Origin of the sequence: Paenibacillus sp. ACRRY (genome assembly GCF_022346995.1) — a bacterium.
Classification (GTDB): domain Bacteria; phylum Bacillota; class Bacilli; order Paenibacillales; family Paenibacillaceae; genus Paenibacillus.
Genome location: NZ_JAKRNM010000006.1, coordinates 57,672 through 112,019, shown reverse-complemented (window position 1 = coordinate 112,019; position 54,348 = coordinate 57,672). Strand labels below are relative to the sequence as shown.

General features: G+C 45.0%; 76 protein-coding genes, 1 tRNA gene and 2 other annotated features (2 of these 79 running past the window's edge). Of the genes, 11 read left to right on the top strand and 66 right to left on the bottom strand.

The annotated features are described in order from the left end of the window. From MH144_RS20825 to MH144_RS20755, 15 genes are all read right to left on the bottom strand, one after another. Positions 1–302, bottom strand: the 5' end (the start) of a protein-coding gene (locus tag MH144_RS20825) for an Ntn hydrolase family protein (RefSeq protein WP_239303831.1). The gene continues 349 nt to the left of window position 1, outside the view; the window shows 302 of its 651 coding nt (coding positions 1–302); the start codon lies at positions 300–302; its stop codon lies off the left edge, out of view. Positions 303–430: 128 nt separating this feature from the next. After that, entirely contained in the window at positions 431–1,576 is a 1,146-nt protein-coding gene (locus tag MH144_RS20820) for a GDSL-type esterase/lipase family protein (protein WP_239303829.1), read from the bottom strand. Further along, entirely contained in the window at positions 1,577–1,975 is a 399-nt protein-coding gene (locus tag MH144_RS20815; RefSeq protein WP_239303827.1) for a hypothetical protein, read from the bottom strand. Positions 1,976–2,004: 29 nt separating this feature from the next. Next, positions 2,005–2,077, bottom strand: a tRNA-Ile gene (locus tag MH144_RS20810). A gap of 624 nt (positions 2,078–2,701) precedes the next feature. Next, positions 2,702–3,064 carry a hypothetical protein gene (locus MH144_RS20805; protein ID WP_239303825.1) on the bottom strand — a complete coding sequence of 121 codons (363 nt, stop codon included), beginning with the start codon at positions 3,062–3,064 and terminating at the stop codon, positions 2,702–2,704. Next, positions 3,061–3,687 carry a deaminase domain-containing protein gene (locus tag MH144_RS20800; protein ID WP_239303823.1) on the bottom strand — a complete coding sequence of 209 codons (627 nt, stop codon included), beginning with the start codon at positions 3,685–3,687 and terminating at the stop codon, positions 3,061–3,063. The genes MH144_RS20805 and MH144_RS20800 overlap by 4 nt, the downstream gene beginning before the upstream one ends. Before the next feature lie 66 nt (positions 3,688–3,753). Beyond that, positions 3,754–4,287: a sigma factor-like helix-turn-helix DNA-binding protein gene (locus MH144_RS20795; protein ID WP_239303821.1), complete on the bottom strand. Its 534-nt coding sequence runs from the start codon at positions 4,285–4,287 to the stop codon at positions 3,754–3,756. A 17-nt stretch (positions 4,288–4,304) separates the two neighbouring features. Then, positions 4,305–4,508, bottom strand: a complete 204-nt coding sequence (locus tag MH144_RS20790; RefSeq protein ID WP_239303819.1) for a hypothetical protein — start codon at positions 4,506–4,508, stop codon at positions 4,305–4,307. Between the two features lie 11 nt (positions 4,509–4,519). Beyond that, positions 4,520–5,311, bottom strand: a complete 792-nt coding sequence (locus MH144_RS20785) for a thymidylate synthase (protein ID WP_239303817.1) — start codon at positions 5,309–5,311, stop codon at positions 4,520–4,522. Continuing rightward, positions 5,304–5,498, bottom strand: coding sequence for a hypothetical protein (locus tag MH144_RS20780; RefSeq protein WP_239303815.1), 195 nt, complete (start codon positions 5,496–5,498; stop codon positions 5,304–5,306). Before MH144_RS20780 ends, MH144_RS20785 begins: the two co-directional genes overlap by 8 nt. Further along, positions 5,491–5,877, bottom strand: a complete 387-nt coding sequence (locus tag MH144_RS20775) for a hypothetical protein (protein WP_239303813.1) — start codon at positions 5,875–5,877, stop codon at positions 5,491–5,493. Before MH144_RS20775 ends, MH144_RS20780 begins: the two co-directional genes overlap by 8 nt. A gap of 2 nt (positions 5,878–5,879) precedes the next feature. Then, positions 5,880–6,263, bottom strand: coding sequence for a YopX family protein (locus tag MH144_RS20770; RefSeq protein WP_239303811.1), 384 nt, complete (start codon positions 6,261–6,263; stop codon positions 5,880–5,882). Continuing rightward, entirely contained in the window at positions 6,260–6,559 is a 300-nt protein-coding gene (locus MH144_RS20765) for a hypothetical protein (RefSeq protein WP_239303809.1), read from the bottom strand. Before MH144_RS20765 ends, MH144_RS20770 begins: the two co-directional genes overlap by 4 nt. Then, the gene (locus MH144_RS20760; protein ID WP_239303807.1) at positions 6,552–6,872 is read right to left on the bottom strand and encodes a hypothetical protein; all 321 of its coding nucleotides are present in this window, start codon (positions 6,870–6,872) and stop codon (positions 6,552–6,554) included. The genes MH144_RS20765 and MH144_RS20760 overlap by 8 nt, the downstream gene beginning before the upstream one ends. Then, on the bottom strand, positions 6,853–7,107 hold the full coding sequence (locus MH144_RS20755) for a hypothetical protein (RefSeq protein ID WP_239303805.1): 255 nt from the start codon (positions 7,105–7,107) through the stop codon (positions 6,853–6,855). The genes MH144_RS20760 and MH144_RS20755 overlap by 20 nt, the downstream gene beginning before the upstream one ends. Positions 7,108–7,214: 107 nt before the next feature. Here MH144_RS20755 and MH144_RS20750 point away from each other — a divergent pair, with 107 nt between their 5' ends. After that, a complete protein-coding gene (locus tag MH144_RS20750) occupies positions 7,215–7,412 on the top strand; it encodes a hypothetical protein (protein ID WP_239303803.1) in 198 nt (65 codons plus the stop codon). A gap of 3 nt (positions 7,413–7,415) precedes the next feature. On the opposite strand, the gene MH144_RS20745 is transcribed toward MH144_RS20750, so the two are convergent. The 21 genes from MH144_RS20745 to MH144_RS20655 all read right to left on the bottom strand — a co-directional run bounded on the left by MH144_RS20745 (position 7,416) and on the right by MH144_RS20655 (position 17,664). Further along, positions 7,416–7,868, bottom strand: coding sequence for a hypothetical protein (locus MH144_RS20745; protein ID WP_239303801.1), 453 nt, complete (start codon positions 7,866–7,868; stop codon positions 7,416–7,418). After that, the gene (locus tag MH144_RS30850) at positions 7,865–7,999 is read right to left on the bottom strand and encodes a hypothetical protein (protein WP_275440226.1); all 135 of its coding nucleotides are present in this window, start codon (positions 7,997–7,999) and stop codon (positions 7,865–7,867) included. The genes MH144_RS20745 and MH144_RS30850 overlap by 4 nt, the downstream gene beginning before the upstream one ends. Before the next feature lie 140 nt (positions 8,000–8,139). Continuing rightward, on the bottom strand, positions 8,140–8,388 hold the full coding sequence (locus MH144_RS20740) for a hypothetical protein (RefSeq protein ID WP_239303799.1): 249 nt from the start codon (positions 8,386–8,388) through the stop codon (positions 8,140–8,142). 46 nt (positions 8,389–8,434) lie between these two features. Continuing rightward, positions 8,435–8,614, bottom strand: coding sequence for a hypothetical protein (locus MH144_RS20735; RefSeq protein ID WP_239303797.1), 180 nt, complete (start codon positions 8,612–8,614; stop codon positions 8,435–8,437). A 40-nt stretch (positions 8,615–8,654) separates the two neighbouring features. Further along, entirely contained in the window at positions 8,655–9,659 is a 1,005-nt protein-coding gene (locus MH144_RS20730; protein ID WP_239303795.1) for a DNA-methyltransferase, read from the bottom strand. 60 nt (positions 9,660–9,719) lie between these two features. Further along, on the bottom strand, positions 9,720–9,872 hold the full coding sequence (locus MH144_RS20725; protein WP_239303793.1) for a hypothetical protein: 153 nt from the start codon (positions 9,870–9,872) through the stop codon (positions 9,720–9,722). A gap of 13 nt (positions 9,873–9,885) precedes the next feature. Next, positions 9,886–10,032, bottom strand: coding sequence for a zinc-finger domain-containing protein (locus MH144_RS31105; protein WP_481857385.1), 147 nt, complete (start codon positions 10,030–10,032; stop codon positions 9,886–9,888). Between the two features lie 35 nt (positions 10,033–10,067). Further along, entirely contained in the window at positions 10,068–10,520 is a 453-nt protein-coding gene (dut, locus tag MH144_RS20720; RefSeq protein WP_239304086.1) for a dUTP diphosphatase, read from the bottom strand. Between the two features lie 236 nt (positions 10,521–10,756). Further along, entirely contained in the window at positions 10,757–11,131 is a 375-nt protein-coding gene (locus MH144_RS20715) for a RusA family crossover junction endodeoxyribonuclease (protein WP_239303791.1), read from the bottom strand. Continuing rightward, a complete protein-coding gene (locus MH144_RS20710) occupies positions 11,119–11,409 on the bottom strand; it encodes a helix-turn-helix domain containing protein (protein WP_239303789.1) in 291 nt (96 codons plus the stop codon). Before MH144_RS20710 ends, MH144_RS20715 begins: the two co-directional genes overlap by 13 nt. 136 nt (positions 11,410–11,545) lie before the next feature. Beyond that, positions 11,546–12,844: a replicative DNA helicase gene (dnaB, locus tag MH144_RS20705; RefSeq protein ID WP_239303787.1), complete on the bottom strand. Its 1,299-nt coding sequence runs from the start codon at positions 12,842–12,844 to the stop codon at positions 11,546–11,548. Beyond that, positions 12,841–13,206: a hypothetical protein gene (locus tag MH144_RS20700; protein WP_239303785.1), complete on the bottom strand. Its 366-nt coding sequence runs from the start codon at positions 13,204–13,206 to the stop codon at positions 12,841–12,843. The genes dnaB and MH144_RS20700 overlap by 4 nt, the downstream gene beginning before the upstream one ends. 10 nt (positions 13,207–13,216) lie before the next feature. Continuing rightward, positions 13,217–13,972 carry a hypothetical protein gene (locus tag MH144_RS20695; protein WP_239303783.1) on the bottom strand — a complete coding sequence of 252 codons (756 nt, stop codon included), beginning with the start codon at positions 13,970–13,972 and terminating at the stop codon, positions 13,217–13,219. Between the two features lie 8 nt (positions 13,973–13,980). Further along, positions 13,981–14,511: a hypothetical protein gene (locus MH144_RS20690; RefSeq protein ID WP_239303781.1), complete on the bottom strand. Its 531-nt coding sequence runs from the start codon at positions 14,509–14,511 to the stop codon at positions 13,981–13,983. After that, complete coding sequence (locus MH144_RS20685) at positions 14,504–14,845, bottom strand: HNH endonuclease (protein ID WP_239303779.1); 342 nt, start codon at positions 14,843–14,845, stop codon at positions 14,504–14,506. Before MH144_RS20685 ends, MH144_RS20690 begins: the two co-directional genes overlap by 8 nt. A gap of 15 nt (positions 14,846–14,860) precedes the next feature. Further along, entirely contained in the window at positions 14,861–15,289 is a 429-nt protein-coding gene (locus MH144_RS20680; protein ID WP_239303777.1) for a single-stranded DNA-binding protein, read from the bottom strand. Continuing rightward, positions 15,290–16,192: an AAA family ATPase gene (locus MH144_RS20675; protein ID WP_239303775.1), complete on the bottom strand. Its 903-nt coding sequence runs from the start codon at positions 16,190–16,192 to the stop codon at positions 15,290–15,292. A gap of 4 nt (positions 16,193–16,196) precedes the next feature. Further along, positions 16,197–16,673, bottom strand: coding sequence for a siphovirus Gp157 family protein (locus tag MH144_RS20670; RefSeq protein ID WP_239303773.1), 477 nt, complete (start codon positions 16,671–16,673; stop codon positions 16,197–16,199). A 194-nt stretch (positions 16,674–16,867) separates the two neighbouring features. Then, positions 16,868–17,122 (bottom strand): hypothetical protein, encoded by a 255-nt coding sequence (locus MH144_RS20665; protein ID WP_239303772.1) that lies wholly within the window; start codon positions 17,120–17,122, stop codon positions 16,868–16,870. A 1-nt stretch (position 17,123) separates the two neighbouring features. Beyond that, positions 17,124–17,312, bottom strand: a complete 189-nt coding sequence (locus MH144_RS20660; protein ID WP_239303771.1) for a hypothetical protein — start codon at positions 17,310–17,312, stop codon at positions 17,124–17,126. Between the two features lie 190 nt (positions 17,313–17,502). Further along, on the bottom strand, positions 17,503–17,664 hold the full coding sequence (locus MH144_RS20655; RefSeq protein ID WP_239303769.1) for a hypothetical protein: 162 nt from the start codon (positions 17,662–17,664) through the stop codon (positions 17,503–17,505). Positions 17,665–17,757: 93 nt separating this feature from the next. Between MH144_RS20655 and MH144_RS20650 the strand changes: the two genes are divergently transcribed. Next, a complete protein-coding gene (locus tag MH144_RS20650) occupies positions 17,758–18,009 on the top strand; it encodes a hypothetical protein (RefSeq protein ID WP_239303767.1) in 252 nt (83 codons plus the stop codon). Here the strand turns inward: MH144_RS20650 and MH144_RS20645 are convergent. The 4 genes from MH144_RS20645 to MH144_RS20630 form a co-directional block, all read right to left on the bottom strand. Beyond that, a complete protein-coding gene (locus tag MH144_RS20645; protein WP_239303765.1) occupies positions 17,957–18,253 on the bottom strand; it encodes a hypothetical protein in 297 nt (98 codons plus the stop codon). The two genes, MH144_RS20650 and MH144_RS20645, sit on opposite strands and share 53 nt — an antisense overlap. An 80-nt stretch (positions 18,254–18,333) precedes the next feature. Continuing rightward, positions 18,334–19,092 (bottom strand): phage antirepressor KilAC domain-containing protein, encoded by a 759-nt coding sequence (locus MH144_RS20640; protein ID WP_239303763.1) that lies wholly within the window; start codon positions 19,090–19,092, stop codon positions 18,334–18,336. After that, positions 19,089–19,310 carry a helix-turn-helix domain-containing protein gene (locus MH144_RS20635; protein ID WP_239303761.1) on the bottom strand — a complete coding sequence of 74 codons (222 nt, stop codon included), beginning with the start codon at positions 19,308–19,310 and terminating at the stop codon, positions 19,089–19,091. The genes MH144_RS20640 and MH144_RS20635 overlap by 4 nt, the downstream gene beginning before the upstream one ends. A gap of 14 nt (positions 19,311–19,324) precedes the next feature. Further along, complete coding sequence (locus tag MH144_RS20630; protein WP_145333296.1) at positions 19,325–19,609, bottom strand: hypothetical protein; 285 nt, start codon at positions 19,607–19,609, stop codon at positions 19,325–19,327. A 182-nt stretch (positions 19,610–19,791) separates the two neighbouring features. Here MH144_RS20630 and MH144_RS20625 point away from each other — a divergent pair, with 182 nt between their 5' ends. Both MH144_RS20625 and MH144_RS20620 read left to right on the top strand, forming a co-directional pair. Beyond that, a complete protein-coding gene (locus MH144_RS20625; RefSeq protein ID WP_239303759.1) occupies positions 19,792–20,724 on the top strand; it encodes a helix-turn-helix domain-containing protein in 933 nt (310 codons plus the stop codon). 13 nt (positions 20,725–20,737) lie between these two features. Continuing rightward, entirely contained in the window at positions 20,738–21,964 is a 1,227-nt protein-coding gene (locus tag MH144_RS20620) for a site-specific integrase (RefSeq protein WP_239303757.1), read from the top strand. 74 nt (positions 21,965–22,038) lie between these two features. Here MH144_RS20620 and groL read toward each other — a convergent pair whose 3' ends face one another. The 7 genes from groL to MH144_RS20585 form a co-directional block, all read right to left on the bottom strand. Next, positions 22,039–23,670 (bottom strand): chaperonin GroEL, encoded by a 1,632-nt coding sequence (gene groL, locus MH144_RS20615; protein WP_239303755.1) that lies wholly within the window; start codon positions 23,668–23,670, stop codon positions 22,039–22,041. Positions 23,671–23,741: 71 nt separating this feature from the next. Next, positions 23,742–24,023 (bottom strand): co-chaperone GroES, encoded by a 282-nt coding sequence (groES, locus tag MH144_RS20610; protein WP_090918205.1) that lies wholly within the window; start codon positions 24,021–24,023, stop codon positions 23,742–23,744. 394 nt (positions 24,024–24,417) lie between these two features. Then, positions 24,418–25,200: a twin-arginine translocase subunit TatC gene (gene tatC, locus MH144_RS20605; protein WP_239303753.1), complete on the bottom strand. Its 783-nt coding sequence runs from the start codon at positions 25,198–25,200 to the stop codon at positions 24,418–24,420. Positions 25,201–25,277: 77 nt separating this feature from the next. Further along, positions 25,278–25,532, bottom strand: coding sequence for a twin-arginine translocase TatA/TatE family subunit (gene tatA / locus MH144_RS20600; protein WP_239303751.1), 255 nt, complete (start codon positions 25,530–25,532; stop codon positions 25,278–25,280). A gap of 187 nt (positions 25,533–25,719) precedes the next feature. Then, complete coding sequence (locus MH144_RS20595; protein ID WP_095289023.1) at positions 25,720–26,205, bottom strand: MogA/MoaB family molybdenum cofactor biosynthesis protein; 486 nt, start codon at positions 26,203–26,205, stop codon at positions 25,720–25,722. Between the two features lie 37 nt (positions 26,206–26,242). Beyond that, a complete protein-coding gene (gene moaC, locus MH144_RS20590) occupies positions 26,243–26,749 on the bottom strand; it encodes a cyclic pyranopterin monophosphate synthase MoaC (RefSeq protein ID WP_303621385.1) in 507 nt (168 codons plus the stop codon). Between the two features lie 15 nt (positions 26,750–26,764). Further along, the gene (locus MH144_RS20585; RefSeq protein WP_239303749.1) at positions 26,765–27,388 is read right to left on the bottom strand and encodes a 5-formyltetrahydrofolate cyclo-ligase; all 624 of its coding nucleotides are present in this window, start codon (positions 27,386–27,388) and stop codon (positions 26,765–26,767) included. 278 nt (positions 27,389–27,666) lie between these two features. On the opposite strand from MH144_RS20585, the gene MH144_RS20580 reads away from it, so the two are divergent. Next, positions 27,667–29,622, top strand: a complete 1,956-nt coding sequence (locus MH144_RS20580; protein ID WP_239304085.1) for an ATP-binding cassette domain-containing protein — start codon at positions 27,667–27,669, stop codon at positions 29,620–29,622. A gap of 575 nt (positions 29,623–30,197) precedes the next feature. Here the strand turns inward: MH144_RS20580 and MH144_RS20575 are convergent. The 7 genes from MH144_RS20575 to MH144_RS20545 all read right to left on the bottom strand — a co-directional run bounded on the left by MH144_RS20575 (position 30,198) and on the right by MH144_RS20545 (position 36,348). Then, positions 30,198–31,754 (bottom strand): 2-isopropylmalate synthase, encoded by a 1,557-nt coding sequence (locus MH144_RS20575; protein WP_239303747.1) that lies wholly within the window; start codon positions 31,752–31,754, stop codon positions 30,198–30,200. Positions 31,755–31,938: 184 nt separating this feature from the next. Then, positions 31,939–32,244, bottom strand: a binding site (T-box leader). A gap of 52 nt (positions 32,245–32,296) precedes the next feature. Continuing rightward, positions 32,297–32,656, bottom strand: a binding site (T-box leader). Positions 32,657–32,744: 88 nt separating this feature from the next. Beyond that, complete coding sequence (gene tsaD, locus MH144_RS20570; RefSeq protein WP_239303745.1) at positions 32,745–33,800, bottom strand: tRNA (adenosine(37)-N6)-threonylcarbamoyltransferase complex transferase subunit TsaD; 1,056 nt, start codon at positions 33,798–33,800, stop codon at positions 32,745–32,747. After that, positions 33,797–34,309, bottom strand: coding sequence for a ribosomal protein S18-alanine N-acetyltransferase (gene rimI, locus MH144_RS20565; RefSeq protein ID WP_481857384.1), 513 nt, complete (start codon positions 34,307–34,309; stop codon positions 33,797–33,799). The genes tsaD and rimI overlap by 4 nt, the downstream gene beginning before the upstream one ends. A 27-nt stretch (positions 34,310–34,336) precedes the next feature. Beyond that, positions 34,337–35,188, bottom strand: a complete 852-nt coding sequence (tsaB, locus tag MH144_RS20560; RefSeq protein WP_239304084.1) for a tRNA (adenosine(37)-N6)-threonylcarbamoyltransferase complex dimerization subunit type 1 TsaB — start codon at positions 35,186–35,188, stop codon at positions 34,337–34,339. Further along, on the bottom strand, positions 35,188–35,673 hold the full coding sequence (gene tsaE, locus MH144_RS20555; protein WP_239303741.1) for a tRNA (adenosine(37)-N6)-threonylcarbamoyltransferase complex ATPase subunit type 1 TsaE: 486 nt from the start codon (positions 35,671–35,673) through the stop codon (positions 35,188–35,190). The genes tsaB and tsaE overlap by 1 nt, the downstream gene beginning before the upstream one ends. 197 nt (positions 35,674–35,870) lie before the next feature. Next, positions 35,871–36,047: an H-type small acid-soluble spore protein gene (locus MH144_RS20550; protein ID WP_193723419.1), complete on the bottom strand. Its 177-nt coding sequence runs from the start codon at positions 36,045–36,047 to the stop codon at positions 35,871–35,873. Positions 36,048–36,051: 4 nt separating this feature from the next. Continuing rightward, on the bottom strand, positions 36,052–36,348 hold the full coding sequence (locus MH144_RS20545; RefSeq protein ID WP_239303739.1) for a hypothetical protein: 297 nt from the start codon (positions 36,346–36,348) through the stop codon (positions 36,052–36,054). A 196-nt stretch (positions 36,349–36,544) separates the two neighbouring features. On the opposite strand from MH144_RS20545, the gene ku reads away from it, so the two are divergent. The 5 genes from ku (at position 36,545) to ligD (ending at position 41,838) form a co-directional block, all read left to right on the top strand. Continuing rightward, on the top strand, positions 36,545–37,453 hold the full coding sequence (gene ku, locus MH144_RS20540) for a non-homologous end joining protein Ku (RefSeq protein WP_239303737.1): 909 nt from the start codon (positions 36,545–36,547) through the stop codon (positions 37,451–37,453). 277 nt (positions 37,454–37,730) lie between these two features. Beyond that, positions 37,731–38,600 carry a VOC family protein gene (locus tag MH144_RS20535; protein WP_239303735.1) on the top strand — a complete coding sequence of 290 codons (870 nt, stop codon included), beginning with the start codon at positions 37,731–37,733 and terminating at the stop codon, positions 38,598–38,600. A 179-nt stretch (positions 38,601–38,779) separates the two neighbouring features. Next, complete coding sequence (locus MH144_RS20530) at positions 38,780–39,892, top strand: GerAB/ArcD/ProY family transporter (protein ID WP_239303733.1); 1,113 nt, start codon at positions 38,780–38,782, stop codon at positions 39,890–39,892. A gap of 49 nt (positions 39,893–39,941) precedes the next feature. After that, entirely contained in the window at positions 39,942–40,898 is a 957-nt protein-coding gene (locus tag MH144_RS20525) for an ATP-dependent DNA ligase (protein ID WP_239303731.1), read from the top strand. Between the two features lie 49 nt (positions 40,899–40,947). Then, positions 40,948–41,838, top strand: a complete 891-nt coding sequence (gene ligD / locus MH144_RS20520) for a non-homologous end-joining DNA ligase (protein WP_239303729.1) — start codon at positions 40,948–40,950, stop codon at positions 41,836–41,838. Positions 41,839–41,917: 79 nt separating this feature from the next. Here the strand turns inward: ligD and MH144_RS20515 are convergent, their stop codons facing one another. Continuing rightward, the gene (locus MH144_RS20515) at positions 41,918–42,826 is read right to left on the bottom strand and encodes a YitT family protein (protein WP_183522654.1); all 909 of its coding nucleotides are present in this window, start codon (positions 42,824–42,826) and stop codon (positions 41,918–41,920) included. Positions 42,827–43,169: 343 nt separating this feature from the next. Continuing rightward, positions 43,170–44,609 (bottom strand): cardiolipin synthase, encoded by a 1,440-nt coding sequence (gene cls, locus MH144_RS20510; RefSeq protein WP_239303727.1) that lies wholly within the window; start codon positions 44,607–44,609, stop codon positions 43,170–43,172. 366 nt (positions 44,610–44,975) lie between these two features. Here cls and MH144_RS20505 point away from each other — a divergent pair, with 366 nt between their 5' ends. Then, positions 44,976–46,322: a hemolysin family protein gene (locus MH144_RS20505; protein ID WP_239303725.1), complete on the top strand. Its 1,347-nt coding sequence runs from the start codon at positions 44,976–44,978 to the stop codon at positions 46,320–46,322. A 107-nt stretch (positions 46,323–46,429) separates the two neighbouring features. Here the strand turns inward: MH144_RS20505 and MH144_RS20500 are convergent, their stop codons facing one another. From MH144_RS20500 to MH144_RS20455, 10 genes are all read right to left on the bottom strand, one after another. Beyond that, entirely contained in the window at positions 46,430–47,440 is a 1,011-nt protein-coding gene (locus MH144_RS20500) for an alpha/beta hydrolase family protein (protein ID WP_239303723.1), read from the bottom strand. A gap of 67 nt (positions 47,441–47,507) precedes the next feature. Further along, on the bottom strand, positions 47,508–48,020 hold the full coding sequence (locus MH144_RS20495; protein WP_239303721.1) for a copper amine oxidase N-terminal domain-containing protein: 513 nt from the start codon (positions 48,018–48,020) through the stop codon (positions 47,508–47,510). A 51-nt stretch (positions 48,021–48,071) separates the two neighbouring features. Continuing rightward, positions 48,072–49,172 carry a DUF1648 domain-containing protein gene (locus MH144_RS20490; RefSeq protein ID WP_239303719.1) on the bottom strand — a complete coding sequence of 367 codons (1,101 nt, stop codon included), beginning with the start codon at positions 49,170–49,172 and terminating at the stop codon, positions 48,072–48,074. A gap of 23 nt (positions 49,173–49,195) precedes the next feature. Then, a complete protein-coding gene (locus tag MH144_RS20485) occupies positions 49,196–49,591 on the bottom strand; it encodes a GntR family transcriptional regulator (RefSeq protein WP_239303717.1) in 396 nt (131 codons plus the stop codon). A 216-nt stretch (positions 49,592–49,807) separates the two neighbouring features. Then, positions 49,808–50,881 (bottom strand): AI-2E family transporter, encoded by a 1,074-nt coding sequence (locus MH144_RS20480; RefSeq protein ID WP_239303715.1) that lies wholly within the window; start codon positions 50,879–50,881, stop codon positions 49,808–49,810. A 176-nt stretch (positions 50,882–51,057) separates the two neighbouring features. Then, positions 51,058–51,852 (bottom strand): ABC transporter permease, encoded by a 795-nt coding sequence (locus tag MH144_RS20475; protein WP_095289004.1) that lies wholly within the window; start codon positions 51,850–51,852, stop codon positions 51,058–51,060. Then, positions 51,845–52,753, bottom strand: coding sequence for an ABC transporter ATP-binding protein (locus MH144_RS20470; RefSeq protein ID WP_239303713.1), 909 nt, complete (start codon positions 52,751–52,753; stop codon positions 51,845–51,847). The genes MH144_RS20475 and MH144_RS20470 overlap by 8 nt, the downstream gene beginning before the upstream one ends. Positions 52,754–52,785: 32 nt before the next feature. Next, the gene (locus MH144_RS20465; protein WP_127538137.1) at positions 52,786–53,037 is read right to left on the bottom strand and encodes a hypothetical protein; all 252 of its coding nucleotides are present in this window, start codon (positions 53,035–53,037) and stop codon (positions 52,786–52,788) included. A 269-nt stretch (positions 53,038–53,306) separates the two neighbouring features. Next, complete coding sequence (locus MH144_RS20460; RefSeq protein ID WP_239303711.1) at positions 53,307–53,825, bottom strand: hypothetical protein; 519 nt, start codon at positions 53,823–53,825, stop codon at positions 53,307–53,309. Between the two features lie 104 nt (positions 53,826–53,929). Next, on the bottom strand, positions 53,930–54,348 hold the 3' portion of the coding sequence (locus tag MH144_RS20455; RefSeq protein WP_239303709.1) for a VanZ family protein. 127 nt of this gene lie beyond the right edge of the window; 419 of the gene's 546 nt are visible here — the last part of the coding sequence; its start codon lies beyond the right edge, outside the window; its stop codon occupies positions 53,930–53,932.

Genomic DNA, 54,348 nt, shown 5'->3' with positions numbered 1-54,348 from the left:
AAGAAGAAAATATACTGTTCACCAATAACTATGTTTTTGAAATAGTCATATAGCTCATCGGTAACATCTTTTACAGACGCATCGCTGAGTTTTTCCCACATTAACATTTCAAATTCCTTAACATAGTGCTCGATAGGCTTTAGATTAATCAAAGCCGCTCCTGCGGTAGCAACACCAATCTTGTTGAAAAGCAAAAATAATTTATTGGTTGAGTCTGAAACGATAAACCCATTACCGCTCGTTCTACTATCAGCAGATAAAACAATACCTGTTGGTATATATACAACGTTGATCAATGTCATTTTTCTTCCCCCTTTTTCTGTTTTATTCGACAGAATTAACGGGGTTACCTTTTATCTCTTCATCATTTACCCGTGTACCTTAGTTCGCCGTCACCTCTGCAGCTTTTGGGGTTTAGATTACGGGTGGATCAAAACACTTCATTTGATAGATTATATACAGCAAACTGCGCATACTCTGCTTTACCTGTGCCAGCTCCTGCAGTCATAGTAACTGTTAAAGCCGTTGCTCCTGTAGGGACTACACCTTCCACATAAAAAATACCGTTATTATCTGTTTTCCAGTTGTTTAACGGCCTCATCATTCCAGATGCTCCGGTATAAGCTAGTTGTACAGTTACAGGCATCTCAGTACCTTCCACTGTCGTTTTAACCCTCCCAGTGAAAGCGATCACGTCACCTGCTTTAAATCCTGTTGATATCGCCTGAGAGTATGTTTTTGTACTCGCTGCATCTGTTTTATCCATCGTCATCCAGCTACCTTTAATTGTCGCATCACCTGTAGTTAATGAAGATGTAGCAACACCGGTACCATACATCGTCCAGTTGTCTGCCACACCATCTGCGTTGGCATCCGTTAAGAACAAGCTGTTTTTAAGAAGATTATTCGGAGCGTTATTCACTGCCGGTACATTAGTTCTGAATGCTGGCAGTTTGGGTAGCAATTGCTCAGCAGCATATTGTCCCATCAGTTTAACCGGAGTAGTGCCTGGGTGTATTCCATCTGTTGAATATCCACTTTTATATTTTGATGTTGCCGGATCCACAAGAAGAGAATAAAAATCCAACACATCCAACCCATATTTGCGAGCTATCTTATAAATACCTGCATTCACCTGAAGTACCTCTGTCACTTTCCCCTCATCCAACGGTGGGATCGTTGCCAGAATTGGTGTAATACGTGCTGGGAAACATTTGAGTACCATTGCTTCTATATTCGCCAAAGCAACCGCAGGAAGAATGCCCTGTTTCACATCGTTTGTCCCACCCATAATCGTACATAATGACGGACGCTTATTGACGATATCTGTATCAAACCGAGCTAACATTTGATCTGTACGCTGTCCAGATATACCAGCATTATATACATATTGCAGAGCTCCATTAGAACGCATTAGTAGTTGATGAACCCATACACCACTACCTATACCTGTTGTCGCTGCATCAAACGATAAACCTGTTAAAGAATCACCCATCAATGCAATATCATTCCCTCGATATCTGGACTGAGCATTCTTAGCAGCACTCAATGCCACAACCGACAAATTATCTGGCATTTATTCCACCGTCCCTTTAACGGACAATGTTCCTGTGTTAGGAGCTGTGTGGTTTATAACTAAAGTAAATCCAGCCTGAATATTAAAAGACACCGTCTCACCGATCTTAGCCGATGTCACGATGTCCATTGGAGCTGTTTGCCTGATTCCCTCTACTGTTACCGCCTTGCCACTTGGTCCTTTCCGTTGAAACGTGAAAGTAGCTGTTACAGCATCTGTTGACCCGGAAAACTCAAGCGTTAATGTCTTGCTTGTCTCAGCGGCATATTCTGCCGAACCTGCTGTTGATTTCTTGTCTACTAGCACGATGTCTTCAGGCATTGTTGTTGCAACTGGAAGTCTGTTCTTATCTGAGACAGTAATTAATCTGTTTCTGGCTGTATTTAACCATTGGAACATATTACTGCCACCTTTCAATTTTAGGGTAATATTCCCTGTTGGATTCGAACCAACGACCGAGCGCATATAAGACGCCTACTCTTACCTCTGAGTTAAGGGAATGAGAAAAATAAATTAACACTCAACTTATTTCGTAGTATATTAAAGTAAAAAACAATAAGAGGTTAAATATGTCAAAAAAGTTTTTATCCGCATCTACTATTCTCGTTTACACTACCGCAATTATTACGAGTGCTCTTTTTCTCGTCTTTGGAACGAAAGACATCAATAATATTAGTGAATATCTAGCTAAATTAATTGATGTTAATATTACTATTTCAATAGGGTATTCAGCCTTGTTAGCGGCAATTTCTTCTTTTGCTTCCAACAACACTAGACAAGACCATGATATTAAAAATAGTTTTATGAGCTTTATTTACATAACAGTTTTTTTTGTTTTAGCAAATGTCGTGCTCGTGGTTGTTACTTTCGCAATGGACCAAAATTATAATCCTTTTTGGGGCAGATTCCTAATTAGTTGGAGCGTATTTATTGTGATTGTATACTCCCATCTATTACTGAGGAACATGCGAAAGTTAATGTACTAATTCTATTTTTTAGCGGCTACGAACATAAACTATAATAGAGGAAACCTATAGGCATGCATTTATTCATCGTCTATACCTATAGGTGGCATTCGTAAGACAAAAAGAACCCTCAGTGTACCTGAGGGTTCGCATAGATAATTTAGTAAGCAAATTGTTTGGTAATTCCTTCAAAATTTGACCCTATGTTAACCTCTCCACTTTGCAGTGCAATGTTATCATCATAGTCAAGCTCATTTCTTATTGTTATTATCGCCTCGTTAATATCACCTAGAAGTTCAAGTAATTCTTCGATCTCAGATCTTTGGCTTACAAAACCTGTACGTTTTGTTACCAATTCACTTAAAGTACGATATATCACTAATTCGCATGCTCTACTAAGCGTTATTAATTCATCATAATCATCAATTATTTTATCTACAACCAACCCTAGACTCGCCTGATCCTTATATTCAAAAAACAATGTTTGAACTGCACGTTCAAGTCCATTCAAATTCAATTTCATAGTACAATTTGCCCCCTTTTCAATCGACTTTGTTTGGAGGATTTAAGTTCATAATACACGTTAATTATAACATTTACATTATTTTCTTTCATTTTGCTGAAAAATTGATCCATAACTCCAATACAACTATCGCAAGGGTGATATTTCGTGAACATATCTATATGTATTTCACCAGATGCAGATTGATATGTTTCTTTGTATATATGTTCTAATATCTTTGCTTCAGTATCGTATTTTCTGTCCCAGACAGTATCCTTCTCTCCTTTATTATTGAGAACGAGTGTGTGAAACACTGGTTGATCTAATAGTGTGACAAAGTGTAAATACTGGAGTAGAGGGTGATCTAATTCGTTTATTCTACTATGAGCGTACAAGTACTTATATTTAACATTATTTTCAATTTCTATACCTTGGAGTAATTTAAACCTGAAATTATTTTCTTGCATACTATCCCTTGTCCCATATCTTGCTACACAGCTATTCTTTGTATGCATTAGGGATACGATTTCTTCATTAATCAATTGCCAATCCCTGAGTTTCCCTACCATCTCAATTCTTGTATCAGACAAGTTCTTCAAATAAACACCAATATCGTCACTGGAGAATTTTTTTATTTCTAACAAAAAACTTCCCTCCTTTTGCACTTTGGATAATAATACCTTATTTCTCTGATAATATAAACAAAAAACCTATTCCCGTAGGAATAGGCTGTTTTTTAGGTTAGCGGTTACCTTTGTCTGAGCTCTGTTAATGTATTCCTCGACGCTGCCTTTACTGATACACAGCATTTGTGCTATTTCATTGAATGAGAAACATTCACCATGAGACATTACATAGCATTCCCGTTCCCGATCACTCAAACCTGTTAGTGCGTCTTCTATCTGGAATCTCTCCCAATCGCTAAGGTTGCTAGGACTGCCTGCATTGCCTCTTTGAACGTATGCCTGCATCTTTAATGGATCCATCAGTTTCTCGCGCTGATACGCGGCCCTACGCTCTATACCACGCTTATTCCCTGGACGCCTTCCTGTACTTAACCACTCAATCACATATTCACAATCCGATACCATACCCGAGATTACTTTTTTGTCTGCTTCATTCTCTGCTGTTTTAGCTCGGTCATATGCTTTGTCCGCTATTTTACGTGACATTTGATAATTGAGTACTGTGGCCTCTCCCAAATCAACTACGCTTAATTCTGGACTAAGCTGAGCCATAATCATACCGTTCCTCTCCTCTTCTAATAATCGAATATGGACATTTGTCCTTCTTTTACTACATCTGATGCATCTATAATGAGTCCTTGATCTAACCATTCCTTTGGTGCATCCTTCTGAAAATGGTGCCAAATAGGATCTCCTGAGCGTGAATGGTTTGGGTTCTTTTGCTCTGCTAGATCCGTCCATACCCACTTTGTCTTTGCTGTGACTTTTTCTTTGTCCATACACTCACCTCTTACACCGATACAGGCGCTTTGATAGCTGGGTGATGTTTGTACCCGATAAACTCAAAGTCCTCGTATACATAATCGTCGATGCTCTCAGGCTTACGTTTAATGTGTAGTTGAGGCAGTGGGTATGGTTCACGTGTAAGTTGTTCTCTGACCTGATCAATATGATCGTTATAAATGTGCACATCTCCACCGGACCAAATGAATTCTCCTACCTCTAAATCGCATTGTTGAGCAATCATATGTGTCAGTAATGCATAGCTGGCGATATTGAACCCAAGCCCAAGGAACGAATCCACCGATCTCATATTTAGCATGCAAGATAACTTCCCGCCATTAACATAGAACTGAAATGCATAATGACAAGGAGGCAATGCCATTCTTGCAAGATCACTAGGGTTCCAAGCAATAACAAGATGCCTTCTGCTGTCAGGATTATTTCTGATGTTTGAAATGATGTCTTGCAACTGATCTACACTGCCCCAATGAGTGGGCCAGTACCTCCACTGAAAACCGTACACCGGACCAAGATCGCCGTTTTCATCGGACCATTCATCCCAAATTGTGACTCCGTTATCTTTTAAATACTGAGTGTTTGTACTGCCAGAGATAAACCACAACAACTCATGTATTACTGATTTGAGATGTATACGCTTCGTTGTTATAAGAGGGAAACCCTCGGACAAGTCCCATCTCAGCTGTCGGCCGAACACTGATAGCGTTCCTGTGCCGGTTCGATCTCCCTTGGCTTTACCGTTATCTAATATGTCTTGTAGTAGTTCTAGATAGTTACGCATCCTGTCCGTCCTCTCTCAGCCACGTTTTAGCAAAACCAATTGCCAGCTTTAATCCTTCAATTTTTCCTTCTAATCTTCTAGCTGTATCCATTTCGCGTCTTTTTACTGCTCCTTTGAATAGTTCATTGAGTGTGTCAACTTTCTTTTCTAATTCCGAAATGAATTCGTTTTTATCCATGTTATACATCCTTTGTATCCTCCTTGGGTATAGACTCCCTACCCTCTCCCTTTTTCAGCACGCCTTTTCGCTTCAATCTGATTGCGTTATTGCTTGGTTTGATAAACTCTTTCATCATGACCATCTTCCCTTGCTTGTCGTATTGCCACCCATCCTTACCTGTACCTCTGCAGTCCGGGCAAGCGTATCCTGTGTCCCAGATTCCTACTCGTTCGATCCCAACGCCGTTACACCATTTGCAGTTTGGTAATTGATCCATTAAATATTCTTCTGTTTGTTTATATAGTTCGTAATCCTTTTCCCAGTAATTTCTGATGTACTTTTTAGTTCGGCGTGACACGCCTTTACCAAGCTTGTATACGTAGTTGAAATGTTTATCATTAGTCATTCTCATGCTTCATCCCTACCCTCTAGTAAGTGTGGGTGTTCCCAAATGGTCCCGATCACTTCTGAGCAATACAGAACCCGATGCAACAACCACGACCCGGCGCATAGTTCCATTCGTTCGTTGAAACTTACTCGATAATTGTTGTCGATCTTTATTGCTCCCTCGAACGGGTGGTCTTTGATTTGGATGATGTCATCCTCATATATCTCTTTTCCATTCTTGTCCTTTAGTCCGATGTACTGCATGAGCTGAAACATTTCTAATGTATCTGTAACTGAGTTGTCGCCTTCGTTAAGCGTTACTGTACCTTCTCTGAAGTTGATGCACTCTACTGGCAACATGACGCCCTGAACCGAATCCCACGCTCTATATCGTATCTCTATCATTCTGTATCCGCTCCTTCCCCACCCAAATGCGGTTGTACGCGGTTTTTAGGTAAACTGACTACCATGAATGCCCCGAAGTCTGTTAACGCGTCCTCGCCCTTTATAGCGTCCTCTGGAATCCATATTTCACACTTGATACGATGGTATCCCTTGTGCTTTCCACTCCTTGATGGTGCGTGTACACTGGCATTGCCAGCTAATGGAGCGATTACCGTTAACCGATCCTCTTTGTTCATGTGTTCGGCAGTAGCGCAGATTACATCTTTCGATGCATCGAACAATACTTTTTTACTCATGCTTATCCGCTCCTTCCTTGGGAGCCAACAAACTTTCCCACGTTTCTTCTAGCATCATTCGTTTGGCTTCTTGGAGCGCCCGGATTATCACATCTATCGATTCCACTTTGTCAAAAGTCATTCGTACTGGCGTTTCCGCTGGTGGCGCAACCACTTTTTCGTTCATCTGCCGTTCTCCGATTGGTCCCGAATCTTTTGGTTGGAACGCTACTACGCCGCAAGGATAGTCCAGTTGAAGCAATCCTGGCGAAACATTGATATCACCTGTTCCGAACTCGATTTGTGTTTGACCTTCATGTTTGATAATTGGCATCTTTTATATCCTCCCTGATCTTTTCTTCCTCAACATTGAAAGTTTCTTTGAACGTGCTATATCCAGATCTATCGAATGTTCTTCTTTTGCCACACACTGTACAGGCAATTTCATACATTGGTTCATTCTGTGCAAACTCGTAGATATCAACGACCCACATATCTAACAAGCGCCATTTGTGAAAGCACAAAGGTTCTGGCGTCTTCCTTTTCCTTCTCCACTTGAAGTCCCACACTCTATATCCTCCTTAGTAGGGAGAGGCCCGAAGGCCCTAACCCATAAATAACCGCTATTATCGTTGTATCATTTGTTTTAAGATAGAGTTTCGAAAGGTGTGATCCCATGAGAATGGAAACCAGCGCTATGGCTGAAGCGCATATGGAATATTTAAAATCCGATCCAGCACATGCAGCGGAAATGCGAACCTACGATACAGTCGCTGAACACTTTTATCATTACCTCGTCAATGTCCAACGTTTGTTACCAGACACCGCACGCGGCATTGTTGATGACTTCCAAGCGGACCTTGAGCGGCAGTAACTGTCACTCTTGGTTCCCCTCTCCTTCCTGAGCAAAATAGGTTCTTGCGATTTCTGCACAGCTTGCGCCGCGCAAATTAACACCACCATGTTCGGCTATTTCTTCAAGTGCGAACCGTGCCTCTTCAAGCTTCTTAGCCTGCTTTTTTTCCGACTGTAGCAAGCGTGTAATTTGTTCACCTTGCCGAATACCCATTGTTGCTATTTCCTCGTTTTGTTCTTTTAATCGATTTATGGTGTACTGCCTACCTGTGAGAAATATTTCTTTCTCTTCAAGCTTCTTGAGTAGATAAGCGATATATTCAGGAGCATTGGCCGCCAAGTGGTTATCCTCTTCTTTCAAGAATCCGCCGATGCCCACCTTTGGATTTTGCTTTGACACGATCTCATTCCCGTTGTCGAACCATTCTGGTGTAGCTGCCGCCAACGCTTGTTTGATTTCATCTATCTTACTCATGACTGTTCTTCCTCCCCGATAAAATTGTTGACATACTCTTTCCCAAATTCAGCCGCTTGTTCAATCGTTTCAAACTCAGCCTTATTCCAAAGTGAGTTATACCTTTTGTCATCTGCTTTTCGTTGTATCAAACAGTAGTACATCCCTGTGTGGTTTCGTCTGATTGAAATAACACATTTTTTATACCTGCCGTCATAGTGTCCATGAAGATCCCACTTATTTGGTCTTCGGTAGATAAGTTTCATCTATCTGTATATCCCTCCCTGGGAACCTAATTCGTGAAGAGCACATCTTCCGGACGGAAGTTAAAGTACATGTCCTTATAGCCATCAATTCCAGCTATGCGAGCTAGACAAAAGAGTGTTCCCGCCGAAACGTGGCGGAATTTCTTCCCCTTCTTGATCACGTCACGACAATAGGTTCCTCCTCCTGGTTGAACCTGTAATTGGACCACCGTATCTTTTCGAAATTTGATATATAGGCTGTTTACCTGCTCAGGCGATAAATTTTGTTCCTGCATGTATATCCCTCCCTGGGAAAGAGGCCCTATGACCTCAAAATAGCTTTTATCCTTCGCCTCTGTGGATGTCAGTCAATGCACTCCACGTTTGTCGTTTGATATCCTCCAACACCTCGAAAACTTCATGCGGTGTCAAACCATCGTTCTCGATCATTTCGATCATGCCTGTAACCACAAATGCATGTGCTCGGTTTGTTCCGTCGAATCTCAATTTATCTGCTGCCATGTGTGTTATCTCTCCTTTGGTGGGCCTATACCCTGTGAAATCAAAATATTAAAGTTGGCTGCACAACCGCTGTACGCCGCTCTGCTATCTCAACGTTATGTGGTCCCATTTCAATAATTGTGCAATCCCGGTTGTTCTCCATGGCGACTTTCAACGTTGTACCACTACCTCCAAACGGATCAAGTACATTTCCTCCTGTCGGTGCGCCTGCCAAAATACAAGGCTCAATCAACCATTCAGGGAATACAGCGAAGTGCGCTTCTGAAAACTGTGCTGTTGAACCAGTCCACACCGACCGTTTGTTCCGGGATCCGGAATTGTTACCAACAGCCTTCATTAAGCTTTTTGCACCACCGTTGGCCCTTTCTGATCCCTTCTGGCCCTCAATGTCCTGAGCTAATCTATTCAGACTGCTTTCTGCCATCTGCTCCATAACTGATTCGATGTCGTAGTAATAACATTCCGATTTTGATAAGAGAAAAAAGTATTCGTGTGCTTTTGTTGGACGATCCCGTACACTCTCTGGCATTGGATTTGTTTTATTCCAAATGTTGTCCATTCTCAGATACCATCCGTCCGCCTGAAGCGCGAATGCCACGCGCCAAGGTATCCCAACCAAGTCTTTTGATTTCAATCCACTAGGTACTTTGGGTATTTTTGTTTGCGGTCCGCCCGGAGAGGGAACATACACTTCCTTTTGATCTTGTGTGTTGCTCCATGCTCCTTTACTGCTGCCCGCGTAACTATCTCCAAAGTTCACCCATGCTGTACCTTCGGGACGCAGCACACGCCATACCTCGCGGAATACCACAACCATGTGAGCGACGAACATTTCCGGCGTAGGCTCCAAACCCAAGCATCCGGTCCACTCAGGCACAGTAATTGGCGGCAATCCTGGCATCGGTGCGTATGTCGTCTCCGCCCAATATGATGGCTCCAGGCCGTAATCACGCAGACCCCAGTATGGTGGAGACGTTACGCAAGTATGGAATGATTCCGGATCCAACTGAGGCATAACGTCTATGCAGTTTCCTGTGATGATCATGTTGCCTATCCCCTCCCTATCCCCTAATGGGGACCTATGTGTCTTTGTATGGGTGATAACTCAAGCCTTTTTGCGTCTGAAATTCCACTCTGGTTTTTCTTTCGGGAATATCATGTACACTTCACCGATCACTTTCCCTTTGTCGTCTTTGATAATGTCCCAAGGTATCTCTGAAAAGTAAGGGTCATATCTCACTTCCTCTGGCTTATGCATGCTTTACCTCCGTTCATTTGGTGAGCTGCTTGCCGAGTTCTTGTATCTCTTTGCCAACATTGCATTGTTTGTTGCAATGGTTATCTATTTTCGAAAAGTTGCTACCATGTTGTTTTGCTAGTTCATAATGTGTTTTGCATCCGTTACATTTCCGATCCATCAGCAAATTGATTTCGTTTAGTACATTGAATCTTTTCATAAGCCCGTATGACCGAAACCGCCGTCACCGCGTTCACTATCGCTTAATTCCTCTGCTTCTTCAAAGCTGACTCTTACCACAGGAGCAATAACGCCTTGTGCGATCTTCATGCCTTTTTCGATCTTGACATTATTCATCACGAACATATTCATCAGGTCATCACCATCATTTAAATAATCAACAATAATTCCAACCTCACCACGGTAACCGGCATCTACAGTGCCCAGCTGCACACGCAACTTTGAATTAAGTGTAAGTCCTGATCGTGGACGGATCTGCATTTCATAACCTTCAGGAATCTCAAAAGCCAAACCCGTTGGCACTTTCATCGTTTTTCCAGGAGAAATAATTACATCTTCGAGCGCTACCAAATCAAAACCCGAGTCTCCTGGCTTGGCGTATACAGGAATTGTTGCTTCAGGATGAAGCTTTTTGATTTTTACGTTCATGAGATTTTCTTCCTTCCTTTGTGTAGGCTCCATTAATTTGAGTTTTCCAGATTCAACATTCCGTCTAAGGTTCTCTTTGAAAGACAATGGTGGTCGTGTAGCTGCTTCCAACGGATCTTCACCTTTGTTTACACGTGAATACCAAGTACCTTTCTTTATGTCGTGGGCTTTTGCGACCTCTTTGTAATCGTCCCAATAATATTTTGGATAAATCATATTATCACCTCAGTTCGTTGTTATACGACTTTTTCGAACTCAATCTCGATCCGTGGATTCTTTTTATCCACTTCGTAATCCATTATTTGTGGCAATGCCGTCTTATCATCTTCATAAATACCACCGCTCTCTAGAGCGTCCAGGAGCGCTTTTAAGGTATTATGTGTGTCACGCCTCTTGTTGTCAGGGAAGAAGTACCAAAGCCTCACAATGACCTTCCCTGAGGTCGTAGGCCACATGTTTTTGCTTCGCCATAGCATCGCTTGCAGAGCAGCTTCTTCAAACCATTCTTTTGCCTTTGGTTTCATCACTTTTATTAGCCGTCTGCCGATCCTAGTATTTTGGTACATATGATTAACGCTTGGTGCGCTACCAAGGAGGATTAATCTTTCCATGAGCTCTCACCTCCAAATATCCCACTCGGACGAGAAGTTATCTTATTTAAATTCGCCTGATCCACCGCAAGAACGAAAAGCTCCAAGACTGGCCTTCTAAAATATTTGGCTATGCTTGTTAAAGAATGATTTTGTTCCCACATCTCTCTAAACTCTAAAACGTCCTTGATTCTCCAAGTGAAGTTCAATTCTTCACAGGCGATGTGTATTTTGCTAATACCAGATTTAGTTGTGTATATCCGATCCCATTTATTCGCTTTCGCATCTTGCGCGCCCATCCTCTATCACTCCCATGCGCTTAAGGTACTCTTTTGATGCTTCTATCCGAATGTCATAGTCCAGATAATCATCTTGAGTTGTATTGATCAGTTCGTTTTCCGTCATCTTTTCAAGTGGACCCATGTCCTCACCTCGCTACATGATATGAACTCGATCATAGTTAACGAATTTACCATAGTTCTTCATGTTCACCATTTCAGCTGTGCCGGTTCTGCCATTCCGATTCTTGGATACGATCATCTCAATGATGTTTTTCTTCTCAGACTCAGCGTTATAGTAGTCATCCCGATAGAGGAATGTAATTGTGTCTGCATCCTGCTCAATGTTTCCCGACTCTCTCAGGTCTGACATCATCGGACGCTTATCCTGACGCTGTTCTACGGTCCTACTAAGCTGAGCCAGGGCAACTACAGGACAATCGTTTTCACGGGCCATCTGCTTCAAACTGGAGCTTATATGGCCCACTTCTTCGTTCCGGTTCTTGTTATTGAATTTGCCGCCGCCTTTAATTAGTTGCAGATAATCGATGAACACAATAAGTTCCGGGCATTTCTTTTTCAATTTCCGCACCGCAGACCTTATTTCTTGAACCGATAATCCAGGGCGATCATCAATATAAATGTCTAACTGTGCTAGTTCAGATAAACCAAGTGTGTATTTCTCCCATTCCTCATCATATAGATCTCCTTCACTCACGCGATGACCATCAATATTACATTCAGCTGCTATCATCCGGTCATAGAGTTGCATGTCAGGCATCTCTAGGCTGAATATAGCGACCGTCAGGCCGTCTTTACCGTTCCGGACGGCATTGTTAAGAAGGAAGGCAGTCTTGCCCACAGAGGGCCTTGCAGCGACTATATTGAGGGTCTGCTTTTTCCACTTGCCGGTTATCTCATCCAGATCTTTACCGACTGTTCCAGCACCTGTTGCCTGACCTTCATATTTCTTTCTGTCGATCTCGTCCGAGTGTTCCATAATCCCATCACTAATGTGTTTGAAACCATCTGCACTTCTGCTTTGATCTGAAAGCGACTCTGATAGATCCATAAGTTCTGCAGCCAGTTCTTTCGGGTCATTTACTCCACTGCTCAGAAGGTCTTGTATTGTACGCATACCCACTCTCATGAGATAGCGATCCTTTACAATTCGTTCGTGTGTAGCAAAGTCATTAACACTTGGTACCGATTGGCTAAGTTTGAGAAGGTAGCTGACGCCACCGACATCGTTCAGTTCTTCTTTCATCTCGTTTGAAAGGGTTACGACATCAACACCGATTTCCTTTTCCCTGAGCGATACCATGGCGCCAAATATCTTTTGATGATCAGCATGGAAGAACTCTTCCTCCGTTAAAAGCGATTCGTATATCAAATCCGGTTGAATAATGATGGATCCGAGTACTGATTGTTCGGCTTCTAAGTTGTAATAGCTCATGACTTTTTCGCCTTATGTTCAGCAATTGTTTTTCGCATCCACTCTTCCTTACTGAGTCCTTCTTTTTTCCAAGGCAGCTCAGCGGGAACCTTTTTCCTCAAACGTTCTTGCTCATCAAGCATCTGTCTTGTACGCTGAATCTCTCGATCGGCTACAATGCGTGCGTTCGGTTTAACAATCTCGGCAATGGAAGGAGCGAACTTACTTTCCCGAATATGCTCCTTCGCATTTGCCCAGCAGTTTTCCGACTCAGCTTCTTGCAATTCTTCAAGCCAATTCTCTGCAATATCCCGATCCACTTTCCAACTTGGATAACTGGATGCGAGTTTCTTGAATAGCTTTAATGCATCCTGTCTTTCCATGAGGCACCTCCTACATGTCGTTCAAAAAGGCTAACCGATCATTTGTCTCTTCCTTCGCTTTGTTCTTTTCGTTCCATTGTTCCAACGTTTTAATATTTTGAAGGATCGTTTTGTTAGCTATCGCTTCAAAATAAGGAACAGATTTGTTTTCGGACTTCTTCATAAAAAGTTCGATAAGATCCATATCAAGAATGCCGATATAAGATTCAACTTTCTCAAGTTCGAAGATTCCTTTGCACTGAATCTTGTACTTTTTAATCCAAGAGGATATAGCTTCTTTATCATTCTCTACATTCTCTACATTCTCTACATTCTTTACATTCTTTACATTCTTGTTTGTGGTCATCTGTTGGTCATCTGTTGGTCTTTTGTTGGTCATCTGTTGGTCAATTTGATGGTCATTACTAGAGTCATCACCTTGATAAAACGCCCAGTTATCAATGCTTACGATGCTGAATTTGTTGGTCTTTTTGATGGTCAGAAAACCACTACTTTGTAGCTTCTCTAACCACCTATATACGGTCTTTTCCCCGGTCACTTTATCACTGTGTTTTAGGCCGTTATTGTACAGTTCATGAATGTCATAACGACCTGTTACAAACTCTCCTGGCATCAGATGAACCGTCTGTTTATCAATGAGTTGATCACGTTCTTTATGTGTTGCTTCGGTCAGGCATATCATCCATAACCGAAACAACTGGTGATCATTGAAGATTGAACTGTCTCTTATCTTACGGTGCAGCTTAATCCAGCCTTTGCCGGCCATGTCACCACCTACTCGTTAGTTAGTTCCTTGAGCGTCAATAAATCTTCAATTTTCGGCACTCGTACCGGCAGTACGATATAATTGATGTTTTCGAAACACAATGGAGCCATCACGCCTACAGAACCGATATTTTGAAATCCGATATTTTTATCGACAGCCTGCAAGTAAGCTTCTTGGATGTAAACAAAGTACTCATCGGTTTTAAATATACGAAGGTTACCCAGGCTTTCTTGATCAACTAAAAATTTTGTGTATTTAGCCGGGATATGATCATTAATTAGTTCATTCACACCTCTGACAGCCACATTGGTCAATGGTTCGTAATTATAAGCAGACGTACTCAGACATGTACCTTCATCTGGTTGATCGCCGAATATTGATAGCAATAGTAACTTCACTTCTCTTGGCACTGAATCAAAATCAATCATCCATTTGCGATTGGATATCGAATGGACCCCGTTTTTTAAAGACCAGATCAAGCAGTTTTTATCAGCCTTAATCTGTTTGCAAAGACCTTTTATATTCAGCCCATTATTCATTGATTTTTGCCCTCCTGTATAAACGATCTCTATACTCTTCCGCCCACTCTTTTCCCGCCTGTGTGTAATCAATAATGTTATGGCAGGTCCCGGTATTCACACTGGGACCGCACAACATAGCAACGTCATTTACTGTTGTTTCGACTTCAACTTTCCAACGTCTTATCAAATGAGCACATTGAAGGTAATCGCACTTACCACATCGTTCACAGCGACCTCCAGAACGCTCAAGAGCCGCTTCATATACCTCGGAGGTGATTCGTCCACGTTCCTTGGCAGTACGCTTAAAACGCTTGTGCTTTGGCTTAGGTACTGCCCTTAATTCAAAGTTCATTGAGTACCCTCCTCATTAAAAAGGTAGGTCATCATCTGAGATATCAATAGGTTTACCATCATCACGGAACGGGTCCTGATTACTAGACTGATAAGGTTCACGCTCGTTCGGATCACCTTGACTACTATTTCCTCCGAGGAATCTTACGTTGTCTGCAACAACCTCAGTGATGTAACGTGTTCCATTCTCTGATTCCCATCTACGAATCTGCAATCTACCTTCTACCGCATTCAGTCTGCCTTTCTTGAGGTAGTTCGCTACCGTCTCAGCCAGCTGCTTCCATACAACAATGTTGATAAAATCCGTTTCTTTATTTCCGTTACCATTTGTAAAAGGACGATCCACCGCGAGTGTGAATGTTGCCGTTGCCGTTCCATTAGGCAAGTAACGCAATTCTGGATCTTTCGTGGCGCGACCAATAAGAATGATTCGATTGAGTGACATCTATTTTTCCTCCTGAGGTTCTTTAGCTTGGATTCGTTCATTCAGCGTGCTCAAAAACTCTTGCCCTTGTTTCTCTGTGATTCCCATGAGAGGGAAACCATACAGTTTTTTCGTTTGGGCATCTATCTTATCCGGGCTTAGTCCAAGTGCGTTCCAGGCTTCAAGTAACTGCCCTCTTAACTCAGCCGTTGCCACTTTCTCTCCAGACTCCAACCATTCAAGAAGCTTTTGTCCCGTCTCAACACCAGGAACAAATTCTTCTCCATCAAACAACCCTGTGCGATCCTTGGATACAGAAGCGATATGATGCGCTGATAGGTCCATTACAAGTGTGAACTCATATTCCAATCCATCACGCTGCACTGGTGCCATACCGACCTTACGTGGCACCTGTTTGCCTTTCTCGTTTGCCTCAAGAACGTATTCTGTCTTAGAACGCATAGTCACGAATATATGAGCAGAACATTGCAGAATAGCCTCTACCATTTTGTTCTGTTTAGGAGTTAACTCACCCCATGCAGTAAAGCTGTTTTTTGTCTTAGATAATTTATCTTTCTGTTCGATGATCCCACCTTCTCCGGCCCATGCATGGGATAGAGAATCAACAATAATCGCCTGCACACCATAGTCTTCAAAAGCTTTGATAGCCTCAATGTACTTTTCCGTGGTGTAAGGTGGCTCTATATCGATCTTTGGGAACTCTGGAATGTGCACGCCTGCTTTAGTAGTCTCAGCATACAAATCCGCGCTCCGGTTCTCTGTATCAATGAGGCCGACTTTCTCCCAGTCTCCAGTCATGCCATATGCCATCAATAGAGCAGACAGGGTTTTGCCCGATCCGCTCGGGCCTGTCATGCCAATCCGCGCCTTAGTTACCGTTCGTTGTGCTTTACGTATCAACATATAATCACCGCACCCTCAAGGATTTTTCTTGGACCAAAGCTACACCTGGGATCTCGTAAGAACCCTTCTTCAGTTCATCCAATAGCCGCTTCTTATCCAGTACCGGCACTACTTCAGGAATACGGAAATAATCTTTTGGTATAGCAGACTCATCCACGACATTCACTTTTGGTGGGTTGTTTTGCATTGAGACAGTGAACAAAGTGCCCTTTACCTTGGACATATCCATAGAAACCATCGATTGTTCAATGTTGGATTTCAAGTAACTGATATTGTTCGAAAGAGTAGACTTCCGGCTGCTAAGACGCTTGATTTCAGCGTCAATAGCACTAACATCGGACTCCAAAGACTTCATCACTTTGACGGTGTTTTCGATCTTTTCTTCGATCTTCCCACCAATTCCATCAAGCATGCGTTGCAGTTCTTCGTTGTTAGCTTCATCCTGTAGATGATCCAGTAAATCGTTATATTGTTCAGCCAAGTCATAAAGTCGCATCTTTACAACCTCCAATTATTTTGTTATATTGACCGTAATAATTTTGATAAAACAATTAATTCGCGACTTCGGCCCCCACCGAGGTCGTTTTTCGTTCCAATTCATTTTTCGCATCTTGTAAGATAGCAATAATTTCAGGCAGATCATAACGTAAGAAGTGACCTGTTTCCGTCAGAATGCTAGATGCGGAATTCCCCTGAACGTCTGTATTTACGGCTAACTGTTCTAGCTTCCGGATTGCTCTTTGGATTGGTTTTTCCATCTTCGTTTGCTCCCTTCATTTCACGTCTGATACGATCGTAGTTGTTACGTTGTGTTTGGTTTTCGAATACAAACTTGGGATAAGCTCCATCAACGAACCGTCCACCCGATAAACTTAGCGCGAATCGATCCTCGAACTTGTCACTCGCTTTAATGCGAACTTGCATCTGCATATTATTCATCCTCTACTGTGATTACTGTTCCTTGCGCTTCAAACAAACAACGTGTGCAGCAGTACCGATCCTCGCCGAAGCGATCTACATAATCCCCTTCGTAAATCTCGCCTTCACATGCTGGATTAGCACAGTGTGCAACCACCCTCGCATCTTGTGCATCTTTCAATCCATGTTCAAATCTGTCCATCTCTATCACCACTTCCCCAGAGAAACATTACTATTGCTACATTCATCAACAGCCACCAACCAACCCAGAACATTACGATTTAGGCCATCTTGCTTTGTTTTTTTCTACTGCAGCTTGCAGAATACCCATGCGTTCTCCCGTTGTTAGCGCCATCCACGATCTTGGAGTTATTTTCAAAGTAATCATCCTCTCAAATTTGGCTTTCGAGAAACTTGATCGTAGCTTGCATACCTTCGTTACCAGTCCATTGTGTTTTAGCGCGGTCAAGGAAGTTGATAAGCTGCTCTTTAGAACAGTTGCGATCTTTGCAATTTAAGTAAGCAGCGGTTAATGATTCAGTAGGTGTTGGCATTTAAACCATCCTTTCAAGTAGGTTTTTTGTTCCTTTCTGTTGAATATTGGTAGTTGTCCAGACTCACCAATCAAAACGAAAGGAGGTTCAATATTGAACGAATATCAATCGAAATTACTCAAAGCTGCTTATGATAACTACTTAAAAAATAGCGGTACATTGACTAGCCTGACCGTAAGTGGTCAAAGATGGTTTTACTACACAGAAGCTTTGATAAGACTTCAAGACGAGGAATACGTTATAGTTGATGAAAATACTGATTTAGAAACACAAAGCCTAGATTCTAGTCCGCTTATTTATCAACTGACTGGAAAAGGTCTGGCTTACTGTCGTCAACATTATTAGGATCAGGTGTGATTGGGAATGCGAACTTAGTTCTTATTTTTCTTTCGTATGGAAAATATGAGAAACACTCTTCCAAGTAAGGCACAAGTTCTTCAGGTTGCATTGTTTTTATTTCTTCCATGAACAGTTTGCAGAAGAGTAAGGCTCTTTCTTCTTTTGTCTTTATCTCTTCTGCATACTGAGCATCAATGAGAGTCACAAAGATATTTTGAAATCTTTTATCCAGATCAGACTGTTGTTCCATTCCGTTCACCCTCTCTAACACTCAAATATTTTTGAAACTATAAATCTTATAACAACGTATTGATAATCATATGAAGTAAGTTACACAGCTTTAAACTTGTTGATGAAGTAAACTTGGCCTTTACCAGTGATCTTAGGTGTTCTGGTAATTTTAGAACCTTCGCTAATGCTCAGCCTCTGACCAACTTTGATTTCCATGATTTCAAGTTCCATTGATCGTTGAGTAGGCATGTTGCGTTCGCTACCACCTTTGATGAGATATCCGTTTTGGCGAAGCCATTCAAACAACCTCTTTTCTCCGATATCAACACCGTTTTGCTTGAGAAGCTTTGACATATCAGCTACCAGGATAGAATCCTTGGAAGTTTCAAGTGCTTCAGCGAAGATAACCTTTGGCTTATCCTTCTCAGCCTGTAGTTCTAGCTGCTCACGTTTAGCACGTTCATCTTTTAGGTTGTTAGCTAGTTGGATGAGTGTATCTGGGTTAAGCAATACTTCTTCAAGTTTGTTAGGTGTGAGATATCCACCGTGCTTGCGGATAGCCGGCAGAATTTCATCAGCGACTTTCGCTTGGAACTTCTCCCCAACATCATTCTTGGCTTTCATTGCTAAGCGATAAAAAATGTTCTCAGGGATTGTTGTTCCTCCATCCCCACTTGTGGGGATGAAACCAAAGTCATTTAGATATTTGTTGACTCGTTCCCACCTAACAACAACATTCCCACTTCCTGCAGTCTGGGTAAAACCAAGACCTTTTGCCGCATCTTCGAGATTTAGATGCGCAACACCGTTCTGATCAATGAAGCCTCTAACACCACTTACTGTGATCAAACTACTCATCTTGAAGCCTCCTTCAATCCATCTTTCCATTGCAGCAAATCGGATTTATCAACTCTTCTCGATGCACCGACAATAAAGTTCGGTATGCCGCCATGATCAGGGTGAATCTGCATAAGCTCATACACCCTTTTTCTTGATAAAACCATAATGTCTGCGATGTCTTGAGCAGTTAATATTTCAGGTAACTGATCCCACGTGAACACTCTTCTTTTCGACATTTGATTCACCTCACTTATACAGTCACTTTCTCCTGCTTTTGCTTGGTCTTACGCGGATCATCGACTTCTTCGATGTAGAAATAATCATCGAATCTTCCACCGAAAATCTCCATAACACCAGCAATGAACTGATTGCCAGGCACATTGTTTCGAGGGTCTTCCACCGGCAGTTTGATTCTCCAGATCTGAGTTACATTCACATTCAGCAAATCAGCTAGTTCTTTGTCAGAAGCAATGTCTTTATCGATCTGTGCCTTCATGAGTTCTTTCACTCTCAAGCGAACGACGAACTTTTTCATGCGATCACCTCCCCTCTAGTTGCGTGATTGCAATTAATTTTTCGGGTGATTTCGTCCTCGCAATTTGATTATATTACACCGATTTCGAGGACGCAATACGAAAATCAAAAATAATTGCGTCCACGCAATAATTGTGTTATCATGAATTCAAGCATTAGATGAAGGGAGATTTTTGAGAGTCGATGAGCGAAATTAAAATAGGTGATTTGATAAAAGAGGCACGTATTAAAAATGGATTTAAAACAATGAAAGATCTATCTATAGTGTCCGGTGTCTCCCCTGCGACACTTAGCCGAATCGAAAAAAACAGCCAAGAACCATCTCCAGAAACTTTGATGAAAATATCTAAACACTTAAATAACATTACATATGGTGAATTGATGAAAGCAGCTGGTTACTTAGATGGTCTTAGTGCAGAACACGAAATGTACATGAAAGATCTTTTGAATGAAAACGAGGAATTAGATAACAAAATATTTGATTTGCTTAATACAGCATTTTTATATAAACAAGTTGATAATGATATCCATAATCAAATAGTTGAATTGTTTGTTAACAAAGATTCAATTGATCTTTATGAGAACGCTAAATTAGATGAATTAAAGTCCGCATATCTTCAAAATGATTTTGATGTAGATCAAAAACGCGAGATAATTGAAACTTTGAATACTTTAGTAAATAAATTTTCTCCTAAACTTGGCCAATACTTTTCCATGATGAAAAGCATGAAACCCATCCCACTCGTAGGGACAATCTGTGCAGGTAATGGCTTGATTCCAACTGAGGCTATCGAGGAATATGTGAATTATCCATTTTTGAAATCCCAGCAACCTGATTACGCGCTAAGAGTTAAAGGTGATTCTATGATTGGAGCAGGAATCGATGATGGAGATATTGTTTTCCTTCGTAAAGGAAGTTGGGCTGAATTTAATGGTCAAATAGTAGCAGCTCTTGTTAACGGAGAAGAAGGAAGCCTTAAACGTATGAAATGGTCTGAAGGATCTCCGAAAATCACTTTGAGTCCAGAAAACACTTCTTACCAGTCTGTGGAGGTGATGCCCAATGAAGTAACAATTTGCGGAGTTTACGCAGGTCATTACAAACCAGAATTTTAAAGGAGAGCTAGATGTGAAAGGTAGTTATTACAAACGAGGAAATACCTGGAGCTACATGTTAGATGTCGGAATAGATCCTGTTACCGGAAAGAGAAAACAGAAAAGTAAGGGTGGATTCAAAACAAAAAAAGAAGCACAGGCTGCTGCAGCTTTAATGTTAACTGAATTGAATACAGGCACATATGTAGAAGAAAAAAAGATGACATTTGAAGTATTGTCCGACTTGTGGTTCGAGTCCTATCAGAAATTAGGAAACCCTAGAAAATTAGGCACTTACCGAGTAAGAGAAATAGAAAGAAAAAGATTTCTACCCTTTTTCCAAAAACTATTTGTGTCAGACATAAGTCACGATCTGTACCAAAGAACATTGATCAAACTCAAAGAAGGCGAAACAGATGAGCTCGGTAATGTTGTCAAAAAAGGATTATCAGACAGCTCACTTTCAGGATCTCACTCCACAGGAATAATGATATTCGAACACGGCGTGAAGATAGGTGCATTAAAAACAAACCCAGCCAGTGGTGCTTATGTACCTAAGGATGTCAAAACCGTTAAAGACCTTGAAGATAATAAAGAGATACCTAAATATTTAGAAAAGGACGAGCTCGTTCTGTTTCTCGAAACAGCAAAATCCCATGGATTAGAATTCGATTATGAAATATTCACAACACTAGCATATACCGGTTTGAGAATCGGCGAGTTGTCTGCTCTCAAAGAGGGTGATCTTAATTTCGAAGAAGACAAGATGCGAGTGACAAAGACACTCTACAATCCAACCAATAGATATAACCTCTATGTAGTGCACACCCCAAAAACAGTATCTTCAATTAGAGAAATTGACGTCGATCATGAGGTAATGTCTAGCCTAAAGGATTTGTTAGTACAACACTCTTTTGAGAAAAAAAGAAAACGAAATAAATATCATGACGAAGGTTTCGTTTTTGCGCGTGTAGGCGAATATGCCGGATACCCGATGGTATTAAAAATTATAAACAACAGAATGAAGCGACTCTTAAAACTGGCTGGATTGAACCAAGAGTTATCACCCCATTCACTTCGCCACACACATGTTTCTCTTCTTGCAGAAGCTGGTGCTTCACTTGAGCAAATAATGCAACGTCTTGGACACTCAAATGACGACATAACAAGAAGGATATACCTCCATATAACAAAACCAAAAAGAAAAGAGGCTGCCCAAAAGTTCAGTGAACTAATGAGAGCCTCTAAAGTTTTAGATTGAATGTTAACAAATCGTTAACATGTTATACATTTATCAAGTCAAACCCCTGATGCAACAGGGGTTTTTCCTGTTTATTACATCATGCCGCCCATTCCACCCATGCCGCCCATATCAGGAGCGCCAGCAGGACCTGCAGGTTCTGGCTTGTCAGCGATAACCGCTTCAGTAGTCAAGAACATAGCTGCTACGGAAGCTGCGTTTTGCAGCGCATAACGAGTTACTTTCGCAGGGTCAACGATACCTGCTTCAATCATGTTCACCCATTCGCCAGTAGCGGCGTTGAAGCCTACGCCAACTTGTTCTTTTTTCAGACGTTCCACGATTACGGAACCTTCTTCGCCAGCGTTAGCAGCGATCGTACGGATTGGTGCTTCCAGTGCTTTCAGCACGATGTTCACGCCTGTTTGCTCGTCACCGGACAGAGCTACACCAGCAACTGCTTGATATACGTTCAGGAGCGCAGTACCACCACCGGATACGATACCTTCTTCAACCGCAGCGCGAGTTGCGTTCAGGGCATCTTCGATGCGCAGTTTGCGTTCTTTCAATTCGGTTTCAGTAGCCGCACCGACTTTGATTACTGCTACGCCGCCGGACAATTTAGCCAGACGCTCTTGCAGTTTCTCTTTGTCGAACTCGGAAGTTGTTTCTTCCAGTTGTGTACGGATTTGGCTTACACGTGCATCGATGTCCGCTTTGTTGCCAGCGCCGTCAACAACGATTGTGTTTTCTTTGGTTACGCGGATTTGACGAGCTGTACCCAGTTGATCCACTGAAGCGGTTTTCAGGTCCAGACCCAGTTCTTCCGTGATCACTTGGCCGCCAGTCAGAGCTGCGATATCTTGCAGCATTGCTTTACGACGGTCACCAAAGCCAGGAGCTTTAACGGCAACAGCGTTGAATGTTCCACGCAGTTTGTTCACAACCAGCATCGCCAACGCTTCGCCTTCGATGTCTTCAGCGATCAATACGAGTGGTTTGCCTTGTTGTACGATTTTCTCAAGCAATGGCAGGATATCCTGTGTGCTGGAGATTTTTTTATCTGTGATCAGGATGTACGGGTTGTCCAGAACAGCTTCCATTTTGTCCGTATCCGTGATCATGTATGGAGAGATGTAACCGCGGTCGAATTGCATACCTTCAACCACTTCCAGCTCTGTTGCGAATCCACGGGATTCTTCAACTGTGATTACGCCGTCTTTGCCCACTTTTTCCATAGCTTCAGCGATCAGTTCGCCTACTTCTTCGTCAGCTGCAGAGATAGCTGCAACTTGTGCGATGGATTGTTGAGTTTCAACCGGTTTGGAGATGGATTGCAGTTCAGCAACCGCAGCTTTAACCGCTTTGTCGATCCCTTTACGGATACCGATTGGGCTAGCGCCTGCAGTTACGTTTTTCAGACCTTCTGTGATCAGCGCTTGAGCAAGTACAGTCGCTGTTGTAGTACCGTCACCGGCAACATCGTTTGTTTTGGTTGCTACTTCTTTAACCAGTTGTGCACCCATGTTCTCGAATGCATCTTCCAGTTCGATTTCTTTAGCGATGGTTACACCGTCATTCGTGATGAGCGGGCTTCCGAATTTTTTCTCCAAAACCACGTTACGGCCTTTAGGACCGAGCGTTACTTTTACTGCGTTAGCCAATGCATCCACACCGCGAAGCATGGAGCGACGAGCGTCTTCACTAAATTTAATGTCTTTAGCCATGGTAAGAAAACCTCCCTAGTATATTGTAAAATGAACTTGCTATATGGTTCGGTTAACCGATTAAATTTGAATTAGTCGAGAATCGCGTGGATATCGCTCTCTTTCATAATCAAATATTCTTTACCTTCGAATTTGATTTCTGTTCCGGCATATTTGGAGAAGATTACGCGATCTCCTTCTTTCACTTCCAGAGCTACACGTACGCCGTCTTTCAGTGCGCCCGCTCCAACGGCAATAATTTTGCCCTCTTGCGGTTTTTCTTTAGCAGAGTCCGGAAGTACGATCCCGAAAGAAGTTGTTTGCTCTTGCTCCAGTGGTTCTACCAATACGCGTTCACCTAAAGGTCTGATCATGAAAAATAGCCTCCTTTTGAAATTATATAACGTTGCATTGTAGGTTGTAGCCATATGTATTAGCACTCGACAGTGTTCAGTGCTAACAACCAACTTTATGATACTCAACTTGAAGCATGATTTCAAGTCCTTTTGAAGAATTCATGCGAGAATTTACGCTGCATTAACATCAGGACACCAAAATGGCGTGTTCAGTTCCGCACCTATTGTTGCGTAACCCTGTTACCGAGTCACTAATCAGCTCTAAGCGAATCGCTAAACAGCCCTTCACCATTGTATCCATTGCTGGACAAAATATGCCTGCCTGTCCCAGAACGAAGATCTCTGCGTAATCCAACATACCGAGCATAGTCTAATTGAAAGCTACCAGAATAAGAGCACAGGAAGGTTCCTCTTAACCTGCGCTCTGCTCATTCTTGGCACGTACATATCTGGCCTCTGCCGCTTCATCGGCCGCAAGCTGCTTGCGGTATACGATGGCAGACAGAAACACACTGATTTCATACAACAGGAGTAACGGAATCATAACAAGCAGATCAGATATGAAATCCGGCGGCGTTACGACAACTGCGATGAAGATCAGGACAAAATAAGACACCCGCCGCATCTTTCGAAGACGGACCGGATTCAATATCCGAAGCCCTGTCAGAAACATGATGAGCAGCGGAAGCTCGAATAACAGGGACACTGGCAGCACAATTCCAAACAGGAAACTGAAATACTGTTTCATTCCATAGGTCTCCACAAGCCCCATCTTCTCCGTAATCGTGGAGGTGAAAGCAAGTGCCATCGGAAATACAACATAGTACGCAAAGGCTAGTCCAACGAGAAATAACAGAAATACATAAGGTACATACTTCAGTGTCGCTTTCCGTTCACGGGGCCGCAGACCTGGACTCACAAACTTCCAGATCTGAAACACCGTAAAGGGCAGCGTGATAATCAATGAAAACAGACCGGCAATCTTCATATAGATCCCTATTCCATCCCAGAAGGAGAAGGCATGCAGCACAAACCCCTGAGCCGATTCCGCCTTCGTCAAATAGCGGTACACCGGATCTGCCACGAAGAATCCTGCCACCAGGCCCAGCACAAAAACGCTTAACACATAGATCAGCCGCTTGCGCAGCTCACTCAAATGTTCCGTAATGGTCATTTCTTCATTCTGCTGCGTCATTCCTGCCCTCCATTATTGCCAGCTTAAAATACAAAACCCTTCCGGCAGGAAGGGATTTCTCATTCATTGCCGTCAGGTCACTCCGGCAGACGCTTGTCTGCAGGCTTGGGAGCGGACTCAGGCTCACTATCCACTGCCATCGGCTTGGATTTCTCCTGCTCTTTGCGGTTGGACGAATCATCGTCAGAGATGATTTCACGTGCGCCCTCTTTGAATTCACGGAAGGTACGTCCGACAGCACGTCCCAGTTCCGGGAGCTTGTTAGGTCCAAACAGCAATAAAGCGATCACGGCCAGCAAAATAAAACCTGTTGGTCCAATGGAACTTAACATTGATATTCCTCCTCGTCTCAAGCTTCGAAGATGCGTACACTTGGCCCTACACTCATAGATGTCTCTGCTGTAATTTACAATTAAGCCCATCATACCACAGATGTAACCACTTACATAACCCGCAAAATCAACTAAGGAGTATAAAAGAAACGATTTTTAATTCTACTGCTTCAGGGGTGCATTGCCGTTATTGCTTAAATTGTCCTGTAACCATCAGAAGCGCTTCGGGAAGCTGATCCATAATTGCAGCCAGATGCTCATGCACACCCTTCGGTGTACCTGGCAAATTGACAATCAGCGTACGTCCACGAATCCCGCACACGCCCCGGAACAGCATGGCCGAACGATTTTTGCTCATAACGCTGTATCTCATCGCTTCTGCCATTCCCGGAACTTCACGTTCAATGACCCGACGCGTGGCTTCCGGTGTAATATCACGAATCGCCAGCTCCGTACCTCCGGTCGTTAGTACAAGGTCTGCATGAAAATAGTCTGTCATCTCAATCAAGGCCGCAATAATCTCATCGGGTTCATCCGGAACGATGCGGTATTCCACGATCTCCCCACCCAGTTCTTCTTCCACTAGCTCCCGGATTACTTGTGCACTCGTATCCTCACGTTCCCCGCGGGCCCCTTTGTCGCTGGCTGTCAGGATTGCTGTTCTCCACACCATAAAGATCACCCTTCTCCTCTATGAAAATAAATGTCCCTTATCGGTTGAAATCACCGTTTTTGCCACCACTTTTGGATTGCAGCATCGTTGGTCCGATAATCATGTCTTTTTGTAATGCTTTGCACATGTCATAGATCGTCAGTGCCGCTGCCGAAGCCGCCGTGAGCGCCTCCATCTCGACACCGGTTTTGCCTTCGGTTTTGACCGTGACCTGAATCGATAGTTCGTCCAGTCCATTGTCCTCAAAACGAATATCCACACCATTCAGTGCCAGCGGATGGCACATCGGAATCCAGTCTGACGTTTTCTTGGCGCCTTGGATTCCTGCGATTTGAGCCACAGCGAGGACATCGCCCTTCCCGATCCGTCCCTCCCGAATGGCTTCCAGTGTGGAGGGGTTCATCGTTACTTTGGATACGGCCACTGCCGTACGCACAGTTACTTCCTTACCCGAAATATCCACCATACGGGCACGTCCCTGCTCGTTAAAATGTGTCAGCTTACCTTCGCTGGAATCCGATCCATTCCTTGCATTGGAGTTCAATACCATCACAACCCTTTATTCGATATGTAGTATACCTTCGGTTGTCATCAACAGATCCATACGCAGATCAAACGGGTCCATCGGAATGTCATCCTGCAGTTGACCCGGCAAGACGAGTGCAGCGAGAAGCGGCCTTTTCCCCGCCTTGAAGCACTCTGCTTCAAGCTGCTCGGCAAATCGGTCATAATAACCGCCACCATAACCGATTCGTCCGCCATGAAGATCATACCCAAGCCCGGGTACAATGACGAGATCAATATCGGGCCATTCCTCACGCTGAAGCACCTCGCAGGTGTCTTTGGGTTCCGGGATCCCCCATACGCCAGGCTCAATATCCTGCTCTCCGTCCACCCGCCTTAATTCCATACGGGCCGGATTTGCCAGTACTTTCGGTGCGAACATCCTGTCGCCGTGCTTCCAACCTTCCTCAAACAGAAAGGCCGTGGATGCTTCGCTTCTATAAGACAAGTAGCTGAAGATCGTCAATCTCTGCTTGTCCTGCCGAAGTCGCTGCAGCTCCTGTTTAGCCACAAGACTAACTTCACTCATGGCATGCTGCCGAATTGCCTCATCCATCAGATCACGACTCTTCATCAGTCTGGAACGAAGCTGGCTTTTGGGTTCCGTCCGGTCCTGCATGTTCCTGAATAACCTCCTGTTGATGGGGAAGGTAGTAAAAAGCATTTAATTCAAAACAATTATATGTTAAGACCAGTTGTCGTCTCGTTGAAAAAATTAAAATGAGTGATTTTCTGCAAAATCCTCATATATTCACATGTCTTCTTTCAGTTTATCATTGATTGAGCAAAAAGACTACACGCCGGGGCGCTCGTTATCGGTGCATTTGATCTGTATTTCATGTAAACTGGAATGTAGTTGAGTAATCAAGAACTGGACCTATGGAGGAACTTAATTATATGCTGCTGCAAGTATCCGGAATTATTAAACGTTATGGTGTCGATCCGATTCTGGACGGCGTGAACTTACAAATATTAGAACGCGAACGCATCGGACTCGTGGGCGTGAATGGTGCAGGGAAATCCACCCTGCTCAAAATCATTGCGGGCGAAATGTCCTATGATGGCGGACAGATTTTCAAATCCAAAGAGACAACCCTGGGTTATCTCGCCCAGAACAGTGGTTTGCAATCCGACCGCTCCATCTGGGAAGAGATGATGCATGTTTTCTCCCATTTGACCCAGGCTGAGGCTGAACTGCGGAAGATGGAACAGGATATTGCCGATCCGGCCCAGATGGAGGACGAGAAAAAATATGCGGACCTGCTTGAACGCTACGCCCAGCGATCGGACTGGTTCAAGGACCACGGCGGTTATGCGATGGAAACGCGCATCCGCAGCGTCTTGCACGGTATGGGCTTTGGCGAATTTTCACCCGATACTCCAATAGCTACGCTAAGCGGCGGACAAAAGACACGTCTTGCACTTGCCCGCATTCTGCTTCAGGCACCCGACCTGCTCATGCTGGACGAGCCTACCAACTATCTGGACATTCCGACCCTAACCTGGCTGGAAGATTATCTAAGAGGTTATTCAGGGGCACTGCTCGTTGTATCCCATGACCGGTATTTCCTTGATCGACTGGTGACCACCATTGTGGAGATTGAACGGCACCGTTCCAAAAAGTACACAGGGAACTACAGTCGTTATATGGAGCTGAAGGCAGCCGAGTATGAGAGTCAGATGAAACAGTATGAGAAACAGCAGGATGAGATCGCCAAGATGGAGGATTTTGTACAGAAAAATATTGTACGTGCGTCCACGACGAAGCGTGCTCAGAGCCGCCGTAAGGCACTGGACAAGATGGAACGTCTGGACAAGCCGATGGGTGATTTGAAGAAAGCTCATTTTTCTTTTGAGACAGCAGTCATGTCGGGTAAGGAAGTGCTTCGTGTAGACGATCTTTCCGTCGCTTACGATGAAGCTTCGCCATTATTTCGCAATGTCTCATTTGATCTTAGGCGCGGGGAAACGGTAGCCCTGATCGGACCGAACGGGATTGGGAAATCCACGATGCTGAAATGCCTCACCGGAAGCCTGCGTCCGGTAAGTGGCCAGATCCAGTGGGGAACCAAGGTGCAGATCGGCTATTATGATCAGGAGCAAACGGGACTAAACCCCAATAATACGGTTTTGGAAGAGCTGTGGAGCGCGTATCCCGGCATGGAGGAAGCAAGAATTCGCACTGTACTTGGCAACTTCTTGTTCAGCGGAGATGATGTACTCAAAAAGATCTCCTCATTGAGTGGCGGTGAGAAGGCTCGTGTCTCTCTCTCCAAGCTCATGCTCAAGGAAGCCAATATGCTCATACTCGATGAGCCTACCAACCATCTCGACCTTTTCGCCAAAGAAGTGCTGGAAGCAGCGCTCATGGATTATGAGGGCACACTGCTCTTCATCTCTCATGACCGGTATTTCCTCAACAAAATGGCTGAACGGATCGTAGAGCTGCATCCTGGAGGAACAGAGCATTACCTCGGAAACTATGATGACTATATTGAGAAGAAGCAGGAGCTTGAAGACATCGCACGTGAAGCCGCAGAAGCAGCGCTCTCTTCCTCTAAACGGTCTGTGAAACCAGATCAGGAACCAACCGAGAAATCCGGAGCCGCTTCATTCGAAGCAGACAAGCAGGCCAAGCGTGATGAACGTAACCGGCAGCGGAAACAGGAAGCACTCGAACAGGAGATTGCGAAACTGGAAACGGAAATTACGGAGCTTGAAGCCCAGATGGCTCTGCCAGAGGTGTATCAGGATTACATGAAGCTGCAGGAGCTTCAGGGAGACGCGGAAGCGCGGAAGCTCCAGCTGGCCAAAGCGTACGAAGATTGGGAAGCCCTCGCGCTCGAGTCTTGAACTCTCGACTCTTCAGCGTCCATAGTGGACTCATGTGTCAAGTTAAGTTAATACAAAGAGAAACAGTAAAAGCCGACTCCTTGAGGGGATCGGCTTTTTTGCTGTTTTTGTTGATTCGAATCACATCAGAGATTAATTTAGAGATTTTGCATTTGTCAAATTTACTCGAATTGTGAAAAATATTTTTGTTCTACTTCATATCATGTTTATCCACAGAAAAGCAAGATAGCAAGCAGTTTAATGAAGTTAATTATACAGCGGTAGAATCGCTTTTTTGAACAAAAACCATATTTATCCACCAAGTTATCCACGTTATCCACAAGTTTGTGGATACAACACCTTCACACTATCCCCTAAAACCTTTTAGTTTCGAAAACATTGCTGGATTGACTTTGGTCTAGTTACCCACAAATTATCCTGAATATGTGGATAACTATAATCACACCTTGACAGATCGCTTTTTACTTATATAGATTATCTCACATAATCAGACAAAAGCAGACCTTCAGAACTAAGGTCTGCTTTTCAATTTCCAATAAGTCACTTCACTCTTTACCTTGCTCATTCAACCATTTCTACACGTGTACCGACTTGTCGCTTTCCGTTGACTCTGCCTTAAGTCCCGCAGCGTTACATGCTGCCACATAGGCAAGACCTGCTGCCATAACAATATCATTGTGCGTAGCCGTTCCTCTGAATTCCCGACCTGCACGCTCCACGGCAACAGCTGCCTCTGCCGTCGCCTCTTCTCCTCCGCTCAGCGCATGGATTTCCATGTCCACGAAGCTGATATCATCGGAAATGCTCTGACCGATCGCACGAATGGCTGCTTCTACCGGTCCGCTGCCAACCGCAGAATACGTCTGTTCGCCCGCACCTGTCCGGATCCGAACGGCTGCCATTCGATCCGTCATGCTGCCTGCCGTTACCTGCAGTTCAACCAGCTCATAATCCTGCGCAGGAATGTTCATCGTCTGGCTGACCATTTGCAGCAGCTGATCATCACTGACCACTTTTTGCTTGTCAGCCGTTTCCTTAAATACTTCGTACAATTGCTCCATTTGCTGCTCATCTGGTTCGAAACCGTACTTGCGAACGCGGTCTTTCAGGGCGTGACGACCCGAATGTTTCCCCAGAATGATCATGCTGCGTGGAATACCCAACGCTTCAGGATCCATGATTTCATAGGTGTTCCGATTCTTCAGCAGTCCATCCTGGTGAATTCCCGATTCATGCTGGAACGCATTGCGACCGACAACAGGCTTGTTATAAGCAATCGGGAAGTGCATGGCCCGGCTGATCTGGCGAGAAGTCTCGTATAGCTGATTTAATTTGATATTGGTTGTGGCACCAATGGCATCTCCTCGTGTCTCCAGTGCCATGATCAGCTCCTCCAATGCACAGTTTCCTGTACGCTCACCGATTCCGTTGATCGTTACTTCGATCTGGGAAGCCCCGTTCGCGATCGCAGCCAAACTGTTCGCCACTGCAAGTCCCAGATCATTATGACAGTGCGCGCTATACCGAACTTGATCGCCACTTCTTGCCCCCTCGCGGACACGGCGGAACATCTCACCGTATTCATGTGGCAGCGCGTAACCGACGGTATCCGGCAGATTGATGATGCTGGCCCCAGCTTCAATAGCTACCTCAATCATCTCGATCAGGTCATCCATCTTGGTCCGGGCTGCATCCATAGCCGTGAATTCTACAATATCGGTAAACTGGCGTGCATAGGACACCATCTCCCGTGCAGTAGCAACCACCTCACTGCGCGGACGACGCAATTGGTGCTCAATATGGATATCTGACGAAGAGATGAACAGGTGAATCCGGCGGCGTGCAGCATCAGCAGTTGCTTTCACTGCAGCGTCTATGTCTCCTTTGACCGCACGGGCGAACCCGCAAATTTCCACGTTTTGCAGTTGTCTGGATATCGCCTGAACCGCCGCGAACTCACCTGGGCTGGAGATCGGGAATCCAGGCTCAATGACGTCAATGCCAAGCGCAGCCAGTTGGTGAGCCAGCTCAATTTTTTGTTCCGGCTGCAGACTGGCTCCTGGCGCCTGTTCTCCATCACGCAGTGTGGTATCAAAAATCTCAATTTTCCGCTTGTTCATTTCCGTTGTCATTATACTCAGCCTCCATCAATTTCAATGTATGTGTATTCCGTGATAAACATTATCTATGCTGGTTTTTTATATCGCCTGAGCGCACGTCGACTTGCACCCTGGACCTACTCATATTCCAAAATATCGCTCTAGCATACCCATCCCATCTGCTGCCGGCAGCAAAACAAATAACCCGCCATCTCATCTAAGAGACGGCGGGTTATTTCCCCTCCGCGGTACCACTCTTGCTTGACGATCCCGGCTTGCGCCGTAAATCATCCACCTCGTCGTCTCCAGACTCACCATCTCTGCGCTGTTCATCACGCTGCTTGGTAGAGCAATCTGGAGAAACACCCTATAACGGTGGTCAGCCGTTGCTGTGTACACAGGACTTCCTGTTTCCACAGCTCCGTTCCCGGGCGAGATTCAAACGATTCCAGCCACTGCGTCGCACCACCCCGCAGCTCTCTGAGCGCTTCATCGTTTTACTGCTCCCGTTCATTACATTTATTGTATGTAACCCTTTTTTTCAATCAAAAAAGCCTGCCATCTCTCGCAATATTGCAAGAGACGACAGGCTGTAACCATCGCGGTACCACTCTTGTTGACTTTCCATTCTCTCAAGGCACATTTCCGTTATGCGTCCATACGGATCTATTTCCTCAAGGATGAAAAATCCCCTTAGTTATTGCCGAGTTCTTACCTAACATTCAGGTCATCCACACGGCAACGGCCCAATCACGGAGGCAATCCGTAACGATGTACTTTCTCATGGCCTGTTCGGCCTTCGGTCCTCCTGAGGAGTTTCCGTGTTCCATCGTTCCGCTTCCAGGCGAGTTTCAGGTTTCCTTCGACTGCGTTGCACCACCCCGCAGCTCTCTAAGACCCGGATTCACCTTACTATTCCTGTTCATCGCGTTTTTCGGTTCAGGACTTCAATATCCTGTTTAAATTTGTAACTAATATACATTCTTCACCTGCTGCTGTCAACTCTTAAATTCCAACCTCTGACTACACAGACTGAACAGACCATGCCTCCAAGGATAATCCCGGATCTGCCTTGGCATCAAATTCCGAGATTTCCCCCCGCTGCCATTTCAAATAAGCAGCAGCTCCGATCATCGCGGCATTATCCGTGCAGTACTCCATCGGAGGAATCAGCAATTCGAGCCCTTCCTTGGCACAGCGCTCCTGCAAAGCCGAGCGTAATCCACGGTTAGCCGCAACGCCTCCGCACAGCAGCAGCTGGCGTGACCCGTATTCGCGAACGGCCCGTACCGCTTTCTCAACCAATACTTCCACAACAGCTTCCTGGAATCCGCGTGCAACAGCAGAGGGTTCCAGCGTTTCTCCACGCATTTTGGCCTGATTGAGTGCATTCAGCACGGCAGATTTCAATCCACTGAGACTAAAATCGTAAGAACCGGCTTCCAGCCACACCCGAGGTAACGGCACAACCTGTTCTGCTTCAGACGCCATTCTGTCCACATGAGGGCCACCCGGATACGGGCAACCCAAGGCACGTGCTACCTTGTCATATGCCTCGCCTACAGCATCATCCCGCGTCCGGCCAATCAGTTTAAACTTACCCTCGGACTCCATATGCACAAGCTCCGTATGGCCGCCAGACACAACCAGAGCCATCGCAGGATATTGCAATTCATGTGTAAGCCGGTTGGCATAGATATGGCCTGCAATATGATGCGTGCCAATGAGCGGTTTGCCCAGAGCCATGGCAAGTGTTTTGGCCGCAACGATACCTACCAGCAATGCACCCACCAGACCAGGTCCCTGCGTTACGGCGATCGCGCTAAGGTCTCTTGGACGGATACCGGATTGTTCAATCGCCTGTTCCATCATTAAGGTGATCACTTCAACATGCTTACGTGAAGCGACCTCAGGCACAACCCCACCAAACGCCTTATGTGTCTCAATCTGACTCGAGATCAGGTTGGACAGCACTTCCTGTCCATCCTTGACCACGGCAACCGATGTTTCATCACAGCTGGTCTCCACCGCCAAAATATAGGATGGAGCCGATTGTTGTTTATCACTCAGTTCGTTCATGAATCCCTTACGCTTCCTTCCTCTTCGCCGCTCCGGCCTGCAGGCGGCAAATTCGCCCACATAATCATCGCATCCTCCTGATTGTCGGAGTAATACCCTTTGCGAAGACCTGCCGATTCAAACCCTTTTTTCTCATACAAACGCTGGGCAACCAGGTTCGATACCCTCACTTCCAGCGTCATTCGCTCCATGCCAAGATATGCCGCAGTTCTCATAAGCTCATCCAGCAGCTTCTCGCCAAGCTTACGCCCCCGGTAGGCCTCTCTTACCGCAATATTTGTAATATGAGCCTCATCCATGATGGTCCACATTCCGGCATATCCAATAGCCTTGCCTTCAAGTTCCATGACCATATATTTGGCAAAATGATTATTCGTTAATTCGTTTCGAAATGCTTCTTCCGTCCAAGGCATCGTAAATGCCTCATGTTCAATCACCATAACATCCGGAATGTCGTTCAATGTCATGAGTCTGAACTGAAGTGCTGCATCCTGTCCGTAACTTTCCATATCGTCCATCCGCTCGCCACCCTTCTTTCAGCCTTTGCGCAGTAGATTGGCTTCCGCCTCGGCCAGCTGGGTGTAGTTCGGCACCAGTGCGTGCACATCGTCGCGCTGCCCTGCAAGCAGCGCTTCGGCGCCAAGGCGCCCGATCCAGCGGCCTTCCAGCTCATAGGGAACGAGCTGGAGCGCCGTACCTGCAGGGCAGCGGAGCTCAGCCGCTGCTGCCGCATGCGGGCCCGTCTCGCCGACAATCCAGACGGCTGCGGGCCGCTCTTCCGGCGCCGCCTCCGCCATGCGGGCGGCGAGGGCTTCCAGCCATCCGTCCATCATGCGGATGGCATCTGGCGCCAGCCGCCGGGGCGCATCGCTCCCGGCGGAGGCAAACAGCGCGGTGTAAGCCTGACCGCGCCGCGCATCCACGAGCGGAACGATCCAGTGGACAGGGGCGGCACCTGTGCCGCCCTGGTCCGCGGATGGCGTTCCGCCAGCCCCTGCTGCGGCAGGTTCATCTGCCGAAGCTTCAGCCTTGGCCGCGAGGCCGCGGTGCCAGCCGCCCCAGGCCATCGCCTGCAGGCTGGACACCCCAGCAACGGGGATGTCCCATGCCCAGGCGAGTGTCTTCGCCGCAGTTACCGCAATGCGGATACCTGTGTATGAGCCTGGGCCGATGCCTACGGCAATGCCGTCCAGCTGGCCAGGTGCAGTGCCGCTGGCTGCAAGCAGCTGCTCCATCACAGGCACGACGTGCACGGAGTGATTCCGTTCGGCACGTTCATTGCGCTCTTCCAGCAAGCCGTGATCTTCCATCACCGAGGCAGCCATCACCGCGGTGGACGTATCCAACGCCAAAAACCGCTGACGCGGTTTTTTTTGTAAATCTTCCATCATCCATTGACTCCATTCTGTCTGAACTGCCGGCACATGGCGGCATAAGTCTCACCGTATCCATCCAGCGTAATCTTGCGATCCTCCGGACCGGTTGTTTCAATCTGTACATGCAAATGGTCCTCCGGCAGCAGTTCGGGAATGATACTGGACCACTCCACCAGACTGACTCCGGCTCCATAGAAGTATTCATCCAGTCCAAGCTCGTCCGCTTCTTCCAGTGAAATGCGATACACATCCATGTGATATAAAGGCAAACGCCCTTCATATTCCTTAATTAACGTAAACGTGGGACTGTTTACCACTTCACGTATACCCAAATGCCAGGCAAACTTCTGTGAAAATGCCGTTTTGCCCGCACCCAAATCACCGTCGAGTGCAATCACCATTCCGGCAATTGCCTGTTCAGCAAGTGCGGACGCAAGCGCCTCTGTATCTGCAATGCCATGGGACTCAAACACCCACTGCTCATGCGTTTTGTTCAATATACGTCCCACCTTTGGCGGTTAGCCGCCTGAGTTCACTTTGAACCTTATTATATCGGTCCCTTTCTTCCCCCGCAACCATCGGAGATGGACAGCAAAAGCAATACTGGTCAGTCATAAAGTCAAATAAACCGGCACCTTGACGGTACCGGCCTTCCTAAGACATCCTGCTATCTGACACCATCTTTGCTAACTTCCTACTCCTCCAAGCGGTCCACACGTACGGTTTGGGTATTTCCCGGTCTGCTGCCTACCTGAACGGTTGCCATTCCGTTAGCTTCGTCCACATGTTCGATCCAAACGGGATCTCCCTCCAGGGTAACAGCAATCGTATCTTTGGAATCGTAAATCGCCTTGGCGCGTTTTGCATCCATCATTTTATTCATACTCTCCTTCCGGATCATCATGTGATTCACGAATCATCGTGTCAGTCGTACTTTCGCCAATAAACCCGTTATCTTCGGTAACCTGACCTCCACCCAACCCTTCATTCACCATCCGGTCAATGTCGAGCATGAAGGACTCCCGATCAAGTGGCAGCTTTTCAGAAGTCACCGCTTCCCAGTTCACCGCATCAGCTGGCGTGTGGAATTCTTCGAAACCCTCAGCCCCGGCAATTGGATATGGAGAAAAGGCATGCTTGTGTGCTTCTTCTTCATCCCTACTGTTCTTCATTTCGGTACCTCCCGGCTTGTTCGATGTTTTACACTTCCTGACTCACATGCTTAAGACTCCATTCGGTGTTCAAGCATGTTTCTGTTATCATCCCCCAGTCAGCCCGAACCATACGAATTCATCCTGTGAGCGATTATCCAGGCTCTGAGATGCCCATACTACATAATAAAAAGGTACCTCGGAAAGGAGCCGACCCATGCATACGGTCTGGAAAGGTGCAATCAGCTTCGGTCTCGTGCACGTCCCTGTCAAAATGTTCTCGGCTACTGAAGACAAAGACATCTCCATGCGATACATCCATAAAGTCTGCGGCAGCCCGCTCGCTTACGTGCGTCAATGTCCTTCCTGTGAAGTGGATGTGAAGTGGGAAGAAATTACGAAAGGGTATGAGTACGAAAAAGGAAAATTTGTGCTCTTCGAAAAAGATGAACTGGAATCCTTGAATGACTCGGCCAGTAAGACCATCACCATCCTGGATTTTGTGGATTTGACGGAGATAGATCCCATCTATTTTCAGAAAACATATTACCTTTCCCCTGACCAGGCTGGAGGGAACGCTTATCAGCTGCTGATGACAGCCATGCGTGATACAGGCAAAATCGGCATCGCCAAGGTCTCCATTCGTTCCAAAAGCAGCCTGGCTGCTATTCGGGTACTGGAGGATTGTCTCTCCATGGAAACCATTTTCTATCCGGATGAGATTCGTCCGGTCTCACAAGTACCAAACTTGCCGGAAGCCCAAAATGTCAATGACAAGGAATTGACGATGGCGAAGCTGCTGATCGATCAACTGTCCACGCCTTTTGAACCCGGCAAATACACAGACGATTACCGCAATACACTGCTGGATCTCATCAATCACAAGGTTGCGGGTGAAGAGATCAAGATTGCCCCGGCCAAACCGGAAGCAAATGTCATGGATCTGATGGCAGCCCTTCAGGCCAGCATTGAGGCAGTCAAGCCCATCCCTGCAGACCCTGGAACAACGACTGCCAAACCCAAGAAACGTGCACCCAAAAAGACAACCGTGCAAGCCGTGGTTGGAGGCGATACCGAAGCAGCTCCACCCAAAAAGAAAAGAGCAGCTTCCAAGTCCAAAACATAACGACCAAAGATATGATACGCCCCGTCCGGCTCTGTTAGCCGGATTTTTATTTTTTTATGAGCCCTCGTGTCCGCTAGTTTAGGTTTGCTTGCAACGTGAAAATACAATTGACGAAAGAAGATTTATAATCTATATTAACTTATTAAAAGTAACTTATTTATAATTATAAAGTTTAGCCTTTAGGATCCGAAGCGCGAAAGATCTAACGTACCTATCCCTTTTATTGCAATTTAGATGAGAAGATCTCAAACTTATTTCATTTTAGGAGGACAATATGATGACTACCCCATACCAGATCCCTGCAAGTACTCACTTGGGTGAAGTAAGCCTGCGAATCAGCAACCTGGAGCGATCCATTCAATTTTACACCGAGGTGGTTGGACTTCAACTATTGGAACGAAAGGATAAGGTCGCAACGATGACCGCTGACGGTAAAACGTCGCTGTTGCGCCTGGAAGAACTGACTGATGCGTTGACCTTGCCTGTACGCTCGCACGCAGGGTTGTACCATTTTGCCATTCTACTCCCTGACCGCAAATCCCTGGGACTTGCACTGCGCAACCTCGCCGCCTCCGGCATTGAAATCGGCCAAGGGGATCACCTGGTGAGTGAAGCTTTTTATATTTCCGATCCGGATCAGAACGGCATTGAAATTTACGCTGACCGTCCGCGTGATACCTGGAGACGGGATACAGACAACAACTACATCATGGCAAGTGATCCAGTAGATGTTCAGAGCTTGTTCGACATCTCGGAGAATGAGACATGGAATGGCCTACCGGCCGGAACGGTTATTGGTCATGTGCACTTTCATGTACGAAGCCTGGAAGAATCCCGCCGCTTCTACACGGGTGTGCTCGGTTTTGATGTCGTTGGCAATTTTGCTGGCATGTCGGCGCTGTTTGTCTCCGCAGGTGGATACCACCACCATATCGGCCTGAATATCTGGGCTGGCACCGGTGCTCCAGCGAATCCGAACCAAGCTACGGGAATCGACTACTTTACCATCGTGTACGCTGGACAGGAACAATTACAGCAAGCGCTGGAACAATTGCGTAAGCAAGGTTCCACACTTGAAGAACAGAGAGGTCAATGGTTTACTATTGATCCGCAGAATATCCGCATACAGCTAGTTCCAGCAGAATAAGCACGTTGCACAATCATTTTTTTTGATTCCATCCATACCGATGAAGCTCGGAAAGTGTACATCTCTTGATCTCCTTTGATTAGAGATGATGCCCTCGTCCGAGCTTTTTTTATTATAAATATGGTGAATTTGGCGCATCCTAACCTAATATCCAGCCCGATAGACGAAGGAGAACCCACATGGTTGAAAAGGGACGTCTAACTGTAAGGCAGCTTGCCGCCTTAATGTTCCTCTGCACAATTGGTGAACAAATACTTGTATTTCCGGCCATGATCACCTCGTTCGCCCACGAAGATGCCTGGATATCCGCTTTACTCGGTGTCGCCGGAGGTATGGGGATTTTGTCCATTTTTTTGGTCGCCTACAAGCTTCACCCCAAACTCAATCTGATCGAAAATGCACTTCGAACATTCGGACCTTGGATCGGGGCATTGTTCAGCTGCTTTTATTTGTTTTATTTTTTGATTGGTACTTCCACATTCGTCAGGGAAATCGGCGATTTCATGTCTACCCAGATCTTGCCTGAGTCGCCACTATTGGTTGTGCATCTGCTCTTTGTCATCTCTCTTGTGTGGGGGCTCATCTGTGGCCTCGAGTGTATAGCCAGGAGTGCAGAGCTTTGGCTTCCCTTGATCGTCTTGTTTTTGCTTATTCTGACGATTTGTCTATTACCTCACATAAAGTTGGATAACATCCAGCCGGTTCTAGCCCAAGGCATTGCTGCTCCATTTCGAGGCTTTATCGCCGTGCTGACTTATCCTTACTGTGAGTTATGCATCTTCATGATGTTATTCCCATATGCCAAGAAGGAGCCTCATTTGGAAAAGGATATTCTTCTGGCAGGACTCATTGGCGGCCTTATGCTTACACTGACGCTGACCATTTGTCTTCTTGTTATGGGGCCGTTCATGACGCAGCATCACTGGTTTGCCTCGTTTCAATTGTCGCTAAAGATTAATATAGGCAACTTTCTGCAGCGGATTGAAGCCTTCATGGCCTCTGTCTGGATTATCGCGGTTTTTTTCAAAAGTATTCTGTTTTTCTACAGCTTTATCCTGGGGGTTGCACACCTGTTTCGACTTTCCAACTACCGTTCACTTATCCTGCCTGCAGCACTTTTGATTTTGGCCATGTCCATTCTGGTCGCTCCGGATGAGGTTTTTTATCTCAAAGTGATTATTCCCTATTGGATCAACTGGGATCTTACGTGCGGCATCGCACTTCCTGTGCTGCTTATTTTGGTACATAAATTGAAGTCTCGTGTTTCAAAACTAGAACGCTATAACAGGTAAGCTTCTGATTACGTTTACTTAATACCGCCACCCGAAAGGAGTCCTGCACATGTTTAAGCCTCTGACACCCTTTGAACCCATATCTCGGGACAGCATTCCAAACGGACCTAACTGGATTGCCCAAGTGAAATGGGATGGCGTTCGCATGCTTGCGTACGAGGATGGCCATGAACTCAAGTTGATTAACCGCAGACTGCACGACCGAACAGTTCAGTATCCAGAGCTGGTCTCTGACCGAAATCTGTGCAGTGTCCCCTCCTACATTCTGGATGGCGAAGTGATTGCGCTTGATCCGGAAACGGGAAAACCGTCTTTTTACCATGTGTTGCGCCGGGACCGCATGAGCAAACCAGACGGCATCGCCCAAGCGGTGTACCGGATTCCGGTGACTTATATGGTTTTCGATATTTTGTACTGTGATGGAAAATGGGTCACCGACCAACCACTTGCAGAACGCCAGCGTCTGCTGCACCGCGTTCTTAACCCGGGCTCACACGTTCAGGAGGTAACCAATACCTCCGATGCAGCTTCTCTGCTCACCGTGATGAGACAGCATCAAATGGAGGGGATTGTCTGTAAAGACCTTACAAGTACCTATGCCATCAACGGTAAGGATCAGCGCTGGCAAAAGGTTAAAATCATGCATGATCTTTATGCCATGATTGGCGGGGTTACCTACCGGAGTGGCGTCGTTAACGCCATTGCAGTTGGTGTATATGATGGGCCTCATTTTGTCTATATTGGTCATGTCGGCACAGGTAAGCTGAACTCAGCCACCTGGCGTAAACTGACCGAGCAAGTCGAACCCTTGATTCAAGAGGAGAGGCCGTTCCATAACGTGCCCGAACGAAGCTCCGAAACGACATGGATCAAGCCCCAGATCGGAGTCAAAGTGCAATACATGGAACTGACCCAGCATCGAACACTCCGCCATCCGAGTATACAAGCATTCGCGGAAGTATCTCGTGAAGATTGTCTTGCCAGCCAACTCACGATCGAGGTGTAATAGACGCGTTTATTTCGTTAGATCTATATCATGAAAAGGAGGTGTTTATATGCCCCGTACGATCAAAGGCACCATTACCATCGAGGGCATAGAGCTTACCGTCACTAATCCGGACAAGCTGTTGTGGCCTGAAGCAGGAGTAACCAAAGCCACCTATTTGCAGAAGCTTGCCGCTATTGCTCCTTTTCTACTGACGTACACCAGGAACCGCCTCCTGACAACCATCCGATATCCGCATGGTGCGGGTGGTGAATTTTTTTATCAAAAAAATGCTCCAGAACCGATTCCCGATTTTGTACGTACCGAGATCCACGAAGGCATCCGCTATATCGTCATGGACGGTCTCCCGGAATTGCTGTGGCTTGGCAATCTTGCCGCCCTGGAATTTCACCCCTCCTTACATGCCGTAGGCAGCCATCTGCCCTGTGAATGGATGATTGATCTCGACCCCTCTCTTGAAGAGGAACCGCGTATAATGCAGGCTGCTTTGATAGTAGGGGAAACGCTGACTTCCCTTGGCCTCCGTTCTGTACCCAAAACTTCCGGTGCCACAGGGATACAGATCATCGTTCCCATCCGTCAGGGCGTCACCTTTGATGAACTGCGGGACATTGGTCATTTTGTCGGCAAGTACGTCACACAGAAACATCCTGATCTGTTTACACTGGAGCGGCTCAAAAAAGACCGCGGGGATCGCATTTATTTTGATTACCTGCAGCATTATGGCGGCAAAACCCTGGCAGCTCCGTACACACCTCGAGCCAAACCCGGAGGCACCGTATCCACCCCTCTCACTTGGGATGAAGTCCGGAACAATGTGTCGGTTAAGGATTATCACTTGATGAACATTGTGGAACGGCTGCAGCAGGTAGGTGATCTCATTACCAGTGTTGAGCCGCAGCCCGTGGAACTCATTACGCAGCACCTCAAAAAGAAATAGCCGGCAGCCCTCAAACCAAGGGCGCCGGCTATTTCTTTGTTTCTTATTCAAGCATTTTTTTTACATCGGATAAAACTCGCTAATGGATACCTTTTTTCTTGAAACGTCCACCCTTCACGTCATGAATGTTACCGATCGCCACAAAGGCATGCGGGTCCCAATCTTCCACAATCGACTTCAGCTTCGCTTCTTCCAGACGAGTGATGACCACGAAGATAATTTTCTTCTCATCCCCGCTGAATCCGCCTTCTCCATCCAGGAAAGTAACTCCACGACCCAGACGGTCTGTAAGGGCTGAACCGATATCCCGGTATTTTTCACTAATGATCCATACCGATTTGGACTGATCCAGACCTTCGTTGACGATATCAATCATCTTCATGGCAATATAATACGCGATCATCGAATACAGGGCGTTCGGCCAACCGAATACAAATCCTGCGCCTGCAAAAATAAACACGTTAATAAACAATACAATCTGTCCCACAGACAATGGTGACTTCTCACTCAGCAGGATGGCTACGATCTCTGTACCATCAAGCGATCCCCCAGACCGGATTACAAGACCAACACCGACCCCCAGAATCAATCCGCCGAAAACAGCTCCGAGCAGCGGCTCACCCGGTGTCAATGCAGGAACATGGTGCAATAATGAAGTTCCGATGGACATGGCCACAATGCCGAGCAATGTGGATAATGCGAACGTTTTACCAATTTGCTTGTAACCCAAGATTAGGAACGGCAAGTTCAGCAAGGTCAGGAAAATCCCCAGCGGCAGATGCGTAAGCTCTGACACCATAATCGAGATCCCCGTAATTCCTCCATCAATTACGCCATTGGGCACGAGAAATATTTCAAGTGATACGGCCATCAGTGCGGCACCAACCAAAATCATTACAATACGTTGCAGGAGCTTCAGTGTAAATACCGAGCTTTTTACATTCCGATCCGGCTTCGATGTTATTTCCTTAACCGTTACATTGGACATGGTATCCCCCCCGTTTGATCAATATGTGAATCAATTTCATAAATCATTTAAATACCGGCGGGATTTCTACATATAGAAGAAAACGATCTCGCTTCATCTATACGAACCCTGTTTATAAGCATCTAAAGGCAATATGAAATGGATTCAAATATGTCTTAATTCCGGTTTACACTTCGAAAAGAGAGCAAAAGGGAGCCTGTTTCCCGCAGACTCCCCTCCTTCGCCAAGACATGATTTATATATTTATTATATCATAAAAGATCAAATTTGAGCAAAATAGTTAGCAAAAAGAAGATAAATTCAAAAAAAGTGAATTTATCTTCAGAAATCGAACCTAAAACGGCTAAAGCAGCGGAGAAAGCATGCGAGAAAGCATTTCAGCCCCTTTTTGTCCTCGTGATCGTCCCTGAAAGACTTCAAGATCAATTTTGCTGCATTCCTGCAGATCCCGTTCAAAATCTCCAATAAGCCGTTTCATTGAGGAAGACTCAAACAAGACGGCGGTCAATTCAAAGTTGCAGAAAAAACTGCGCATATCCATGTTGGCAGTCCCCACGGTTGCAAGAAGCTCATCCACAATCATGACCTTGGCATGTACAAATCCTTTTCGATATTGATAAAACTCCACGCCCGCACGAAGCAGTTCCTCAACATAAGAGAGGGAGGCCAAGTGAACAAGCCGGGAATCCGACTGGTATGGAATGATAATTTTAACATCCACTCCACTTACGGCTGCCGTCTTGAGCGCTTCATACAGGGCAGGGTCCGGGATGAAATACGGACTTGTAATATAGATGCGGTTACAGGCTACCGAGATGGCACCAAAACACATCTCCTGAATGGCATCCCATTCCTGGTCCGGGCCGCTGGCGAGAATTTGAATGCGTTCCTCACCGCTGCATATATGGGGCGGGAACAATTCGGTTAATTGGGGTTCGGTAATCTGTTCTCCAGAAGCCAGTTTCCAATCATTAAGAAATGTATTCTGGAGGAAATAAACAGCATCTCCCTCAATCTGCACATGGGTATCCCGCCAAAATCCGATATTCGGATACTGCCCAAGATAATCGTCGCCCACATTAATTCCGCCCACGAATCCAACCTGACCGTCCACAACGACGATTTTGCGGTGATTGCGGTAATTGACCCTGCGATCTATGGTGGCAATCAGCGGCGGAAGGAAAAAGTGGAATTCCACACCCGCGTCCTTCAATTTCCGGATAAAACTCCAGCTCATTTTGTGACTACCGAGACCATCACAAATAAATCTAACCTTAACTCCCTCTTTCGCCTTTCGAATCATGACATCCTGGAATTGGGTACCGATGACATCATCACGAAAAATATAAAATTCCACATGCAAATGATGCTTCGCCTTTTCCATTTCATGCAGCATCGCTGCAAAGGCCTCTTCTCCGTTCGTGAGCACTTTACTGTGGTTACAACCCGTGATGGGGCTTTCGGACAGATGAGACAGCAGATTGAACAACCGCTGCTGGTGCTTAAAGCGATTATCCGGCATTTGTGATGCGTCCTCCACGATATGAGCTTGCTTCCAGATCGTCTCCCTGATTTCCCGAAAGATTCGCGAACCCGCCTTACGAACTTTCTTGCGTTTGTTATAATCCTGTGCCACAAAGTAATACACTACAAATCCAACGAGCGGCACACAAAACAAAATAAACAGCCAAGCCACCGCTTTGGACGGATTTCTGAACTCCAATACGATAATGGTGGCTGCTTGAAAAATGAAAACAATTAAAATAATGACCAGCCAAAACATCCGGCTTCCCCCTTGATGTCAATCTTGCCTTTCTCTCTCTCTTCATCAGTTTTGACGATAAAGGATATAGCTAATCATAGATACCCAATGTTGGGTCCATTCGTAACGTTCGCATAGATAAAACTTTACATACACAAACTAACCTCAGCATTTTCTGTGTGCTGCTTCCTCTAAAATGGATGTCTATTCTGACTGTGTTTGCATCTACATATTCTTTATCAAGTCCAAAAAACCGCACCACAGCGCCATTTTGAGCATTTTGTCTTCCATAGTCTTCCTCTTTCGCGCCGCTGGAGGTGGTCTTCTGGCCTTAAATTCGATATAATATTCGTTAAAAACTTATTACCTAAAGGAGAAGAGTAGTGAATGGACAGTGAGAGGTATGCGTTAAATTTAGTATTGGTTGCGATTTTGATAGGATTTTCAGCATTTTTTGTTGCGGTAGAATTTGCCTTGGTACGAATTCGTCCAAGCCGGATTGACCAAATGATTGCAGAAGGAAACAAGCGTGCTCTGGCTGTCAAACAGGCTGTCGCCAACCTGGATGGATATCTGTCCGCATGTCAGCTCGGAATTACCATTACATCCCTGGGACTTGGATGGCTTGGTGAACCAACGGTTGAGAAGATTCTCCACCCTGTGTTTGAAAGCATGCACATGCCTGAAGCGCTATCATCATTCTTATCGTTTGTTATTGCTTTTGTCGCCATTACATATTTGCATGTTGTGGTTGGTGAACTGGCTCCCAAAACGATTGCAATCCGCAAAGCTGAAACGGTTGCTCTATTGACGTCTACACCTATCATCTGGTTTAACCGAATTATGTATCCTTTTATCTGGCTGTTGAACGGCTCGGCGAATCAACTGGTCAAATTGTTTGGAATCAAGCCTGCGTCCGAGCATGAAGAGGCGCACTCGGAAGAAGAATTGCAAATTATCATTAATGAAAGCTTCGAAAGCGGCAAAATTAATCAGGCTGAGTTCGGTTATGTAAGCCGGATCTTTGCTTTTGATGAGATGCTTGCCAAGGAAATTATGGTACCCCGGACCGATATGGTCTGCCTTTATGTCAATAAAACGAATGAAGAAAACCTGGAAATTATCCGGGAGGAGCAATATACCCGATTCCCGGTTGTGAATGAGAATAAAGACGATATCATTGGTATCATCAATACCAAACAGTTCTTCCTGGAGCTCTACGGAAACGATGAACCTGTTGATCTGTCTTCGCTGATCCAGCCCGTATCTGCTGTACACGAAACGACTCCGGTGAAGGATCTGCTCAAGAAAATGCAGAAGGACGGCGTGCACATCGCTGTACTGGTCGATGAATACGGCGGCACATCAGGAATTGTCACGATTGAAGATGTGCTTGAACAGATCGTCGGGGAGATTCGCGACGAATTCGATGCAGACGAAGTGGAAGATATCCAGATCATCAATGAGAACTACGTCATTATGGATGGCAAGGTATCCCTGTCGAAGGTCAACGATATGTTTATGTCTAATCTCGATGCCGATGAATGGGACACCATTGGTGGATGGCTCTACAGCCATCGCCCGGAAATGAACGAGCAGGATGAGTATGAATTTGAAAACCTGACGTTTGTACTTTTGGAAAAAGACAAAAACCGTTTCTACAAGGTGGCTGTTGTACCTAAAGAACCGCTTGTCATGTCTGAGTATACCGATGAAGACGAGAAAGAAGCCTAATTGGGCTAAAAAAAGCAATTCCATATAAATAAGAAGAGCACTTACCTACATTGGTAAGTGCTCTTCTTATTATTTCCCGCTTAATGCCTCACTTCCCCATGTTATCATCACTCAATTTTTGATACCCACTTTGCAATATCATCGATAATGGCTTTGGAGACATTAGATGGCTCAGCGTACTCTTGACCAATCGAAAGTCCATCATAGCTGGATAACAAATGATTTACTTTTGGATAGCTATTGTACGTTACATTGGAATGGCCTTGAAGAGCCGTTTTCCAGTTTTGAAATTGATTCATAGACACTTGCACATCATTTTCACCTTGTATAATAAGCATGGGGGTATTTTGTGTTTTAGCCAGTTCCGCAGGCACATAATCTCTCTGCTCAAACCACCAATACGCAGGTTGAAGTGGAAATGCCTCAGGAAGATAATCTACAGAATAGTTAGGATCTTTCACGATTGCAGCAACATTTTTATAAAAACCAGCTTGTCCTTCAATGATCTCCGTGTCTAAACCAAGCTGCTTCATCCGGTCAACCAACTCATCCTGCTGCTCGGTAAGAACATCTACAAAGCTGCTGCTTGGTGCAGCAAGTAGAATACTTCCTGCAATATCATGTTGTTTATCCTCAGCCATGATTAACGGTAATGCAAACCCGCCTTGACTATGTCCAGCCACAAAAATCGCTGTAGAATCAATATGTGTATTCTTTTTAAGTAAGTCTACTGCATCGGTTACCTGATCTACGCTTTCTTGTTTTAATGTAAATTTAGGCTGTGATGCAACCTTATAGGTATGCTCATATGTGACCTTATCGTATCTTAATACAGCAACGCCTTGCGAAGCTAAACCTACTGCAAGATCGCGAAATGGCTTTGCACCACCTATGGCAGCATCCTGATTGCTAGGCCCGGATCCGTGTACCAGAATGACAACTGGGAAAGGTCCCTCTCCCTTGGGCAAAGTTAGCGTCCCTGGTAAAGCTAACTCACCCTGCCCAACCGTAATATCTTGTTCAGTATAAGCAGATGGGTCATCGTAGCTTGGTTTCTGATAAACATCTGGAGTAGCGGCGGCAATATACAAGTCATCCACAAGTCCGTTATGATTCATTCTGACCGTAATATTTAAACTGGTAAGCTCTGTTTTAAAAGTATAGGTGACATTGCGATGTACTGAGTTATTTTTTCACGTGTTTAGCTATGGCTTTACTTGTGATTTTTCCATTTTGTCCTTCTAAAGCTCCCCATAGCTGACTCAATAGTGTGGGTGACAACACTCCACTCACAGAGGAATGAACATACTTCGCAGCCTCCTTGCCATCGCCTTCACTTATAAGTGAAATGAATATGTCCTCAGGTGCTGCCTTCAGTGCCTCGGTAAGAAATCCCCCTTCCATAAAGGTAACTCCTTTCGTTAACTGAACAGGATGGTCTAAGGGTAAGACTTGCCCATTCACAATGGCCTGTTTCTCTCCTATCTTAACTACAATAGTAAGCTCATTTTTTCGTATTGTGATTTGTCCTGTTTTTTGTTGCCAAGATACTTCTGCCCCATTCTTTTCTGCAATCTCACGAATAGGAACTAGATTTTCACTACCAGCGGGTTCTTCAGCAGCTGCTGAGATGGATGTCACTGGCAGGATAAGGCATACGAAAGTAAGAGAACATAATAGCTTTTTCCAATTGTTCATCGTAATAACTCCTCCTAATCATTTTTATGATATGCATAGATCTATGAGCATTTATTGGCTCAGAACTCTGCTTATAACAACAATAGCAATGATAAGTAACAACAGGACCCAAGATAGTGGATGAGCGAAGTTAATGGTCCAGCCTATTCCATAACGTTTTTCTACGGTAAAAGATGGATCATTGGAATTGTAGTAAATAAAACCCAGCTTCCAATAATCATCATCATTCAGGGGTTGCTCCTTAGAGCGTTCGTGATCCTCTTGACGATTACGAATTTCCCCACCGCCTTGTCTGCCTGTGAGAGCCAGCCATATTGCGCCTAACACGATCACCACAGGGACGATAAAGCTGATAGCAGTCAGCAAGACCAGATTGGGGACAAACATATTGATCTGAATGAAGGCAAATAAAATGGTAAGAAGTAAGCCTGTTATCAACGTAAATAGGGACCATTTACGGCGGAATTGAATATTTTCAGCAGCAAATTGGGCAGGATTAGTCATGGTAAGCTGTTGTTTGCTTGTTTTAATACTCCAGTTAACCAGCATCATAAGTGCAATTACTCCTAGCTGTACAAGATTAATAGCGAGTACTGAAAGGTAGGTTTTAGGCACACTGGAAGTGATATTGCCCTGAAAATCATATTTCATTGGAATGACGTTAGGTAGTGCATCATAATTCAGGGTCGAAATGATCCCAATGGCCACAATAATAGTGATGTGAATTAGAAACCAATAGTTGGAATACGTGAGCTTATTTTGGCGGAAGGTGGTATCAATTTTAATCCGTTGAGGTGCTTCTGCAGTTGGAAGTGTTTCCTTTATCTTTTTCATCTTGAAATGAAAAAATAGATGTAGTGCTACCCAGTAGACAATAAATATCATAGTGCAAACACCGGTGATTATTGCTGAAGATTCTTCATTAGCAGATCGGAGTAAATATAGACAGACAAGTATAAACATCGCGTTTCCAATCAGACTTACGGTAGCAAATGTTCTCCTTAGCTTACGTAAGATGGGTGTGTAGTAATTATATTCACTTACCGTAACCCCGAAGCTAATGGTTTCCCTTGTTAGATAAGGTGTAACGGATAGAAGTACGGCTAATGGAGCAAAAATTAAGATGACAGATAATATACTAAATAGTTGCATACATAACACACTCCCTTATTCGTTTATTCCTTGTTGTGCCCTATCTTTACATCATCATAGATTTGATCTAATACCGCAGACAATTCCTCTTTGGTCATTCCTCGACATATTGCTTCGGCAATAATCGGTCTTAATTCTCTTTGCTGCTTTTCCAAAAAATCATCCGTAAGACCAGGCATTCCATCAGGGTTTACGACAACTCCCTTTTGTCTATGAATTAATATGTATCCATCTTGCTTGAGTAGTGTATAAGCCTTATTGACCGTATGAAGGTTAACACCAATATCTGCTGCCATATTCCGAACCGAAGGTAGCGCCTCACCTAGCTGTAGCTCACCACTAGCAATGCCTTCGATAATTTGATGAACCAGTTGGGAATAAATAGGCAGATCAGATTGCATATCAAGTTGAATAATCAAGAGTTCACCTTCTTTTTTATCTGTTATATATCAAGTATAACAGATATAACATAAGTGAGCAATACGCATAGAAATAAAGCCGCATATTCAATCGAGAGGGCTGGCTTACCTGACCCTTCACTATTGATATGCGGCTTATCTTCATGAGCTTATCTTATGTGATTCGAGAGCAAACATTAGTGGTGGCACATGACCGTGTTGTATTTTACATTCTATTCAAAGTTCAGTCTTATCTTCGACAATCCGATAATGGATTCTGCGAACTATAATTTTCAGAATCATATATAGCGGAATAACGATAATCATACCCAATATGTTCCACAAATCAGCACCCACGAGCAACAGAATAACCGTTGTCAGCGGATGGATATCCAACTGCTTGCCATATACATAGGGAGATATCAGGTTATCCTGGATCTGCTGGGCGACAACGATAATAACCAGCGACCAGATGGCCATCGACGGAGATTCAATAAAGGCCACAATAACGACAGGTATCGCTGCCAATATTGCACCCACATAAGGAATAAAGTTCAAAATGATGGATGCAGCCGTCAGCAACAGCGCATATGGCAAACCAAGGATAAGAAAACCAATGTACATCAGGATCCCGAGTGCAACATTGACAATAACCCGCCCAACAATAAAATTGCTCAGCGCTTCATCCATTTCGTGAACGGTCTCTTCTCCATCCTTCCGATAACGTCTCGGCAAAAGCAAGGTGAGATTAGTGCCAAACTTGCTCCCCTCCTTAAGCATGTAATACAGCATAATTGGAAAGGTGGCCAAAATAATGACCAGATTGGATACAACCGAGAACAGGCCTGACAAATAATCACTTACCTGTGTAATTCCCTGTGTCAGAAATTCGGAAAATCTTGAAACAATATCCGAGTCCTCCGGCAAGTATTTGGACAGGAATCCGCTTCTCTCCAGTTCGTTCAGCTGATCACTAAGTGATGCTATCAAAGCTGGTGTATTTTCAATAAAGTTCCACAGTTGCTCGCGAAGTGACGGCCATATGAGCACGCTAAATCCGGCAATCAGCAGGGCAATCACAACATAAATAATTAGAACCGATAGGGCCCTTTTCAACCGGTGTCGTTCCATGAAATCAACGAGCGGCCTAAGCAAATAATAGAAAAAGCCCGCGATTAACAGCGGAATAATAATAATATGTATTAGTGAAGTTAACGGGCGGAAAATAAAATTCACCTTATCTCCCAAATACACAATGAGCAGCAGCAAAATAATGGCTGTGCAAATTCGGTAGAACTTGTTGTTTATCAAGAAATTGATCCCTCCATACACTACTCTGCCAGCACTGGGCTATAATCTGGTGCACCTTCTACAGTCACCTGATTATATGTACCCTTAAATGCAAGTATTGCCACATTGCATGTCAGTTAACGTGTGAAGGGCCTTTCACTTGCTTATGAAAAATAAGCAAAAAAAGAAGCAGGCGGTTAGCCTGCCACATCTCTTTTGCTGAATACAACCCACGATACAACCATAAAAATCACATAGTACACGGCCAGTACAGCAACCGAGAAGCCAAGGGTCATTCCTGCGTTCCCTCCGCCGAACAATCCGAGGTCCATTCCCGAATTCATATATCGGCTGAGATCCATGTTATTAAATAGTACATATTTGGCCCAGTCATAGCGAGCCGGATTAAAGATCAAGGCAAAGATACTCTGGGTAAACATGATAAACAGTGACAAACCAATCGCCAGTGCCCCCGAACGAAACACGGAGGAGACCATAAAGGCAATAGCCAGCGTAATAAACAGATCAACGTACAGGTATGCCCATAACGTAAAGGCATATGATGCCGAGGTTACACCTCCAGCTGCACTTCCATCATGGGAGAACAGAACATAGGACATTCCCGTTGCGAGCAAGAGAATGAGCACGGTACTGAGCAGACTGAAGCCCAGGACCGTAATGTATTTGGAAGCCAAAATTTTGCTGCGTGACCACGGACGAATAAGCAGCAGTTTAATTGTGCCCCATGTGAATTCACCGGCTACCGCTTCAGCCGCAATGACCACACAGAAGATGGTATTCAGGAAGAATACAATTTGAACCGTCGTTATTGCCGCTTCCCAGAAGTAAACATCCCCGCCTCCCATGCCTTCTCTCAGCAGCACCGGAAGCAGCAGCGAGATTAAAGCCAAAAACGAAAGCATAATCCAGGTACGGGGACGCCGGAAGATTTTCATATTTTCATTCAACAACAGATTCCCAAAGTTAGGCAATACCTCCGCCCCCAGTCACTTGTAAAAATTGATCTTCGAGTGTATGCGTCACGTTGCGGATACCGTAGACCTGTATGCCTTCACTTACCAATCTGGCGTTCAAGTCCGGGATCTGCTCACGCGATAGACGTACCACAAGCATGTTACCTTGGACCACAGCATCTTGAATCAGTTCCGAGGCGCGCTGTGTATCATTCACCTCAAAGGCAACTTCCGCGAGTGCATCTGCTCCAGCTTCAGCTTTGAGGTTTCTCACATCGATCAGCTTACCATTTTGGATAATGGCAACCGTATCACACATGAGCTCCATCTCTGACAACAAGTGGCTGGACACAAAGACCGTAATGCCTTCTTCACGGGTGAGCTGACGAAGATAATCCCGAAGCTCCCGAATCCCTTGCGGATCAAGACCGTTAGTTGGCTCATCCAGTACAAGCAGCTTCGGCTTATGTAATATGGCCTGGGCGACACCAAGACGCTGACGCATGCCCAGAGAATAGGTTTTCACCTTGTCATGAATACGGGCGGTAAGCCCCACACGCTCAATGGTTTCCGCGATGCGTTCTTGGGTAATCCCTGGTGACATGCGGGCAAAATGGACGAGATTCTGATATCCGGTGAGAAATTTGTACATCTCCGGATTCTCTACAATGGCACCTACCTGGGCCACTGCCTGCTCAAATTCATTTTTGATACTATGTCCCGAGATGAAAATATCTCCCTTACTAATGGACATTAGTCCGACCATCATTCGGATCGTTGTTGTTTTCCCGGCACCATTAGGCCCTAAAAAACCAAAAACCTGCCCCGGAGAAATATCCAGAGTCAGGTCGCTGACCAACGATCGGGAAGATATGATTTTACTGACGCCCTGAAGTCGGACGACCGGCTCCTGCTGCATGCAATTCCCTCCCTCATCGACAGGCTTATGAATCATGCCCGCCTCTCATATGAACATAGTGTATCATAATCTTTGGTATAATGTCCCGTAAACTGGGTGTTCTCCTTACGCTTCATATGGATCTGACACGCTCCACAGCATCCAAGCGGCATCTCACTCCGGTAAAATCCGGTGCGAAATACGTGATTGCCTCCATAGCCCTCTTCCTTTAATTCGACAGAGCCTCTACCAACCGACACAATCATCCCACAACTGACACAGTAAAAGCGGCTCGTTTCGATCACAGAAATTCCTTCCCCTCAACAAGGAGCTATGTTGTCCCTGTTATTTGTCGTTAGAAGCTGAATTTTGATACATTTTGTATCTATCTCGTAATTTACTTGACCCCGGGACTGTTGTCAAGCCCTTTCCGGGTTTAAAATAGGGTGGAACACAAAAAAAGCTCTATAAATGCGACAAAAGTCTCGCATTTATAGAGCTCAAATTAGGAACAACGATACAATATGATGCAAAGTATGGGTGTATATTAAACTACCTCCACACATTATGGGGATCACTCGTTGCTCTCACTTGAATGCTGTTCCTCGCCCTTGCCAGGGTAATACCAGAGCAGTGTCCACTCCTGTCCATTCTGCACGACATAACAGGTCTGTACAATGTCCAATTGCCCAAAAGTACTTCTGTACTTCATCGTTATTCCGATCTTGTACGCCTCGGGAAACGGTTTTACGCCATCCATCACCGTAACATCAAATTCCCGCTCCGCCTTTTCCATCTCAAACTCAAAGGTTTCCACTCCAAAATGCTGCATGAAGATATGAGCCCTGGACTGTAAATAAGCGCTTTTGGAGAAACGCTCTTTCATTAATGGGTGAAACAGTTCCCATGAGCTGCCGAAATCGCCCGCTTGTTCGAACTTGTAAAACTCTTCAACCACCGAAGCGGCATCGTCCGGCGCATCGGCACGAAAAAGATATGGGATGGTTCTGCCTATTAGCCATAGCAGCAACAGCACAAGTGCGATGAATCCGATCTTTTTGAACAAGGCATTACGATTGCGTCTTCGCAGCATGTTCGTCCCTCCTGTCCTACTCCATTCTTATGATGAATAGCAGGAAAGTAGAAGCTGGAGGGACAAGAGCATTTCCTGGGAAATCCCTCTATTCAAGATCAAATCTAGTTCTTTGAACTCCGTTTAAACATTTTTCTACCTAATGTATAGAATATAATCCCTAAACTTCCTCCAACAAAATCGACTCCTACATCTCGTATAGAGGCAGTACGATTAGGGCTGAACTGTTGGATATACTCGTCAATACAAGCAATTAGAATCACAACACATAATGCGATCAAAACAGCTGTTATAGTGCTTTGTTTCCTATATCGCAATGTTCCATAAACCAACGCGGCTAATACTGCATAGATAAACAAATGACCGCCTTTCCTGAAGATAAACTCTAGAAAGTCAAATGGTTTCTGTTGTAGTGAATATTGCTTCTCACCATAATTAATGGTTACATTAGGTAGAGTAAACCCTATCCTTACCTGATCAGACAACTTATGAAGTAATGGTTGGATAGTTTGTTGTTGGTATG

Excerpts from the sequence above, each read along its gene's own strand:
- MH144_RS20595 (WP_095289023.1), bottom strand. The coding sequence starts at position 26,205 with ATGGTGTGGAGAACAGCAATCCTGACAGCCAGCGACAAAGGGGCCCGC.
- MH144_RS20665 (WP_239303772.1), bottom strand. The coding sequence starts at position 17,122 with ATGCAGATGCAAGTTCGCATTAAAGCGAGTGACAAGTTCGAGGATCGA.
- dnaB (WP_239303787.1), bottom strand. The coding sequence starts at position 12,844 with ATGAGCTATTACAACTTAGAAGCCGAACAATCAGTACTCGGATCCATC.
- MH144_RS20505 (WP_239303725.1), top strand. The coding sequence starts at position 44,976 with ATGGACAGTGAGAGGTATGCGTTAAATTTAGTATTGGTTGCGATTTTG.
- MH144_RS20770 (WP_239303811.1), bottom strand. The coding sequence starts at position 6,263 with ATGATAGAGATACGATATAGAGCGTGGGATTCGGTTCAGGGCGTCATG.
- tsaB (WP_239304084.1), bottom strand. The coding sequence starts at position 35,188 with ATGGAAGATTTACAAAAAAAACCGCGTCAGCGGTTTTTGGCGTTGGAT.
- MH144_RS31105 (WP_481857385.1), bottom strand. The coding sequence starts at position 10,032 with ATGGATCGGAAATGTAACGGATGCAAAACACATTATGAACTAGCAAAA.
- MH144_RS20700 (WP_239303785.1), bottom strand. The coding sequence starts at position 13,206 with ATGGAAAGACAGGATGCATTAAAGCTATTCAAGAAACTCGCATCCAGT.
- cls (WP_239303727.1), bottom strand. The coding sequence starts at position 44,609 with ATGTTTTGGCTGGTCATTATTTTAATTGTTTTCATTTTTCAAGCAGCC.
- MH144_RS20820 (WP_239303829.1), bottom strand. The coding sequence starts at position 1,576 with ATGCCAGATAATTTGTCGGTTGTGGCATTGAGTGCTGCTAAGAATGCT.
- MH144_RS20735 (WP_239303797.1), bottom strand. The coding sequence starts at position 8,614 with ATGGCAGCAGATAAATTGAGATTCGACGGAACAAACCGAGCACATGCA.
- MH144_RS20760 (WP_239303807.1), bottom strand. The coding sequence starts at position 6,872 with ATGCCAATTATCAAACATGAAGGTCAAACACAAATCGAGTTCGGAACA.
- tatC (WP_239303753.1), bottom strand. The coding sequence starts at position 25,200 with ATGACGCAGCAGAATGAAGAAATGACCATTACGGAACATTTGAGTGAG.
- MH144_RS20630 (WP_145333296.1), bottom strand. The coding sequence starts at position 19,609 with ATGAAAAAGTTCGTCGTTCGCTTGAGAGTGAAAGAACTCATGAAGGCA.
- MH144_RS20585 (WP_239303749.1), bottom strand. The coding sequence starts at position 27,388 with ATGCAGGACCGGACGGAACCCAAAAGCCAGCTTCGTTCCAGACTGATG.
- MH144_RS20500 (WP_239303723.1), bottom strand. The coding sequence starts at position 47,440 with ATGAATCATAACGGACTTGTGGATGACTTGTATATTGCCGCCGCTACT.
- rimI (WP_481857384.1), bottom strand. The coding sequence starts at position 34,309 with ATGGAAAGTTACGGACAGGATGCAGCACTTCAGTTCAGACTCATGACA.
- tsaD (WP_239303745.1), bottom strand. The coding sequence starts at position 33,800 with ATGAACGAACTGAGTGATAAACAACAATCGGCTCCATCCTATATTTTG.
- groES (WP_090918205.1), bottom strand. The coding sequence starts at position 24,023 with ATGATCAGACCTTTAGGTGAACGCGTATTGGTAGAACCACTGGAGCAA.
- MH144_RS20660 (WP_239303771.1), bottom strand. The coding sequence starts at position 17,312 with ATGGACAGATTTGAACATGGATTGAAAGATGCACAAGATGCGAGGGTG.
- MH144_RS20785 (WP_239303817.1), bottom strand. The coding sequence starts at position 5,311 with ATGCGTAACTATCTAGAACTACTACAAGACATATTAGATAACGGTAAA.
- MH144_RS20625 (WP_239303759.1), top strand. The coding sequence starts at position 19,792 with ATGAGCGAAATTAAAATAGGTGATTTGATAAAAGAGGCACGTATTAAA.
- dut (WP_239304086.1), bottom strand. The coding sequence starts at position 10,520 with ATGAACGTAAAAATCAAAAAGCTTCATCCTGAAGCAACAATTCCTGTA.
- groL (WP_239303755.1), bottom strand. The coding sequence starts at position 23,670 with ATGGCTAAAGACATTAAATTTAGTGAAGACGCTCGTCGCTCCATGCTT.
- MH144_RS20515 (WP_183522654.1), bottom strand. The coding sequence starts at position 42,826 with ATGTCCAATGTAACGGTTAAGGAAATAACATCGAAGCCGGATCGGAAT.
- MH144_RS20545 (WP_239303739.1), bottom strand. The coding sequence starts at position 36,348 with ATGAAGAACAGTAGGGATGAAGAAGAAGCACACAAGCATGCCTTTTCT.
- MH144_RS20805 (WP_239303825.1), bottom strand. The coding sequence starts at position 3,064 with ATGAAATTGAATTTGAATGGACTTGAACGTGCAGTTCAAACATTGTTT.
- MH144_RS20490 (WP_239303719.1), bottom strand. The coding sequence starts at position 49,172 with ATGCAACTATTTAGTATATTATCTGTCATCTTAATTTTTGCTCCATTA.
- MH144_RS20730 (WP_239303795.1), bottom strand. The coding sequence starts at position 9,659 with ATGATCATCACAGGAAACTGCATAGACGTTATGCCTCAGTTGGATCCG.
- MH144_RS20765 (WP_239303809.1), bottom strand. The coding sequence starts at position 6,559 with ATGAGTAAAAAAGTATTGTTCGATGCATCGAAAGATGTAATCTGCGCT.
- MH144_RS20690 (WP_239303781.1), bottom strand. The coding sequence starts at position 14,511 with ATGAATAATGGGCTGAATATAAAAGGTCTTTGCAAACAGATTAAGGCT.
- MH144_RS20645 (WP_239303765.1), bottom strand. The coding sequence starts at position 18,253 with ATGGAACAACAGTCTGATCTGGATAAAAGATTTCAAAATATCTTTGTG.
- MH144_RS20470 (WP_239303713.1), bottom strand. The coding sequence starts at position 52,753 with ATGCAGCAGGAGCCGGTCGTCCGACTTCAGGGCGTCAGTAAAATCATA.
- MH144_RS20655 (WP_239303769.1), bottom strand. The coding sequence starts at position 17,664 with ATGCCAACACCTACTGAATCATTAACCGCTGCTTACTTAAATTGCAAA.
- tatA (WP_239303751.1), bottom strand. The coding sequence starts at position 25,532 with ATGTTAAGTTCCATTGGACCAACAGGTTTTATTTTGCTGGCCGTGATC.
- MH144_RS20685 (WP_239303779.1), bottom strand. The coding sequence starts at position 14,845 with ATGAACTTTGAATTAAGGGCAGTACCTAAGCCAAAGCACAAGCGTTTT.
- MH144_RS20795 (WP_239303821.1), bottom strand. The coding sequence starts at position 4,287 with ATGATTATGGCTCAGCTTAGTCCAGAATTAAGCGTAGTTGATTTGGGA.
- MH144_RS20695 (WP_239303783.1), bottom strand. The coding sequence starts at position 13,972 with ATGGCCGGCAAAGGCTGGATTAAGCTGCACCGTAAGATAAGAGACAGT.
- MH144_RS20580 (WP_239304085.1), top strand. The coding sequence starts at position 27,667 with ATGCTGCTGCAAGTATCCGGAATTATTAAACGTTATGGTGTCGATCCG.
- MH144_RS20640 (WP_239303763.1), bottom strand. The coding sequence starts at position 19,092 with ATGAGTAGTTTGATCACAGTAAGTGGTGTTAGAGGCTTCATTGATCAG.
- MH144_RS20680 (WP_239303777.1), bottom strand. The coding sequence starts at position 15,289 with ATGTCACTCAATCGAATCATTCTTATTGGTCGCGCCACGAAAGATCCA.
- MH144_RS20460 (WP_239303711.1), bottom strand. The coding sequence starts at position 53,825 with ATGCTGCGAAGACGCAATCGTAATGCCTTGTTCAAAAAGATCGGATTC.
- MH144_RS20815 (WP_239303827.1), bottom strand. The coding sequence starts at position 1,975 with ATGTTCCAATGGTTAAATACAGCCAGAAACAGATTAATTACTGTCTCA.
- MH144_RS20635 (WP_239303761.1), bottom strand. The coding sequence starts at position 19,310 with ATGTCGAAAAGAAGAGTGTTCACGTGGGATCAGTTACCTGAAATATTA.
- MH144_RS20525 (WP_239303731.1), top strand. The coding sequence starts at position 39,942 with ATGTTTAAGCCTCTGACACCCTTTGAACCCATATCTCGGGACAGCATT.
- MH144_RS20715 (WP_239303791.1), bottom strand. The coding sequence starts at position 11,131 with ATGGAAAGATTAATCCTCCTTGGTAGCGCACCAAGCGTTAATCATATG.
- ligD (WP_239303729.1), top strand. The coding sequence starts at position 40,948 with ATGCCCCGTACGATCAAAGGCACCATTACCATCGAGGGCATAGAGCTT.
- MH144_RS20575 (WP_239303747.1), bottom strand. The coding sequence starts at position 31,754 with ATGACAACGGAAATGAACAAGCGGAAAATTGAGATTTTTGATACCACA.
- MH144_RS20780 (WP_239303815.1), bottom strand. The coding sequence starts at position 5,498 with ATGTATAACATGGATAAAAACGAATTCATTTCGGAATTAGAAAAGAAA.
- MH144_RS20495 (WP_239303721.1), bottom strand. The coding sequence starts at position 48,020 with ATGAACAATTGGAAAAAGCTATTATGTTCTCTTACTTTCGTATGCCTT.
- MH144_RS20775 (WP_239303813.1), bottom strand. The coding sequence starts at position 5,877 with ATGACTAATGATAAACATTTCAACTACGTATACAAGCTTGGTAAAGGC.
- MH144_RS20725 (WP_239303793.1), bottom strand. The coding sequence starts at position 9,872 with ATGCATAAGCCAGAGGAAGTGAGATATGACCCTTACTTTTCAGAGATA.
- MH144_RS20530 (WP_239303733.1), top strand. The coding sequence starts at position 38,780 with ATGGTTGAAAAGGGACGTCTAACTGTAAGGCAGCTTGCCGCCTTAATG.
- MH144_RS20745 (WP_239303801.1), bottom strand. The coding sequence starts at position 7,868 with ATGAGTAAGATAGATGAAATCAAACAAGCGTTGGCGGCAGCTACACCA.
- MH144_RS20750 (WP_239303803.1), top strand. The coding sequence starts at position 7,215 with ATGAGAATGGAAACCAGCGCTATGGCTGAAGCGCATATGGAATATTTA.
- MH144_RS20535 (WP_239303735.1), top strand. The coding sequence starts at position 37,731 with ATGACTACCCCATACCAGATCCCTGCAAGTACTCACTTGGGTGAAGTA.
- MH144_RS20710 (WP_239303789.1), bottom strand. The coding sequence starts at position 11,409 with ATGGGCGCGCAAGATGCGAAAGCGAATAAATGGGATCGGATATACACA.
- MH144_RS20675 (WP_239303775.1), bottom strand. The coding sequence starts at position 16,192 with ATGTTGATACGTAAAGCACAACGAACGGTAACTAAGGCGCGGATTGGC.
- MH144_RS20550 (WP_193723419.1), bottom strand. The coding sequence starts at position 36,047 with ATGGATGCAAAACGCGCCAAGGCGATTTACGATTCCAAAGATACGATT.
- MH144_RS20740 (WP_239303799.1), bottom strand. The coding sequence starts at position 8,388 with ATGCAGGAACAAAATTTATCGCCTGAGCAGGTAAACAGCCTATATATC.
- ku (WP_239303737.1), top strand. The coding sequence starts at position 36,545 with ATGCATACGGTCTGGAAAGGTGCAATCAGCTTCGGTCTCGTGCACGTC.
- MH144_RS20790 (WP_239303819.1), bottom strand. The coding sequence starts at position 4,508 with ATGGACAAAGAAAAAGTCACAGCAAAGACAAAGTGGGTATGGACGGAT.